The sequence below is a fragment of the Pedobacter sp. 22226 genome, assembly GCF_052045455.1.
Taxonomy (GTDB): Bacteria; Bacteroidota; Bacteroidia; order Sphingobacteriales; family Sphingobacteriaceae; genus Pedobacter; species Pedobacter jeongneungensis.
On record NZ_JBQEPB010000005.1, the window covers coordinates 460,763 to 518,433 of the forward strand.

At 38.8% G+C, this 57,671-nt stretch carries 45 protein-coding genes (2 of these 45 running past the window's edge); 9 read left to right on the plus strand and 36 right to left on the minus strand.

The window, feature by feature from the left end; all coding sequences use genetic code 11:
- The 9 genes from ACTJKC_RS14125 to ACTJKC_RS14165 all read right to left on the minus strand — a co-directional run.
- Nucleotides 1–867, minus strand: partial view of a discoidin domain-containing protein gene (locus ACTJKC_RS14125; protein WP_440792798.1) — the 5' end (the start) only. Its footprint begins 888 nt before the window's first position; only the first 867 of its 1,755 coding nucleotides appear in the window; its start codon is at nucleotides 865–867; the stop codon falls past the left edge of the window.
- A 14-nt stretch (nucleotides 868–881) separates the two neighbouring features.
- Nucleotides 882–1,292 (minus strand): hypothetical protein, encoded by a 411-nt coding sequence (locus tag ACTJKC_RS14130; RefSeq protein WP_440792800.1) that lies wholly within the window; start codon nucleotides 1,290–1,292, stop codon nucleotides 882–884.
- Nucleotides 1,293–1,350: 58 nt separating this feature from the next.
- Nucleotides 1,351–2,724 carry a glucoamylase family protein gene (locus ACTJKC_RS14135; protein WP_440792802.1) on the minus strand — a complete coding sequence of 458 codons (1,374 nt, stop codon included), beginning with the start codon at nucleotides 2,722–2,724 and terminating at the stop codon, nucleotides 1,351–1,353.
- A 62-nt stretch (nucleotides 2,725–2,786) separates the two neighbouring features.
- Nucleotides 2,787–4,259, minus strand: a complete 1,473-nt coding sequence (locus tag ACTJKC_RS14140) for a RagB/SusD family nutrient uptake outer membrane protein (protein WP_440792804.1) — start codon at nucleotides 4,257–4,259, stop codon at nucleotides 2,787–2,789.
- 11 nt (nucleotides 4,260–4,270) lie between these two features.
- Nucleotides 4,271–7,276: a SusC/RagA family TonB-linked outer membrane protein gene (locus tag ACTJKC_RS14145; protein WP_440792806.1), complete on the minus strand. Its 3,006-nt coding sequence runs from the start codon at nucleotides 7,274–7,276 to the stop codon at nucleotides 4,271–4,273.
- 371 nt (nucleotides 7,277–7,647) lie between these two features.
- Entirely contained in the window at nucleotides 7,648–10,527 is a 2,880-nt protein-coding gene (locus ACTJKC_RS14150) for a ligand-binding sensor domain-containing protein (RefSeq protein WP_440792808.1), read from the minus strand.
- 379 nt (nucleotides 10,528–10,906) lie between these two features.
- Nucleotides 10,907–11,257 carry a four helix bundle protein gene (locus ACTJKC_RS14155; RefSeq protein WP_440792810.1) on the minus strand — a complete coding sequence of 117 codons (351 nt, stop codon included), beginning with the start codon at nucleotides 11,255–11,257 and terminating at the stop codon, nucleotides 10,907–10,909.
- Nucleotides 11,258–11,445: 188 nt separating this feature from the next.
- Complete coding sequence (gene trhO / locus ACTJKC_RS14160; RefSeq protein WP_440792812.1) at nucleotides 11,446–12,381, minus strand: oxygen-dependent tRNA uridine(34) hydroxylase TrhO; 936 nt, start codon at nucleotides 12,379–12,381, stop codon at nucleotides 11,446–11,448.
- A gap of 149 nt (nucleotides 12,382–12,530) precedes the next feature.
- Nucleotides 12,531–14,978, minus strand: a complete 2,448-nt coding sequence (locus tag ACTJKC_RS14165; RefSeq protein WP_440792814.1) for a DUF5686 and carboxypeptidase regulatory-like domain-containing protein — start codon at nucleotides 14,976–14,978, stop codon at nucleotides 12,531–12,533.
- A gap of 247 nt (nucleotides 14,979–15,225) precedes the next feature.
- On the opposite strand from ACTJKC_RS14165, the gene kbl reads away from it, so the two are divergent.
- Nucleotides 15,226–16,416, plus strand: a complete 1,191-nt coding sequence (kbl, locus tag ACTJKC_RS14170; protein ID WP_344853013.1) for a glycine C-acetyltransferase — start codon at nucleotides 15,226–15,228, stop codon at nucleotides 16,414–16,416.
- 75 nt (nucleotides 16,417–16,491) lie between these two features.
- On the opposite strand, the gene ACTJKC_RS14175 is transcribed toward kbl, so the two are convergent.
- The gene (locus ACTJKC_RS14175; protein WP_440792816.1) at nucleotides 16,492–16,884 is read right to left on the minus strand and encodes a hypothetical protein; all 393 of its coding nucleotides are present in this window, start codon (nucleotides 16,882–16,884) and stop codon (nucleotides 16,492–16,494) included.
- Between the two features lie 342 nt (nucleotides 16,885–17,226).
- Between ACTJKC_RS14175 and pheS the strand changes: the two genes are divergently transcribed.
- From pheS to ACTJKC_RS14190, 3 genes are read left to right on the plus strand one after another with little or no spacing between them, the layout of a single operon-like run.
- Entirely contained in the window at nucleotides 17,227–18,267 is a 1,041-nt protein-coding gene (gene pheS, locus ACTJKC_RS14180; protein WP_440792818.1) for a phenylalanine--tRNA ligase subunit alpha, read from the plus strand.
- The gene (locus ACTJKC_RS14185; RefSeq protein ID WP_344853016.1) at nucleotides 18,267–18,677 is read left to right on the plus strand and encodes a hypothetical protein; all 411 of its coding nucleotides are present in this window, start codon (nucleotides 18,267–18,269) and stop codon (nucleotides 18,675–18,677) included. Before pheS ends, ACTJKC_RS14185 begins: the two co-directional genes overlap by 1 nt.
- A 1-nt stretch (nucleotide 18,678) precedes the next feature.
- Nucleotides 18,679–19,254: a TetR/AcrR family transcriptional regulator gene (locus ACTJKC_RS14190; protein WP_025145723.1), complete on the plus strand. Its 576-nt coding sequence runs from the start codon at nucleotides 18,679–18,681 to the stop codon at nucleotides 19,252–19,254.
- Between the two features lie 163 nt (nucleotides 19,255–19,417).
- Here the strand turns inward: ACTJKC_RS14190 and ACTJKC_RS14195 are convergent, their stop codons facing one another.
- The 5 genes from ACTJKC_RS14195 to carA form a co-directional block, all read right to left on the minus strand.
- Nucleotides 19,418–20,101, minus strand: a complete 684-nt coding sequence (locus ACTJKC_RS14195) for an XAC2610-related protein (protein ID WP_440792820.1) — start codon at nucleotides 20,099–20,101, stop codon at nucleotides 19,418–19,420.
- Between the two features lie 55 nt (nucleotides 20,102–20,156).
- Nucleotides 20,157–21,113 (minus strand): Fic family protein, encoded by a 957-nt coding sequence (locus ACTJKC_RS14200; protein ID WP_440792822.1) that lies wholly within the window; start codon nucleotides 21,111–21,113, stop codon nucleotides 20,157–20,159.
- A 116-nt stretch (nucleotides 21,114–21,229) separates the two neighbouring features.
- A complete protein-coding gene (locus ACTJKC_RS14205) occupies nucleotides 21,230–22,306 on the minus strand; it encodes an ABC transporter permease (RefSeq protein WP_440792824.1) in 1,077 nt (358 codons plus the stop codon).
- Nucleotides 22,307–22,481: 175 nt separating this feature from the next.
- On the minus strand, nucleotides 22,482–23,246 hold the full coding sequence (locus ACTJKC_RS14210) for an ABC transporter ATP-binding protein (RefSeq protein ID WP_440792826.1): 765 nt from the start codon (nucleotides 23,244–23,246) through the stop codon (nucleotides 22,482–22,484).
- Nucleotides 23,247–23,581: 335 nt separating this feature from the next.
- Entirely contained in the window at nucleotides 23,582–24,694 is a 1,113-nt protein-coding gene (gene carA, locus ACTJKC_RS14215) for a glutamine-hydrolyzing carbamoyl-phosphate synthase small subunit (RefSeq protein ID WP_440792828.1), read from the minus strand.
- Between the two features lie 334 nt (nucleotides 24,695–25,028).
- On the opposite strand from carA, the gene panB reads away from it, so the two are divergent.
- From panB to ACTJKC_RS14230, 3 genes are all read left to right on the plus strand, one after another.
- Nucleotides 25,029–25,844, plus strand: a complete 816-nt coding sequence (gene panB / locus ACTJKC_RS14220; protein WP_344853022.1) for a 3-methyl-2-oxobutanoate hydroxymethyltransferase — start codon at nucleotides 25,029–25,031, stop codon at nucleotides 25,842–25,844.
- Between the two features lie 103 nt (nucleotides 25,845–25,947).
- Nucleotides 25,948–26,634, plus strand: a complete 687-nt coding sequence (locus ACTJKC_RS14225) for an RluA family pseudouridine synthase (RefSeq protein WP_108198402.1) — start codon at nucleotides 25,948–25,950, stop codon at nucleotides 26,632–26,634.
- A gap of 113 nt (nucleotides 26,635–26,747) precedes the next feature.
- Complete coding sequence (locus ACTJKC_RS14230; protein WP_440792831.1) at nucleotides 26,748–27,176, plus strand: hypothetical protein; 429 nt, start codon at nucleotides 26,748–26,750, stop codon at nucleotides 27,174–27,176.
- 169 nt (nucleotides 27,177–27,345) lie between these two features.
- Here ACTJKC_RS14230 and ACTJKC_RS14235 read toward each other — a convergent pair whose 3' ends face one another.
- The 18 genes from ACTJKC_RS14235 to ACTJKC_RS14320 all read right to left on the minus strand — a co-directional run bounded on the left by ACTJKC_RS14235 (nucleotide 27,346) and on the right by ACTJKC_RS14320 (nucleotide 49,436).
- Nucleotides 27,346–27,819, minus strand: a complete 474-nt coding sequence (locus tag ACTJKC_RS14235) for a hypothetical protein (RefSeq protein WP_440792833.1) — start codon at nucleotides 27,817–27,819, stop codon at nucleotides 27,346–27,348.
- A 365-nt stretch (nucleotides 27,820–28,184) separates the two neighbouring features.
- The gene (locus ACTJKC_RS14240; RefSeq protein ID WP_440792835.1) at nucleotides 28,185–29,633 is read right to left on the minus strand and encodes a glycoside hydrolase family 30 protein; all 1,449 of its coding nucleotides are present in this window, start codon (nucleotides 29,631–29,633) and stop codon (nucleotides 28,185–28,187) included.
- Nucleotides 29,634–29,753: 120 nt separating this feature from the next.
- Nucleotides 29,754–32,060 carry a glycoside hydrolase family 3 N-terminal domain-containing protein gene (locus tag ACTJKC_RS14245; RefSeq protein WP_440792837.1) on the minus strand — a complete coding sequence of 769 codons (2,307 nt, stop codon included), beginning with the start codon at nucleotides 32,058–32,060 and terminating at the stop codon, nucleotides 29,754–29,756.
- A 55-nt stretch (nucleotides 32,061–32,115) separates the two neighbouring features.
- On the minus strand, nucleotides 32,116–33,531 hold the full coding sequence (locus tag ACTJKC_RS14250; RefSeq protein WP_440792839.1) for a RagB/SusD family nutrient uptake outer membrane protein: 1,416 nt from the start codon (nucleotides 33,529–33,531) through the stop codon (nucleotides 32,116–32,118).
- An 11-nt stretch (nucleotides 33,532–33,542) separates the two neighbouring features.
- Nucleotides 33,543–36,455, minus strand: a complete 2,913-nt coding sequence (locus ACTJKC_RS14255) for a SusC/RagA family TonB-linked outer membrane protein (RefSeq protein WP_440792841.1) — start codon at nucleotides 36,453–36,455, stop codon at nucleotides 33,543–33,545.
- A 291-nt stretch (nucleotides 36,456–36,746) separates the two neighbouring features.
- Nucleotides 36,747–38,555: a 7TM diverse intracellular signaling domain-containing protein gene (locus ACTJKC_RS14260; protein ID WP_440792843.1), complete on the minus strand. Its 1,809-nt coding sequence runs from the start codon at nucleotides 38,553–38,555 to the stop codon at nucleotides 36,747–36,749.
- 159 nt (nucleotides 38,556–38,714) lie between these two features.
- Complete coding sequence (locus tag ACTJKC_RS14265; RefSeq protein ID WP_440792845.1) at nucleotides 38,715–40,019, minus strand: sensor histidine kinase; 1,305 nt, start codon at nucleotides 40,017–40,019, stop codon at nucleotides 38,715–38,717.
- Nucleotides 40,020–40,137: 118 nt separating this feature from the next.
- Nucleotides 40,138–40,815, minus strand: a complete 678-nt coding sequence (locus ACTJKC_RS14270; RefSeq protein ID WP_440792847.1) for a response regulator transcription factor — start codon at nucleotides 40,813–40,815, stop codon at nucleotides 40,138–40,140.
- Nucleotides 40,816–40,873: 58 nt separating this feature from the next.
- The gene (locus tag ACTJKC_RS14275; protein ID WP_440792849.1) at nucleotides 40,874–42,064 is read right to left on the minus strand and encodes an aspartate aminotransferase family protein; all 1,191 of its coding nucleotides are present in this window, start codon (nucleotides 42,062–42,064) and stop codon (nucleotides 40,874–40,876) included.
- Between the two features lie 70 nt (nucleotides 42,065–42,134).
- Complete coding sequence (locus ACTJKC_RS14280) at nucleotides 42,135–42,575, minus strand: hypothetical protein (RefSeq protein WP_344853033.1); 441 nt, start codon at nucleotides 42,573–42,575, stop codon at nucleotides 42,135–42,137.
- A 7-nt stretch (nucleotides 42,576–42,582) separates the two neighbouring features.
- Nucleotides 42,583–43,239 (minus strand): hypothetical protein, encoded by a 657-nt coding sequence (locus ACTJKC_RS14285; RefSeq protein WP_440792851.1) that lies wholly within the window; start codon nucleotides 43,237–43,239, stop codon nucleotides 42,583–42,585.
- A 33-nt stretch (nucleotides 43,240–43,272) separates the two neighbouring features.
- Entirely contained in the window at nucleotides 43,273–43,833 is a 561-nt protein-coding gene (locus ACTJKC_RS14290; protein WP_440792853.1) for an RNA polymerase sigma factor, read from the minus strand.
- 101 nt (nucleotides 43,834–43,934) lie between these two features.
- Complete coding sequence (locus tag ACTJKC_RS14295; RefSeq protein ID WP_025145704.1) at nucleotides 43,935–44,891, minus strand: transketolase family protein; 957 nt, start codon at nucleotides 44,889–44,891, stop codon at nucleotides 43,935–43,937.
- A 127-nt stretch (nucleotides 44,892–45,018) separates the two neighbouring features.
- Complete coding sequence (locus tag ACTJKC_RS14300; protein ID WP_440792855.1) at nucleotides 45,019–45,864, minus strand: transketolase; 846 nt, start codon at nucleotides 45,862–45,864, stop codon at nucleotides 45,019–45,021.
- Between the two features lie 57 nt (nucleotides 45,865–45,921).
- The gene (bcp, locus tag ACTJKC_RS14305) at nucleotides 45,922–46,386 is read right to left on the minus strand and encodes a thioredoxin-dependent thiol peroxidase (RefSeq protein WP_440792857.1); all 465 of its coding nucleotides are present in this window, start codon (nucleotides 46,384–46,386) and stop codon (nucleotides 45,922–45,924) included.
- A gap of 175 nt (nucleotides 46,387–46,561) precedes the next feature.
- On the minus strand, nucleotides 46,562–48,295 hold the full coding sequence (locus ACTJKC_RS14310) for a M23 family metallopeptidase (protein ID WP_440792859.1): 1,734 nt from the start codon (nucleotides 48,293–48,295) through the stop codon (nucleotides 46,562–46,564).
- 3 nt (nucleotides 48,296–48,298) lie between these two features.
- Nucleotides 48,299–48,910 carry a fumarylacetoacetate hydrolase family protein gene (locus ACTJKC_RS14315; protein ID WP_440792861.1) on the minus strand — a complete coding sequence of 204 codons (612 nt, stop codon included), beginning with the start codon at nucleotides 48,908–48,910 and terminating at the stop codon, nucleotides 48,299–48,301.
- Nucleotides 48,911–48,986: 76 nt separating this feature from the next.
- On the minus strand, nucleotides 48,987–49,436 hold the full coding sequence (locus ACTJKC_RS14320; protein WP_344853041.1) for a T9SS type A sorting domain-containing protein: 450 nt from the start codon (nucleotides 49,434–49,436) through the stop codon (nucleotides 48,987–48,989).
- Between the two features lie 261 nt (nucleotides 49,437–49,697).
- Between ACTJKC_RS14320 and ACTJKC_RS14325 the strand changes: the two genes are divergently transcribed.
- Nucleotides 49,698–51,677 carry a KUP/HAK/KT family potassium transporter gene (locus ACTJKC_RS14325; protein ID WP_344853042.1) on the plus strand — a complete coding sequence of 660 codons (1,980 nt, stop codon included), beginning with the start codon at nucleotides 49,698–49,700 and terminating at the stop codon, nucleotides 51,675–51,677.
- Nucleotides 51,678–51,949: 272 nt separating this feature from the next.
- Here ACTJKC_RS14325 and ACTJKC_RS14330 read toward each other — a convergent pair whose 3' ends face one another.
- Together ACTJKC_RS14330 and ACTJKC_RS14335 are read right to left on the minus strand one after the other, a co-directional pair.
- On the minus strand, nucleotides 51,950–52,369 hold the full coding sequence (locus tag ACTJKC_RS14330) for a transposase (protein ID WP_440792864.1): 420 nt from the start codon (nucleotides 52,367–52,369) through the stop codon (nucleotides 51,950–51,952).
- 311 nt (nucleotides 52,370–52,680) lie between these two features.
- Nucleotides 52,681–54,630: an amino acid permease gene (locus ACTJKC_RS14335; RefSeq protein ID WP_440792866.1), complete on the minus strand. Its 1,950-nt coding sequence runs from the start codon at nucleotides 54,628–54,630 to the stop codon at nucleotides 52,681–52,683.
- A 289-nt stretch (nucleotides 54,631–54,919) separates the two neighbouring features.
- Here ACTJKC_RS14335 and ACTJKC_RS14340 point away from each other — a divergent pair, with 289 nt between their 5' ends.
- Nucleotides 54,920–56,137 (plus strand): MFS transporter, encoded by a 1,218-nt coding sequence (locus ACTJKC_RS14340; protein ID WP_440792868.1) that lies wholly within the window; start codon nucleotides 54,920–54,922, stop codon nucleotides 56,135–56,137.
- Between the two features lie 2 nt (nucleotides 56,138–56,139).
- Here ACTJKC_RS14340 and ACTJKC_RS14345 read toward each other — a convergent pair whose 3' ends face one another.
- Nucleotides 56,140–57,671: the 3' portion of an outer membrane beta-barrel protein gene (locus ACTJKC_RS14345; protein ID WP_440792870.1), read on the minus strand. It continues 892 nt past the right edge of the window; the window shows 1,532 of its 2,424 coding nt (coding positions 893–2,424); the start codon falls outside the window, past its right edge; its stop codon occupies nucleotides 56,140–56,142.

Below are 57,671 nucleotides of genomic sequence, written 5' to 3' on the forward strand. Positions count from 1 at the left end.
GTTATCCTGATAGGTAGCACCGTGACCTGCACCGCGCGAAAATCCACCACCTTTATAACTCAAAGGATCGGATTGTGGAACTGTAGGCGTATCGTAAAACAAAGGTTTATTACCTACAACCACACCATCAGAATAGCCACTAAATTCGGTTCCCGGGGCTCCGTACTGGAAATAATATTTGCCATTGTGTTTGGTCATCCATGCACCTTCGGCAAAAGGATCGAGGAAAGTATCATCCATATATTCGCCAAAACGCTGCCAGCCATAGCGCCAGCTTTGGAGCAGGTACATGGGCATACGCGTTCCTTTAGGCTTAAAAGTTTTGCGGTCTAATTCTACACCATACATCGGGTAATTGTTGCTGCTTCCATTGTACATGTAAAACTTCCCATCATCATCGGTGAAAAATGCAGGATCCCAGCCGCCAATTTCCAAAGAATCGACTAACGGAAACCATTTGTTGCCTTTAGGATCGGTGCTTCCCCATAGGGTAAAGTTTTTAGTATAGGTACTGCCAAAAACCACCATGGTATCGCCCACGATACCCACGCCAGGCGCGCAAAGTTCATCCTGGGTTTTATTCCATGGACGAAGGAATTTCTTTTCGTGGAATTTCCAGTTCAGCATATCAGCACTGTGCCAGTAGCCCCATTGGTTGGTGCTGAAAAGGTAAAAATCGCCCTTATAATTAACGATAACCGGATCGGCTGTTGCCCGGTGTTTGCCCCATTGGGTAAATGATTCTATAGGGGTATAACCATAATCAATGTTGATGGGGTTGCAATAGGTTTTTTGCTGTGCATAAACCTTATAGGTAATGCAGAACAGAGGTATTATTAAAAATATTTTGAATAAATGTTTAGCCATTGATAAAGTGTTAATTAAAAGATTTTAATCTGGGCACAGCTTTGGCAGCCAAGTGCCATTCCGCTTGCGCTCAATCCGGTAACATTGGATTGGTGTTCCCAGTAAATCCACATGTTGTGGGCACCGCCTGTTGAGGTTAAGCCAACAGTATAAACATCAGAACCTTCAGGAATTTGCCCTAAAACAACTCCGTTTGGTGTATTTGGTGGGATAAAAAAATAATAAGCACCTCCACTTGTTGTGTTTTGAAGTGTTACATGTACGCCATCGCTGGTAGAATTTGTAGCCGTTACATTTACAGTATTAAATTTTGCTTTTTTATTGCTTTTTGTTGTTGCCGGTTTAGATTTTGGGATTGTTGTGAAACTTGAATGCACAAATGCGATCCCAATCATTGCTATTAGTATTAAAATTATTCTTTTCATGGTTCTGTAGATTTAATTTAAAATATATAGTGGCTAAACATTTATATACAGCTTAATATTATGGCTGAAACTGGAAATCCAATTTCTTTAAACCATTTTGAACATCTTTATTTCCCATAAATAACTTCCAAAGCAGGCCTGAACGGTAATTTTCAATCATCACTACCATTGGGCCCTGATCGATGCCCAGGTATCTTTTAGGGTACCAGTTATCCGTCTCAGAAAAGGCATCATAAAAACCATATTTGCCCCAAACTTTATCGCCAAGATCTTCGTAGAGATGTCTGATTACCTTCATCGATTCTTTTGGAGTATATGGGATAGAAGAAATGGCTGCGGTGGGAGAGATCACGCCATAATCTTCCTGCAAGCTGTGGGCAGCATAACCTTTTACCGAATAACTGGCGGTTAAACCCCAGCTATTTCCGCCATAGCCTTTAAATTTCTTAGGGTTGGCTACACAGTAATCATGTATGGCCAGGGTTTGGTTAACATTGTTTTGCCAATAATCGGCGTAGCGGTCTTTCAGTCCCTTAGGATTTAGACCTAAATATGAATAATGTGCCCAGAATAATGGACCTACAGAATTTTTTGCGCCTTGATAATCTAATGGAATATGATGCCCATATAGATCGAAATCTGCTTTAATTGCGCCTCCTCTTGCCCAGCCTTCGTGGTAAACTTCGGCTGGTATGGTATGAGTAGGGGAGGAAGCTGCCATCACATACATAATTAAACATTCGTTATAGCCTTTTACCGGGAAGTTCATTTCCCAGTTGTATTCTGGCGACCAATGCCAGTACAGTACATTTTGTCCGTTGCGGAACCAGTTGAAATCGATACCTTTCCAAAGGTCATCGGCTTTTTTTGCCAAAGCTTTTTCGGGTTCAGAACCATTTTTATAATACTCGTTGATGCAGATTAAAGCCTGTGCAACGAATGAGGTTTCCACTAAATCACCTCCGTTGTCTTTTTGTCCAAATGGACGTACTTTTCCTGTTTCGCCATTTATCCAGTGCGACCATGCGCCATGGAACCGATCGGCTTTGGACAGGAAATCCAATATTTTGTTTAAACGATCTAATCCTTCTTTTTTGCTTACATAATTCCTGTCAATCCCACTTAAAATGGCCATTAAACCAAAACCTGTTGCACCTGTAGCTACTGTGTTTTTATCATTTTCCGGATAAACGTTATCTACATGGAAACGCTCCCTGCCTGCGCCAGAGGCTGGTTCGGCACCATCCCAAAAATATTGGAAGGTCTGTTTTTGAACCAGATCCAATAATTCGATATCGGAAAGGTTTTTTTTAATCGTTAAATCAGGAACGTAAGTGGTGTTTTTGCTTTTAGTACAAGCTGCAAAAAGCAGAAAAGGACACAAAATTGTTATCAGCAGGTAAGTAATTTTGCTTTGGACAATGTTTAACATAGTATCAGTGTAAGGAAAGAAAGGTTGCCAGCATTAACTGACAACCTTTATCAAAAGATGTATTAATAACCAGGGTTTTGTTTTAATAAACCACCGCTTAAATCAATTTCAGTTTGAGGAATTGGCCAAACTTCATTTTTATTAGCTTTCCAGCCTTTAGGACCAAATATGGCAAGTGCCCTACCTTGTCTGATTACATCGAAGTAACGATCGTTTTCCATAGCAAGTTCAACTTGTCTTTCTTTCCAGATCGCAATTCTTAGTGTTGATTGATCTGTAGTTGTAATATCAGGAAGAACTGTAGTACTTGCGCCTCTTGCTCTTTTTCTAACTCTATTTACAGATGTTAAGGCTTGTGCACTATTACCTAATTCATTTGCTGCCTCAGCATTCATTAATAAGATATCAGAAAATCTTAATACCCTGATGTTTTGTTGCGCGCCTTCATTAAATCCGGAAACCCTTGTATTAAAAGGAACATACGATTTTTGGTTGTAACGTTCGTTAGGAACAGTGGTTGGAACAAGATCACCTTGTGGTGTAGTTTCTCCTCTGAATAAAATTGTTGCATCTTTTCTTGGATCACCAATCTCAAAAGCAGCCTCCAATTCTGCAGAAGGAGTGTTAAAGCCCCATCCCATTACTCCGGCAACACCCTGAACCTGGCTATACTGAGAATTTGATGCCGCAGCGTTGCTAGGTAATAATTCAGCCTGAACCTCAAAAAGTGATTCTACACTGTTTTCATTTGCTACTCTAAATCCTTTTTCAAAATCAGGGAATAAATCGTACCCTAAAGTCATTACCTGATTAGTGAGTGCCAATACATCTGCCCACTTTTTCTGATACATAGCAACTTTAGCTTTCATACCCAAGGCAGCACCTTTAGTCGCTCTTCCTAAGTCAGTTGAAGGATAAGACTGAGGTAATGCTGCAGCAGCTTCTGTTAGGTCCTTTTCGATTTGAGCATATACTACGGCTTTATCGCTTTGAGGAATGTTATACTCTGAGTTATCTTTAGGCACTGTAAGTCTTAACGGAACATTTCCGTAAGCCCTAACCAATCTGAAATAAGAGTATGCACGAATAAATTTAGCCTCAGCTAGAATTCTTGTTTTTAGTGATGCATCCATGCTGATGTTGGGCACATTATCTAACACCTGATTACAAAGACTTATATTTTGGTACTGACCTGTCCAAAATCCCTGTAAGCTACCTTGTGTAGCAGTTACAGTAAACTGATCGAATAAGTTGAAGAATGTAGCATCAGTTGGTGTGCTACCTTTATCAGCCTCATCAGATCCTGTACTTTCGATTGCAATTGCGTTAAATGCAACATTATCCCAACTTCTAAGTTGAGCATATATAGCATTCACACCTTTTATTGCATCATCTTGTGTTTTCCAGAAGGTAACAGATGGCTGCTGGCCTTGTGGAGGAACGTTTAAAAAGTCTTTTTTACATGACGATGTAAATAACATTGTGCTAAAAACTGTAGCAACAATGCAAGACGGTAAATTTATATTTTTTTTCATTTTGATGTCGATTAGAAAGTTACGTTAACTCCGAAGTTATAAGTAGCGAATAAAGGATAAACGTTTGTATCAATTCCTGCATTCGTAGGAGCTCCGCCAACCTCAGGGCTGAAACCTTTATATCCAAAAATATTAACAGCATTTTGGGCATTTACGAATACTCTTAAACGTTGCATTTTCATTTTGTTACTAATTGCTTGTGGAAGTGAATATCCTAATTGAATATTTCTCAGTCTGATATAATCACCTTTTTCTACGTAAAATGAATTAGGTGCGTTATTCAGACCACTAGCTAAACTTGCAGATGCATAAGTGTTTGATGTTCCGGCACCATTCCAGCGGTTATTAATGAAATCTTTAGTATAGTTTTCATTACCGAAACGATTACTTAAGTTGGCGTTAAATACGTCAACATCGGCAACGCCTTGTATATCAAGTGTTAAGTCAAAGTTTTTATAAGCAAAGTTGGTATTTAATCCGTAAGTGAATTTAGGATTTGGATTTCCGAGAACAACTCTATCTCTCAAATCAATAATTCCATCTCCGTTAATATCAGCATATTTGAAATCGCCTTTTTTAAAGCCCGGCCAGGCGGCAGCTTCCGCATCTGTTTGGAAAACACCTTCTACCTGATACCCGAAGAACTCACCAATAGGACGATTGTTCACTGTTCTGGTAGAAAGGTATCCACTGGTAATACCGGCACCACCTCTGTAAATAGGGTTTGAACCTGAAGTTACATTTAGCACTTTGTTGTTATTGATACCAACATTACCGCTAATTGAATAAGAAAATCCACTTTCAGTTTTATCAGCCCAGGTAGCTGAAAATTCAAATCCACGATTTTGAATATCTGCCTGGTTGGCAATTAAGGAACTGCTTGCTGTACCTAAGTTCCCCAATACTGGAATATCAAAAATGGCTTGTTCCGTTTTTCTGTTATAATAATCGGCTTCAACAGTTAACCTGTTGTTTAAAAATCCCATCTCTAAACCAACATCTGTACCCGAACTTCTTTCCCATAACAAGAAAGGGGGAACGATTGAACGTATGCTTGCTCCGGTATAAGGAAGGCCTCCAAAAATTGCTACTAATCCTGCAGATTGATCAACTGTTTGAGTTGACGGATTGAAAGGAACACCTGCGTTTCCAACTTTACCCCAGCTGCCTCTAAGTTTTAAATTGCTAAAGATCTTTTGATCTTTCATAAATTCTTCGTTAGAGATTACCCAACCAGCTCCGATTGAAGGAAAATTACCCCACAAATTGTCAGATCCGAAAAATTGTGATGCTCCATCTCTTCTGATTGAAGCATTTAATAAGTATTTGTTTTTATAGCTATAATTTACACGGGCAAAATAAGATGCAAACGTAGATAACTCGCCACTATCTGTAATATTTCTGCTTGCTGCATTACCCAGCGCCAAATATAAGTCGCCTTCTGACGTGTAAGGAACATTTAACGCATCTGCATTAATCGTGTACATTTTGTTCCGTTGAGCTGTTTGTCCAACCAGAACTGTCAGGCTATGGTCAGCCCATTTTTTATCATAAGTTAAAGTGTTTTCTATGATCCAGTTTCTGTTTTCAATACGATCAATATCTAACTTACTGTTGGTATTCTGCTGTGTATTACTGGCTTTGTAAACTGGAATATAACCCCGTACTTCTTCCTGACCGAAATCACCACCAAAACTGGTTTTAAAAGTGAAATCTTTTAGAAATTTTAATTCAGCGTATATATTACCTGTAACTTTATATTTGGTAGTTTGCTGATTGAAGAAATCCAAAGTTGCCTGTGGGTTCATATTACTTCCGTTACCTAAATTGAAAGCATTCGGATCTCCGTAACTTCCATCAGCATTAAATACCGGCACAACCGGAGATGCAGCGTATAGGGCTCTGAAAATGGTAGATGGAGCATCTTTAGATTTACTAGAAGTGGCTGTAACATTATATCCAATTTTTAATGGCTGGAAAATCTGATAATCGTTAGATAATCTTGCCGTATATCTTTTGTAATTATTGTTTTTAACAATTCCGTCCTGATCTAAATATCCTAATGATAAGTTATACGTAGATTTCTCACCTCCACCACTAATGGAAAGCTGGTGGTTAGTAACCATTGCTTCCCTTAAAACTACATCATACCAATTGGTACCTTCTCCTAAATTGGTATTTGCAAATAAAGGTTGGGCACCTTGAAGAGCATAAGCTTCATTCACTGCAGTTGCGTATTCTGTAGCATTTGCCATTTCTACCTGATTGGTAACCTTTTGAAATCCAACTGTACCATTATAATTGATTACAGCATCGCCTTTCTTTCCTTTATTGGTAGTAACTAAAACCACACCATTTGCTGCTCTGATACCATAGATAGATTGAGCAGATGCATCTTTTAAAATGCTGATGTTAGCAATATCAGCGGGGTTTAAAAAGTTTATATCATCATACCAAACACCATCAACCACATATAAGGGTACACTTTTGCCATAAATTGTCCCGGTACCTCTAATTGTTATTGTTGGAGAACCACCTGGTGTACCTGTATTGGTAATAGATACACCCGCAACTTTACCCTGTAATGCACCAACCGGGTTTACAGAAGCCTGTTTTGAAATATCCTCACCTTTTACCGATGCCACTGAACCTGTAACATCAATTTTTCTTTGTGTACCATAACCTACAACCACAACCTGCTCTAATTGCTGTGTTGATGATGCTAGTGATACATTAATAGCAGTCTGATTATTTACAGCCTGCTCTAGTGCTGTGTAGCCTACAAAGTTGAATACTAATGTGGCGTTGGCCGGCGCGCTAATGGAGTAGTTGCCGTTTACATCTGTTTGTGTGCCACCCTGTGTGCCTTTAATTAAAATAGATACGCCCGGTAACGGAGTTTTGTCACCTCCATCAATTACCTTACCTTTTACGGTAATGTTTTGCGCTAATGCTACGTTAATTGTTAGCAAACAAAATGCAGCGAGAACAGAAATTCTTGTAAAGATTCTTTTCATGCTTTATTATAAATTTTAGTTTAATTGTTAGTTAAATGTGAGGTTGTTTTTGCTGATGTGCAAGTGTTTGTACCTCTACATTAATACATCATCTGGCTTTGTGGGGTATCTCACCTCATTAAACCAGATGCGATTTCAGCCCAAAAATGCAGTTTTTAGGATTTTAACATAATTTTAACACCTACACAAGTGTACAAATAACACTAAGTGTTTTGTGGGGCTCTGAAAACCGTTATGAGAGGTAATGATGTAGTGCCAATTTTCTAATATTGGGCAAAAAAGCGGCAGATCGTTGCTTTTTGTATCTTTAATTAGCGTAACTTTTGTTAGGTGCTTTAGCAAAAATAAAGGAAATGAAGTTGTGATTTTGGTTAGAGTTCCATCAAAAATTCAGTTAAATTTTTGTCGTGTGGTACCTCTAGTTTTTTGCGTAAGCGGTACCTGCGGATCTCAACTCCGCGTAAACTGATGTTCAACAACGATGACATTTCTTTACTGCTCATGTTCATTCTGAGGTAGGCGCAAAGTTTTAAATCATTCGGAACGAGATCAGGGTGTTGTGCCTTTAATTTCTTAAAGAAACTTTCGTGCGCTTCATTAAAGCTGTTTTCGAACAGGTGCCAATCCCGCTCATCATTCATTCCATCGTTTATTACTTTCTGGATTTTGCGTGTTTGATCATCAGAAAGCTTTTTGCCATTCTCATCCTTTAATTTGGTGATTTCGTCACTCAGTTTTTGGAGGAGCTCATTCTTGTAAACCAGGGTCATAGCAGAATTGGCCAGTTCCCTGTTTTTTGAAGCCAACTCGGCCTGTAGTTTTTCTGTTTGAAGCTTAATAATCTGCTTCTCGTTAGTTTCTGCTTCTTGTTTTAATATTTCTTCCTGCTCTGCCTGCAAGCGGTCGCTTATTTTCTGACTATCTCTCTGAAGCTTTCTCTCATAAATTTTCTTGCCCATAATCAGTACAATCACAAACAGAATGGCATAAAATAGTAAAGCCCAGTTATTCAGGTACCAGGGACGCAAAATGGTAAACTTATAAACGGTTTCTTCGCTTACCGTACTGTCATCTATCTTTGCCCTGACCTTAAAAACATAGTTTCCTGCACTTAAATTGGTGAAATCTTTTTGTGAGGCATAACTCCAGTCAGACCAGGTGCGGGAGTAACCTTCCAGATAAATCTGGTATTTAACCTTCGCCTGCCGGTAATAGGGCAGTGCGTAAGAAATGCGGATGTTGTTGCGGCTGTTCTGGATCTCTGTGGCTTCCTCACTGTTTCCGGCCTCGCTAATCAGGGTAAATTTATCGGTAATATCTTCTACACGCCTGATTAAAACGGAAGGAAGTTTTTGTTTCTGCTGGTTAAGTTGCGCAGTTGGATTATAAATGACGAAACCATCATCTACACTGATGAGATAGATGGAATTGCTGATGCGACTGATGTTCTCGTAGTATTGCACCATCCTGCCATCTAAGATGCTGAATTGATTTGAATCGATTTCAACCTTACCGGGCTCACTAAAATTTACCAGAGCCGTTTTACCATGGTTAATAAACCAGTATTTTTTGCCACCTGCATTAATAATTTTATTAGACGATTGGAACGAGCCAAGCTCCTTGTTTAATGCGGCATACTTGGTAAATTTATCACTTAGCTCGTCATAAGTATAAAAGCCCGCATCAGAAGAAAAAACGATTTTGTTCTCTAAATTAAATATATTGATGTTGTAATTGCCCGGTAAACCGTTCTTCTCATCGAAATATTTAACACTGGTTGCACTGTTGTAACTCGCGCTTAAACTCAGTTTATATAAGCCTTTATAGGCATGCGCCACCCATATATCGCCTTTATTATCTTGCTCTACATATCTTGATGGCGCGTCAAATCCCCCAATCTTCGTTACAAATTTTAGTCCCGAACCGGGAGATTCTGTAAAGAGCGAAAGCCCAGTATAGGTGCCCTGAACAAGGTAATTTGGATTGGAGTTTAGCTTTTTGATTGTCCATCCTCCGGCAGATCTTGACAGCCAGTTAATTTGATCGCCATTTACTTTAAATGTGCCGCTATTGTGACCGCAGATGAGTTCATTATCAATGATGGTCAGTTCCCACACCTGCCCCTGCGAATTCGGAATTAACCTGAAATTAAATGGTAAAAGGTTATCTGGCGACCACTCGCTATAAAACAGGCCTTGATTGGTGCCCAGGTAAATTTTATTATTGAAAATAATGCTCGAATAAACCGTTCCGAATTGTCCTGTTTTATCAAAATAGAAATACAGGGGAGAGTTAAGCTCTATTCTGTCGATTCCGTTATCTAACCCAGTCCATAAGTTTTGTTCGTTATCGGCATATAAACTTAGAACGGTATTGTTCTGTAACCCGCTCGATTTATTAATGCGCTGAACCACCCTTCCATTTTCATCAATAATAATCAAGCCGTTTAAAATAGTTCCATAAGCAAAGTATTTGCCCAATAAACTTACCCCATTGTTAAGCTGATAGGTTTTTAGATAACTATTTGCAGGTGTATTTAATGGTGTAAAATCTTTTCCATCATAAGTAAATAATCCGTTTTTGCTGGTGCCGATAATAAAGCCATCTGTTTTATAGGGGAGAATAGAAAGAATACCTTCTTTGCCCAGTTTCTCACTGTTCGGAATGTGGATCAGTTTGTTGCCAACCAGTTCGAATAGGCCTTTTTCCAATACTTCGATAAGATACCTGTTACGCACTTTATGCAAAAACAAAAAGGAAGATGGCGACTTAACCACTTCTATTTTATTGTTTTTATAAATGAATATTTTGGAGAACGACTGAAAAATTACCCGGTCCTGATCTACATAAATTTTCCAAACCTCATCATTGATTTTGATCCCTTTTGGTAACAGATTAATGAGTGAATTATAACTTAATTTGTTACTTTTAATTGCCCAGAATCCAAATTCGCCAAAACCGCCGGTGTAAATTCTTCCTTTATTATCGGTAGCAACAGATCTGACAATCTGCCGGTTAGGTAGCTGATATTTTTGCCAGTAACGCCCATCGAAAGTTAAAAGTCCTTCGGCATTGCCAAAATACATTACTCCATTTTTATCTTTTGTAATGCTCCAGTTTTGATTGCCGGACGAGTAAACAGATTTGGGATAATTTTCTATATAGGGTACACCAATGCTTTTAATTTCTGATGCATAGGAGCTTATAGTAAAACAGGATAGCAGTAATAGGAAACGAAAATAGTTTAGCATAAAATGGTTACTGGATAAAGCCATTATTACACAAAGTAAATGAAAAAATGTTTAATACGGGCGAGAGTTTAATGTTGCTTTGGGGTTGATGGTTTTTTAGTTGATGGTTGATAGACAAATTGCTCAGACCAGCGATTAATGATTAGGTTAGCTTAAGGTTTGATGATTTCCTAGGGTTGATGGTTTTTGTTCATGGTTAATAGCCAAATTTCTTAAGCAAATCGTTCGTGACTTAGCGGTAAGTACTTGATTAGGCTGATTATACAATGCGGCTATCAGACCATCAACCATCAAACCAAATAGTAAAGGTTCAAAACCTAGTTTTATCCTACTTGGCTAAAAGACTATTAACCATGAACCATTAAAAAAATTACCTTTCTTAAAGCGAAGTCTTCAATTTTGATATCATTTTACAAAGCTGTTCGTATTCCATGTATAACCTTTTAAATTCAGATTCGGTAATATAATTTCTTGATGCAGCCATAAAGAGACAGCTCACCACTTCTAACCCAGATCTGACAGAATAAGTTAGAAATCTTTTGAACTCAGCTTTTGACTGACCCATGCAACCTTCAGCAATATTAAGGTTTACTGAGTCTGCTGCTTTTTTAATTTGATTGGAGAGACTGAATAGCTCTATCCGCGGGAAGTTTTTAGCAATAATGTCTATTTCGTTACTGAGATTGAGTGAAATCTGCCAAACTTTTAATTCTTCAAATTTGAAAGCCATAATATTGAATTTTAAATGAATATAATCATCTCCTTCAATATTATGGCTTAGAATTACTCGAATTTTTGCTAAGTTAAATTACTATTCGTTATTAACTATCAAATCATTGACCATGAACCAATAGTATTATGGCTATAAGCTATCAACAATCAAACCATTGACCATCAACCAACAGGCAATAAGCGGAGCTACCCTTTCACCGCCACCGGCTGCGGAACCTTTACATAATAACCCGTGCCATCATAAGGACGTTTGCGCGGATTAGTCGTACAAGCTGTCGAGCAACATCCCTGAAGTTCGTTGCCACAATCATCGCATTGGGTGATGTGTTCATTGCATTCAGGATTGGCACAGTTGATCATTTTTGGCGTGGTTTTGCCACAGTTATAACAAACGGAAACAATGGTAGGATTTACCTCATTTACATCAACCGCAATACGGTTGTCGAAAACATAACATTTGCCTTCAAAATCCTTTCCACCGGCTTCCTTTCCGTATTTAATAATGCCACCATGCAATTGGTACACATCGTTAAAGCCATGATGCAACAATAGGGCAGATGCCTTTTCGCATTTAATCCCACCGGTGCAATAGGTTAATATTTTTTTGTCTTTATACTGGGCAAGCTGATTAATCTGCTCGGGGAAATCACGGAAATTCTCAATATCAAGTGTTACTGCATTCTTAAATTTACCCAGGTTATGTTCATAATTAGAACGCACATCAAGGATTATCACATCCTCTTCATCTTTCATTTTCATGAAATCAACCGGCTCTAAATGTTTCCCTGTTTTTTCGTTCGGATTAATAATTGAAGTATCCCTTAAGCCTGAATGTACAATTTCAGATTTATAACGGCAGTGCATTTTCAGGAAAGAAGGTTCCTCAACATCATCAATCTTGAATTCTGTTTTGGCAAATCTTTCATCGGCATGTACGGCTTCCATATAAGCTTTGCAGGCTTCAGCAGTACCAGAAACAGTTCCGTTTAAGCCTTCATCAGCAACGATAATACGGCCAACTAAACTTAATGATTTACAAAATTTAAGGTGATCGGCAGCAAATTGTTCTGCCTCTGCTATGTAACTATAGCAATAGTAAAGTAGTGTCTGATATTTTTTCATAACGCTGTTGATACCGTTGCAAACGGCGTTTAAAGCGGGGCAAAGATAATAAAAAAGGTTGAAGGTGAAAAGGTTTAAGGCGAAAGGTCTTAGCTCGCACTTTCAAAACAACTGTTAAAGCCCTCCCTTCTTAGGGGAGGGTTGGGATGTTAAAAGCCGTAAGATATCCTGAATCCCTGCGTTAACTTGGTACCGCCATCATAAGCGAAGCCATAGCTTGCCCTTAATACCAGGCGTTGGATACCAAAATAAAATTCTTTGTAGTTTCTTTTTTCGGGAGAAGATAAATAACCTCCGCCGATAAATTCTTCCAGCTTCGCTTTACGCAATAATGGAACTTTATTCATAAAGAAACCGGCAAAATTATGCTCCAGGTGCGCTTCGAAGTATTGCTGGTTGGTGCTAAATTGATAAAAGTCTAAATATTGAAACTTCCTTAAATTTGGAGGGAAAATGGTAGAAATGTTACCTGCAAAATGTTTAAAGTCAGGATAATACATGTTTTTATTGTTCAGGAACTTGCCAACACCAGCTAAAAACGAAGTATAACCCCACAGGCCTAATCCGATTCTGTCCTGAGAAACCTCAAGTTTTACAAAATCATAATCAACATCGCTGTTTAGTACACCATTAAACCCTTTTTTATACAATACCGTAATTTTAGGAAATTTCGATTCGGTATAAAATTTGCCATCAGGACGGGTAATATATTGCTGTCCGAAGGTATAGGTTAAGCTTGCCGTTGCACTTAAAGAATTATAATTAGGGAAAAGCGGTGTTTCTACCGTAGGTGTAAACGGGTTGTTCGAAGTAAACTCCCTGTCTTTGGCATCGATAAATTTAAAATCCGTATTATTTGTAAGGGTTTTGTTTCTGCTATAATCTACACTTATACTGCCTTGCAGGCCTGATGCCAGCTCGCGGGTGGTGTTGATATTCACAAAGCTTTTTTCATAAAACTTCGCGAAGTTTTTTTCATAAAACAACGAGTTGATCGAATTTCCCAAGGTTGTCATTGAGCCCAGGTTGTTCAAATCGAAAATTCCGTTTCCGAATGATGCTCCTACACTGGCACGTTTAAGCGGATTGTAATAATAGCTTCCGGTTAAACTTCCGGTGAGTTTTTGGTTGGCGAAACCGTACCGCAGTTCCGGGCGGATAGAGTAAGATCTTCTGTTCTCCAACTCTTTTCTATAGGTAACACCATATTTAACTGCGAAACCTTCTACCGTGTTATAAAATATAGCCCTTAGAACCGGGTCGAACGACCAGTATTCCTTATCATATCTGTCGTTAATGCTATAGCCATGTAACAGCAATTTGCCTATACCGAATTTATTGTTGTCTTTTTCCAACGAATCCAGGTACTTTTTCGACTCCTTCAATTTAGCAACACTATCCTTTTTAACGTAATTGATTTTTTCATCCTCAGTTAAAGGGATAGGCCTGTTATTTTTCCAGTAAACAGAATCTTTCTTGTTCACCATTTCGGTTATTTTCAATATTTCCCCATTAAAAAAGTTATTCGGGAACTTAGGGTCGAGGTTATAATTGCTGTAAATACCTACAAAATAACCGGCAATTTTAAAGCCCAGTACATTACCTGCAAATTGAAAATTGATAGAAGTAGGCATGTACACTTCATTAACTTTAGTAAATTGCTGGCTGATGTTCAGCGTATCGATAAAGTTAATTCCTGAATTTTTAGTGAGGTACACATCTGTATTGTAAATCCTCCAGCTGTCATCAACAATGTAAATAATTCCCCTGAATACCGGGTCGTTTTCGCGGCGCGGAATTACTTCTATTTTGTGGATGGTTTCTCCATTTTCCTTGCTTTCGCCAAGTAACTTATATTTATAATAAAAAAGGGCATTATCTGCAATTGGAGAGATAAAACCCCTGGCGCTTAATTTGTTTTCGAGTAAATAATTATCGTAAAAATTAATAATCAGATCTGATGCCTTGTTAAAACTGAAAGCATTATTTCTGCCCGCAACTTTTGATGAGATCATTTCTTCATGCACATCATTAGGCCGTCTGAAATTAAATTTACTTTGCGATTCTGATAAATAAATAATGCCTTTCCGGTTGGTATCAAGTTCTAGAACTTTTTGAATATCCCGTCCGAAAAACTTTTTGGGAGCCCCTTTTAATCGCTGTACACCTTTAATGTACACATCGCAACTGAAAGCATTAACCTCATTTAAATGCGTTTTCCTTTGTTTAATGGCATTACGGATAATGGCATAAGCCGGATCTTCGGCATTTGCCCTGATATTTACATTTTCTAAAGTATAGCTTTCTGCTGTTAACGTTACATTGAGTGAAAGATCTGCCGATATGTTAACAATATGCTCTTGTTGTTTGTAACCAACTGCCCTAAAGCTTAAGGTGTGTTCTCCTTTCTTAAGTTTTATTGAATATTTCCCATCAACATTTGCAGAAGTACCGGTAGTGGTGCCTTTTAAATAAACTGAAGTAAAGGGTACGGGTTGCCCGTTCGTATCCTTAACTATGCCTGTGGCTGTGAAATGTTGAGCAAAAGCAAAATTAGTGAGGCCGCAAAACAATAGGAGTGCGCAAATTCTTATCATACGTAGATTAGTAAGCTATAAATATCGAATAACTTTTAACACTATACATATAGCGAGGTGTTAAAGTTTGTTAACGATGAAAAAAAATAATAAATGCACCGGATTTTAACAAAAATAAAAGCCGTGCTAACGATTGCCGGATCAATCAAACGTTTGTTTGGTAAATATGTTGTTAAAATTGCCTTTTTAGGTCAGAAAAGACTTTTTTTTATAACTTTGGACGTAAAATCAACCATATAAAAAGGCCATGTATAAAACATTACAACCAGTTCTTCAAAAAGAACTTGAAGAAATCGAAAACGCTGGATTATTTAAACGCGAAAGGATCATTATTACACCTCAGGGTGCCGACATTAAAGTAAGTGGTGGTACTGAAGTAACCAACTTTTGTGCAAATAACTATTTAGGACTCTCTTCTCACCCAAAAGTGATTGAGGCAGCTAAAAAAGCAATCGACGATCATGGCTATGGAATGTCTTCAGTACGCTTTATCTGTGGAACACAGGATGTACATAAAGAACTGGAAGCGAAAATCTCTAAATTTTTAGGTACGGAAGATACCATTTTATATGCAGCTGCATTTGATGCCAACGGAGGTGTTTTTGAACCCCTGTTCAATGCTGAAGATGCGATTATTTCAGATGAACTAAACCATGCATCTATTATCGACGGTGTGCGTTTATGTAAAGCGCAACGTTTCCGTTATAAAAATGCAGATATGGAAGACCTGGAAAAACAGTTGATTGCTGCAAAAGATTGCCGTCACCGCATTATCGTTACCGATGGTGCTTTCTCTATGGATGGCTCTGTTGCGCCCCTGGATAAAATTGCCGATCTGGCCGATAAATATGAAGCTTTGATCATGATTGATGAATCACACTGTACCGGTTTTATCGGTAAAAACGGTCGTGGAACACACGAACATTTTAACGTGATAGATCGTATCGATATCATCACCGGTACTTTGGGTAAAGCTTTAGGTGGTGCATCTGGTGGTTTTACTTCCGGAAAGAAAGAAATTATAGATATGTTGCGTCAGCGTTCACGTCCATATTTGTTCTCTAATACCCTCGCTCCGGCTATTGCAGGTGCATCAATCGCAGTATTGGATATGTTGAGCGAAACCACATCATTAAGGGATAAGTTAGAAAGCAATACCAAATATTTCCGCGAAAAAATGACGGCAGCCGGTTTTGATATCAAGCCAGGTTTTCACCCGATTGTGCCGGTAATGTTATATGATGCTAAAATTGCGCAACAATTTGCCGCTAAAATGTTAGAAGAAGGTATTTATGTAATTGGTTTCTTTTATCCGGTAGTGCCTCAGGGTAAAGCAAGGATCCGCGTACAGTTATCTGCCGGGCACGAGCAACATCACTTAGACAAAGCAATCGCCGCATTTACCAAAGTAGGTAAAGAATTAGGTGTAATTAAATAATCTTCAAAATGAAAAGGCCCGTAAATTTATTTACGGGCCTTTTTTGTATAATAATTTTTAATCTATAGCATTACGCTATCGCACCAGGTTAAAAATATTCCCATCCAAATAAGTGCTTACTTTACCGTTTTCGGCAGGTGCTTCCTTATCATCAATGGTTAATTTTTCTACCTTGCTTTTTGTGCTGTTCATTTGCAGTTTCAGTTCATAAGGTACATTATCTCCCAGTTTAAGGAAAAGAGTATTGTCTTTATTATTGGATACAGCTACAATTTCTTCTGAATATACCTGTGAAAATTTAAACTGATCGGAACCGTATGAAAATGGCGGACGTATAAAAAAGTTAATCTGTTTAGTGTTCCCGTTTGCTTCTTTATAATACAATTGTATCTTGTCTTTAGTAAATGCGCCAGTATTTTTAGTATCCAGTAAATCCTGATCTGCGGCATTTTTTATAACTAAACTCAAATAGGGGTAATTAATCGGAGAGCAGGCACATAGCCCACCTGAGTCGGTTATTTTTTTACAGCCAAAATTCACGATAAAGATCGCCACAAATGCAATTAGAAATTTTCTCATAAGTTTTATATGGTTTTTTCACATAAACGCGAAAAAGCCTGGTTCCGCTACAAATCTGTTAAAATAACCTGAAAAATCTTAACAAGGGTGTTTATCAAAGATCGTATTACTTTGACAGTTCTTCAGTTTTTGTTAATGCCAGTTCATTTTCTTGTAATAAATGCATTTCAGGAATGCTTTTGAACCCGGCACACCTAAAACTTTAATAAAATTTCCTGTATATTTGAAGCCATGTTACAGGACAAAATAACACAATATACCGAAAAAATTAATGCTTTCGTCACTGAAAAAGCAGACGAGTTAGAGCAATTCCGCATTAAATATTTAGGAAGCAAAGGCATTATTAAAGAGATTTTCGACGAATTTAAATCAGTTTCTGTTGAAGAAAAAAGATCGTTAGGTAAGGTTTTAAACGAATTTAAGCAACTTGCCGAATCAAAATACCAGACTTTAAAAGAATCTACCGAAAGCACAGATACCAAAAGTGAAAATTCAGAACTGGATTTAACTTTACCTGGCGAAGGTTTCGAGATTGGTTCACGTCATCCTCTGGCTTTAGTGCGCAGGGAAATTGTAGAGATTTTTGCCAAACTTGGTTTTACGGTGGCAGAAGGTCCTGAAATTGAAGACGACTGGCACAATTTCTCGGCTTTGAACTTCCCGGAGGAACATCCTGCAAGAGATATGCAGGATACTTTTTTCATTAAAAAAGGAGGCGAAAAAGGTGATATTGCGCTACGTACACATACTTCATCGGTACAGGTGCGTATGATGGAGCAGGGGCAGCCGCCATTCAGGGCAATTATGCCGGGCCGTGTTTACCGTAATGAGGCCATCTCTGCCAGGGCGCACTGCTTTTTCCACCAGGTAGAAGGTTTGTATGTTGATGAAAATGTTTCATTTGCTGATTTAAAGCAAACATTATTTTATTTTGTTCAGGAGTTGTACGGAGAAGGTACCAAAGTACGTTTCCGTCCTTCATATTTCCCTTTTACTGAGCCATCTGCAGAAATGGATATTTCTTGTACCATTTGTAAAGGTGCGGGCTGCCAGCTTTGTAAATACAGTGGCTGGGTTGAAATTTTAGGCTGTGGTATGGTAGATCCCAATGTCTTGGAAAACTGTGGCATCGACTCTAAAAAATACAGCGGTTTTGCATTTGGAATGGGGATTGAGCGTATTGCCAACCTGAAATATGTGATTAAAGATCTGCGTTTATTCTCTGAAAATGATGCGCGTTTCTTAAAGCAGTTTAAATCGGCCTTAATTTAATGATGAAATATTTATACAGCATATTATTTGTTCTGGTACTGGGCACAGGTTGCGGTAAAGAAGATGGTTATATTCCGGATGTACCGGTAAATTATAATGTTACTTTAACCGAATTTAGTATTAAAGCGGTAAATAATGTGCTGGTAGTGCCTAACAATGGTGTTGGTGGGTTGCTGATCGTAAAAACGCCACTTGGCACTTATGTAGCTTTTGATCGTTGCAGCACAGTAAATCCTGAGAAAATTTGTAAAGTAGCACCTGATGATAGCGGCGTAACCGCAACAGATCCTTGTTCTGGCGCAAAATTTTCTTTGTTAGATGGAAGTCCGCAAAAAGCACCTGCCGAAAAAAACTTAAAAGCGTACAACATTTCGTTGCAGGGCAACACACTATTACACGTAAGCAATTAAAATGGAAGCTGAAAAAATAAAAGAAACAGTAAAAAAGGCTGCCAAAGAATTATTTAGAAAATACGGTTATCATAAAACCAGCGTAAACGAAATTGCAAAAAAGGCACGTATTGCCAAAGCAACGATTTATAAATATTTTGAAAGCAAAGAGCAGGTATTAGACAGTATCCTGATGGATTACCTGGATCAGAACCTGCATGAGATTTTAAATAATAAGGTAAGTTACGCATCAGAAGAAGAGCATTTAAAAGCCCTGGTGATGAAAACCAGCCGTTTATCATTTACGGCCTGTAACGAATTTATCGGTTGGGATTTTGTACGCGAAAACGCCAACTCACAAGAGTTTTTAAAACATTTATCAGATCAGTTAGAAGCATTGTTATTGGCTGCTTACCTGCAATTGGATAACTTTAAGAATAACCCTGCCAGAAGAGAAGGATTGGCCTTCTTACTTAAAGCTAGTAAAAGCATTGTATTCTCTTTTGCGTTTACCTCGGTAAGTGATTCAGACGTACGTAAAAACTTTGTAAGCTTTCAGAAAGAGATATTGCCATTTTTGGTAAAAGCAGCGCTTTAAATAAAAATTCGTCATCCCGACTGAAGCGTCCCGAATATTCGGGAGAGAGATCTATCTCGAGATAGATTTTGCTTTGCAGAACACTTTGTGGTTCTCGGCTGCGTTGCACTCCGCTCGAAATGACGGTAATCAGTCTTGTGCATCTGAGTTAAAATAACCTGGGCTATTGATTATAATAATCTTTCATCTTAAATTTTTGCACGGTTCTTTTCATTTTGCCATCAACGAGTTTTTGGGTAATTACCGTAACATAATCGGCAATGCTCGAATCTTCAATTACCGACGAATCTTCGTATAATGCATTTTTACTACTGTATTTGTAATTGATCGTCTTATCAAAGCAACATCCGTCTTTTTGATGGATGGAAACTTGCTTAAGTTTTTTATCTACATCAAACATGCCGAGGTTTTCGCTGGCCAGTTTAGTTAGTTCATTATTTAAGGTAAATTTGTTTTCGGCTGCGGCTAAGTACACATCATAGGATGGACTCATGTAAGCACCTTTATTGCCATTTCTGATGGCGATATCCTCTAGTCCGTCAAAATTAAAATCGCCGAAAATTAAAGGCGTTTGGTATTTTCCGAGTTCAAGCCAGCCGAGTTTTGCATTCTGGGTTTCTGTTAAGCCGAATTCGAGATCATCCGAATGAAAAGTATCGATTTCCCGATCGTTTATTTTATCGTAGAGTATAACAGTAGCTTTTCCATCACAAGTTCCGTTTTCGCACTTATCTACAATAATTTTAGCCTTATATTGATTTGAACTGTTATTGGCGAGGAATTTAAACTGCGCTTTTGAAGTATTGGTAATCAATAGGATACTGCAAAAGATGATCAAATTTTTCATTAAATATTTTTCGGTAAAATTACGTCATTATCAAACCGCAAAAAGTTAAAAAAGGTTAACGTTTCCTTTTACGCGTTTGGATATAGCTTTTTACTGCAGATTTTGTGGTTAGCCAATCCCTGCCTTCTTTGTATGCATCTATTTTGCCCTGCCTCGCCAGTAAACTTACATACTCTTGCCCATAAGGCACATCTGGCTCCGAAACAATATGCGATATGGGTTCGTAATCGCCATAAGTGCTATTGGGTAGCGCATTTAAATAGATATTTAAAGAGCGCTCTACGGCCTGCAGCATAAGCAGGCAGAGCTTATGGTATTTACCTTTGTTAGCTTGATTAAGTGCCTCATAATACTTTTTTCTGTCGTTTTTGAGAATGATAGCAGGAGGAAAGCCCCTGCGCATGAGTAAAAGATTCATGGCAAGCCTTACCGTACGGCCGTTTCCATCGAAAAAAGGATGGATCCATACCAGTTTATGGTGAAAAATGGTTGACAATACAATATCATTTAAGCCCAACGGGTTATCATTTACAAATGTGATCAGTTGATCCAGCAGATCGGAAACCTTACTGGCATTTGGTGGTGTGAAATTTGCACCAACAATGCGCACGCCGCCATTTCTTAAACGGCCGGCGTAATCGTCTTCTATGCTCCGCAAAACCAAGCCATGTAATGATAAAATGTCGATGCTCCTTAGTGTATATTTATGATTTACCAGCGTATAAAGGTAATCGATTGCTTTTTCGTGGTTAAAGGCTTCGAAGTGTTCCCTTAACGATTTGCCTTTAACCGTGATGCCCTCCTGTAAAACCATCTGGGTTTCTTTTAGGCTTAGGGTGTTTCCTTCTATGCTGTTGGAATTGTACGTCCATTCGAGAGTAAGGTCTTCTTTGATGCGGTGTAGGGCGCTATTAGGCAAGGGCCTAGAGTTTTCTAACTTGGTCTTTTTATCGTACAACCTGCCTATTTGTTGTTGTAACTCTTCTAAATCGCTTAAATCAAAATCCCACATACCCAAATATAACAATTATCGGTTGAATATAAAAACTCTATTATCCGATATTAAAATTTTTCACAAAAAAAAAGATAACCAAACGGTTATCTTTTTAAAATCCTTTATGATGTTGATTATTCCCACTTAAATACCTTAACGGCTACGGCATAAATACCGATTCCCCATAATAAAAGGATCATAATCTGGAATTTAACATCCCATAAGCCCACACCTTCAAAAGCGACCTTACGCATGGCATCGTTTAAATAGGTGAGGGGTAAAGCCCTGCTGATGGGTTGCAGCCAACTCGGGAAAGCCTCGATGGAGAAAAAAGTGCCTGATAATAAAAACTGAGGCAAAGTAACAATATTCGATATGGGCGGTACCATACTCTCGTTTTTGGCAATGCCCGAAATAATAAACCCGAAGCCCATAAAAACAATAATACCCATTGTAGCCAATATGAGCATATTGACGACCGTGGCTGCCCCGTGCACGAGTGTAAAGCCAAAAAAGAAGTGACCGATTAAAATGATAAATAAAGCGCCTATTAAAGCAAAGCCAATACGGGCAATACCTTCGCCTATTACAATGCTCGAACGCCTTACCGGTGTAGCAAAAAAGCGTTTAATCACCAAAGTTTGGCGGAGACTTAAAAATACGAAAGCGGTTCCGAAAACGCCTGTACTCAAAAGTGAGAAACCCAGCTGTCCGGGTAGGATAAAATCAATGGTTTTATATTCGCGACCGGTTATGGTGCTTTCTTTTATCTCTGCAACCGTTGGTTTTAGTGTTTTATCGTAAAAGACATTGTTTAAAACCGATTTTAAAATGCCACCTTTATCACGCGATGCTGATGTATAGACCACATTAACTGAATAAGCTGCAGAATTTACTTTCCTATGTACATCGATCATGGCATCTACATTACCTTTTTCGAGTAGTTTATCAAAATCGGCTTTTGATTTATCCTTAACCAAACGGATCATGCCGGTTTTTTCAAGCATGCCCATAACCGGGTTATTTACATCAGAACCTGGTGTTACCCCAACATCGATATGCGTTCCGCCGCCACCTAAAAAGCCAAACACCAAGATAAAGATTAGCGGGAAAGCAAGTGTAAATACCACCGCCGAAGGACTCCGCATAATCGACCGGAAACTCGCTTTGGCAAGGGCCAGGGTTGCTTTAATGTTATTGTATTTTTTCATTTACTATTGATTAATAGTTGCAATATTTTATGTTCTTAAACCCGATTGAAGTGTAAATCCTTTTTGCTTAGTATAGTTTAATTGCTAAGCATGGTGTTTGCAAAAAGATTGTAACGAAAAGCGGGACTAACGCTGATTTTAGCACTGTCTTTGCTTTTCAAATACCCTTGAAAGCCTATTCTCTCCATTCTTGCCCTGTCAGGTTGATGAAAACATCTTCCAGGTTGGCTTTTTTAACCTCTTTTTTACGTTCAAAACCACTGTTTACCAATTTATCAATCAGATTATCCGGAGTATCCAGGGCGATGATCTGTCCGCGCTCTACAAAAGCAACGCGATCGCATAGCTGTTCGGCTTCATCCATATAGTGGGTGGTAATTACCACTGTTGTGCCTGCATCGCGGATTTCGGTAATCAGGTCCCAAAGATTTCTGCGGGCCTGCGGATCCAAACCTGTAGTAGGCTCATCAAGGAAAATGATTTTGGGTTGGTTAATCAGGGTAGTGGCGATTGAGAAACGTTGTTTCTGTCCACCAGAAAGTGCCTTGTATTTAGCTTTGGCTTTGTCCTGAAGGTTTACTTTCTCCAGCATTTCCATCGGTTTAATGTTGGCACCATATAAACCTGCAAAAAGTTCAATCAGTTCAATCAGGTTCAGGTTGGGGTAATAGCCAGCGGCCTGTAACTGCACACCGATAATCTGTTTAATATTGTGCGCCTGTTTATCTACCGAAAAGCCATCAACAATAATTTCGCCTGAGGTTTTGTCGCGCAGAGTTTCGATAATTTCAAGTGTTGTGGTTTTTCCGGCACCATTTGGACCAAGCAAACCAAAAATCTCGTTTTCATAAACTTCAAAACTAAGGCCCTGAACGGCCACAAAATCATCGTACTTTTTTACCAGGTTATTTACGCTGATAATGGCTTTCTTTATTTCCATACTGCGAATGTAAGGAGCTTTAAATGAATTGAAAATGAATTATTACCCGGATCGCTGAAAATGTCGGTAAAATGATGTTTTAAGCAGGCGAAAAATAGCTTATAAAAGAAATCTGCGGATTGTTGGCCGGTTTTGCCGCAAATCCGCAGATCTATTTTGTTGATTAGTTTATTGGGTTAACTGGTTAATCGTTTAAATTGGTTAACTGTTCTGCTCCGCAAAACTCCTAACTTCGTCACTGGTCATTAGTTTCTAGTCTTTAATCCTAAACCTTCCGCCTTCCAGCCATCTGCCTACCTTTGGTCTTTAGTCTTTAAGCTTTGGTCTTTTAAGGCCTACCAAACTAACTCGCCTTTCATTACCTCAACAAAATCGTCGAATAAGTAACGCGAATCGTGTGGGCCCGGAGAAGATTCAGGGTGATATTGAACTGAAAATGCTTTTTTACCTTTAACACGGATACCTTCGATTGATTTATCATTCAGGTTAACGTGTGTGATCTCTACTTTATCAGAGTTTCTCACTTCATCAGGAATTACCCCGAAACCATGATTCTGTGAAGTAACTTCGCAATGGTTTTTAATGATATTTTTAACGGGGTGGTTTAATCCGCGGTGACCGTTAAACATTTTCATGGTTCCGATACCGTTAGCTTCGGCCAATAACTGGTGACCTAAACAGATACCAAATAATGGTTTGTCTTCTGCGAGGATATCTTTTATGGTTTCTACCGCATAAGGCATTACCGATGGATCACCAGGACCGTTAGAAATGAAATAACCATCTGGACTGAATTTTTCCATTTCGGCGAAAGTAGTTTTAGCCGGGAAAACCTGCACGTAGATATCGCGGTTTTCGAAACTGCGTAAAATATTTTTCTTGATCCCCAAATCTAAAGCCGCAACTTTTAAGCTTGCTTCAGGGTTGCCATAAAAATAAGGTTCTGTTGTACTTACTTTTGATGAAAGTTCTAAGCCTTCCATCGAAGGTACATCAGCCAGTTTTTGTTTTAATTCCTCTAGATCAGTAATCTCAGAAGAAATGATGGCGTTCATTGCGCCTTTATCCCTGATATGGCGAACCAGTGCGCGGGTATCGATATCGGAAATGGCAACTAAATTGTCGTTCTGGAAATAATCCTGGATAGATTCTGTTGCTTCTTTACGGCTATAAATAATGTTGTAATTTTTGCAGACTAAACCAGCAATTTTGATCGAACCTGATTCGATTTCATCTTTGTGGATACCATAATTACCAATATGCGCATTGGTGGTAACCATTATCTGTCCAAAATAACTTGGATCGGTAAAAATTTCCTGGTAACCTGTCATCCCGGTATTAAAACAAATTTCGCCGGTAGTGGTGCCAATTTTTCCGGCCGCTTTGCCGTAAAAAACTGTGCCATCGGCCAGTAATAAAATCGCAGGTAACTTGGTGTAGTTAGTCATGGTAATTACAATATGGATTTTGAATTAAAAAAGAGTTGAAAAAAGAATGGCTTTCGGCATTAAAGCCGTATTTGCAGGATGCAAAAAAAGATGAATATATCCCTTCCATTTCGGGGTACAAAGATAGGGTTTAAGATTGGAAATGTAAAGAGAAAAATAAAATAAGGTTTGGCAGAAAGACTAAAGCTAAAAGCAGAAAGACCAAAGCCGAAAGAAACGAAACCCCGTTTACATAAAAAATGATTTTAGTCTGAGATTGCTTTGGTCTTTTACCTTTGGTCTTTCGGCTTAATTAAAGAAAAAACAATACTTTTGGCAACACAAAACAAATCCCATGTCGGTACATAAAGAAATTAAGCGCATCACCACACACATTTTGCAGGAAATGAAACAGCGTGGTGAAAAAATATCCATGCTAACGGCCTACGATTATTCAATGGCAACCATTTTGGATGATGCAGGTTTAGACGTTTTACTGGTTGGCGATTCTGCTTCAAATGTAATGGCTGGTCACGAAACGACTTTGCCTATTACCCTCGATCAGATGATTTACCATGCTGCTTCTGTAATCAGGGCAGTTAAACGTGCTTTTGTGGTAGTTGATTTACCTTTTGGTTCTTACCAGGGAAATTCAAAAGAAGCTTTGAACTCTGCCATCAGGATCATGAAAGAATCGGGTGCACATGGTGTTAAATTAGAAGGTGGTGAAGAGATCATCGAATCCGTTCAGCGTATTATAACTGCTGGTATCCCTGTTATGGGGCATTTGGGACTAACACCTCAATCGATATATAAATTTGGAACCTATACCGTTCGCGCGAAGGAAGAAGAAGAAGCAAATAAATTAAAAACTGATGTACTTGCCTTGCAGGCAGCAGGTTGCTTTGCAATAGTTCTGGAAAAAATCCCGGCAGCTTTGGGTAAAGAAGTTACAGAAAGTTTGCATATTCCAACCATCGGTATTGGCGCAGGCCAGGCATGCGATGGACAGGTTTTGGTGGTAAATGATATGATCGGGCTAACCAAAGGATTTAAACCGCGCTTTTTACGTCAATACATTAATTTGTACGACGAAATTTTAGGCGCAGCACAATCTTACATCCGCGATGTGAAGGGAAATGATTTTCCTAATGAGAAAGAACAGTATTAACCCCAAACCCCTAAAGGGGCCTTTATTAGATGAGGTTAATATTTAAAAGAATAAATCAATATATAATTAAAATTAAGTCCCCCTTTAGGGGCGGAGGGGTTAAATGCCAATTACCGATAACGACATCCTTTTTGAAGATAATCATTTAATCGCCATTAATAAAAGGGCGGGTGATATTGTGCAGGTTGATGAAACCGGCGATGAGCCTTTGGATGAACAGGTAAAAAAATATATCGCTAAAAAATATAATAAGCCTAATGGTGCCTTTTTAGGGGTGGTACATCGTTTAGACCGGCCTGTTAGTGGCGTGATCTTATTCGCCAAAACCAGTAAGGCTTTGGAGCGGATGAATGCTGTTTTTAAAAACCGCGAGGTAAAGAAAACTTATTGGGCTGTGGTAAAGAACAAACCTGAAAAAGAATCGGCTACTTTAATCCACTGGCTGGTTAAAAACCCACAGAAAAACGTGGTTTCTTATTATAATACCGAAGTTACCGGAAGTCAGCGGGCAGAGCTATCTTATAAAGTAAAGGCTAAAGTGGGCGATTATTACCTGCTGGAAGTTGATCCTTTAACCGGACGCTCGCATCAGATCAGGGTTCAGCTTTCATCAATGGGCTGCCCGATTATGGGAGATAACAAATACGGTTATCCACGGGGGAGCAGAAAAGGTAGCATCTGTTTGCATGCCCGCCGGTTGCAGTTTATACATCCTGTTAAAAAGGAACCTGTAAATATTTTTGCCAAATTGCCTGTTGATGGTTTTTGGGAACGATTTGAGGATTTATAACATCACAATTTAATATAATTGAGATATCCGGTCATAATATTTAAATATTTGACCGGATTTTTTATGATTTGGCATCATATTTAGTCTGTTCAGGATTAAAAACCAAATTAATCATGAAAAACACCATCTTATCTGTAGCTGCAATAGGTTTGCTTACTACCTCGTTAGTTTCCTGCGATAGCACTACAAAAACAGAAACGACCAAAGATTCGAGCAATATTGCTGTAAATGGCGATACGGTTACTAAGGTAACCACCACTACTACCGAAACTGTTAAAACCGAAGTTCCAACTTTCTCAAGCGAAGAAGTAAATAAAGGCCTGGCTGAGTACAGCAAACTAAAAGATGAATATGTTGCTGCTGTAAAAAGCAAAAATGCAACAGAAATTAAAGCCATCAGCGATAAATATACCGCCTGGGCAAATCAGGCAACAGGCTGGGCTGCTAAGTTAGAGCCTGATGAAATACAAAAGTATTCTGATTATGTGCTGAAGCTAAGCGAAGAGTGGACACAGGCAGCGAAGGATGCGGTAGGGAAATAAAAAAATCGTCATCTCGACTGAAGCATAGCGAAGTCGAGAAATTTATCTGTGTTTTCCGTGAATCCCTGGCAAAAACTAAAGTGCTATCGATTTGCTAACAAAATTAGACCGTGGATTACAAATCCACAATTCGAAGGTCGGGATTGCAAATCCCGACCAACTTAGAAAATTATTTACAATCAATTTTACCAAAAGTCAGCGATCCATCAAACTTTAACTTGCTGATATCTTTGTATTTGGTTTCGCCTTTAATTTCCTTCACATCACCGAAACCTTCCACTAACTGATCACCTTTTTTTAAGAATGCAACTTCCCTCACTGAGGTTTGCCCTTCCGATTGGAAAGTATAATTCGCGATAATGGTGTCGCCTTTAACTACTCCGGCAATTGTACCTGCATTTTTATCTTTCTCGTATAAGTTATAGCCGAGTGTGCCTGTTACTTTATTATCTTCATTTTTGAGCGATAACGTAGCGGTATCCCGGTTTTTAATGTATTGATAACATTGAACCGAATCTGTTGCAGTTTCTGCATTGGTTACAATGGTAGAATCGATTTTAGCCTGTGTCTTTTTTGCGGTGCCGCCCTGGCATGCAGCCATGAATAAAGCAGCTACGCTTAATACTGGGATGATGTTTTTCATTTTCTTATCGGATTGATTTGCCTTTGTTAAGCAAAGGGCCTGCCAAAAAGAATTTGTTGTAACCCCACAGTGCCGTTATTTCTAGCGGAGTCGAGAAATTTATCTGTGTTTTCTGTGAATCCGTAGCAAAAACTAATGTGCTATCGGTATGCTAATAAAATTAGACTGTGGATTACAAATCCACAATTCGAAGGTCGGGATTGCAAATCCCGACCAACTTAGGGCATCTTTTCGCATGGTAGACCCTGAAATAAATTCAGGGTGACGATCGCATTAAGGAAATGAACTCATACTAACCAAATAGCCCATTAACCAGAAAGCCCCGTACGTACGGGGCTAACTTAACAATTAAACAAAAAAGATTTTTACCAAACGTAAGTACCCACCGCGCCTTTATCCAGGCTACTGGCTACGGTTTTACCGTTGTATTTAATATTGAATGCTGTTTCTGTACTGTTGTTATTGCACACAATCAATACATTTTTGCCATCAGGGGTTTTGAAAGCCACATTCTGGAGGTTATTTGTAATGTTTGAAGCAATGCGTACCGAACCTGGTTTTACAAACTTAGAAGCATGTGCAATGACATAATATGCCACGTTTCTGCTTACTGCCGGGGCAATGGTGATGGCACCCAAACAGGTGGTACAGCCACCTTTATCGGTATGTGGATTGTAGTTCGGATCGGCAGCTAAATTCCACTCTAACACATTACGGCTCCAGTTGCGGGTTGCGCCAACAATTAAAGTAGATACATGCCATTTTAAATCTTCGGCAAAATTGCCCGGTCCACCAACCCATTGTTCGGTAAAGTACACATTACGATCGGGGTGGGCGTTGTGTACCTGCGTAAGTGCAGTAATCGGGCCGGCATATAAGTGAAATGCAGAACCATCAACATATTTCTTCGTATCAGCATCGTTTAAAATGGTGATCGGATATTCGGGTTTATCAGCATTATGATCGTACACAATAATTTTTGTTTTAATGTCGCTGCTCTGAAATATCGGGCCTAAAGCAGTTTTAATAAAATCAGCCTGATCTAAAGCTGTCATATACATACTTGGGTTATTGCCCGGATGCAAGGGCTCATTTTGTGGTGTGATGGCATCGATTACAATACCTTCGGCTTTCATGGCCTGAATGTATTTTACCAGGTATTTGGCATAAGTTTGATAATATTCAGGTTTTAAACTTCCACCGATGAAACTTTTATTGGTTTTCATCCAGGTAGGGGCTGTCCATGGTGAGCCTAAAATTTTAATTGAAGGATTAATGGCTACGATCTTTTTTAATACAGGGATTAAATCTGCCTGTTCTTTAGCAATAGAGAATTTGGCTAAATTATCATCTGTTTCTCCGTCGGCGAGGTCGTTATAGGTAAAAGGATATGCGCTTAAATCAGATCCGCCAATACTGATCCTGAGGTAACTTACGGCAATGGCCTCGTCATTGCCCGAAAACAGCTCGTTTAATAGTTTATCCTGTGCCGCAGCAGGTAAAGCATTAATCAAACTTGCACTACCGCCTGTTAAAGTATAACCAAAACCATCAATGCTCTGGAAAGTGGTGGCCGGATCTACCTCAATAGTAGGATTGTTGTTGGTTGTGCTTGAAAAATTTAAGGCAACATTCTGCTTTTTTAACAATTGCGACTGATCGCCTTTGGTTAGCCAGAAAGTTACATCGGTTTTAACGGGTTCGTTAGACGTTGGTGGTGATGTATCGCCTCCGCTTGCCTTCGGACTTTTGCTGCAGGCACAGGCAACAATCAGGATGGCTATTGCAGTGCCCAGGTTGTAAACAGGTTTCATAATTATGGTTTTGGTTAGAGATTTCAGGGTATTTCGCATAGTATAAAATTGGTGAGATATTTAAAAGCATTGCCTATACTTTTTGGGTATAAACAATGCACCTGTAAAAACAGGATTGGTTTAATTTGTGTAATTAAAGTTTATCTTTTGGTCGCCGATCTGGATTCTGAATTCTCCAGCTTCGGTTACTTTTTTGCCCTCTACGTTTACAACGGCAATATCTTCGGGTTTTAAAGTGAAGGTTACTGTTTTGCTTTCGCCAGCTTTTAGGTCGATTTTTTCAAAACCCCTTAAACGTTTCACATCTGGTGTAATTACACTTGCAACCAGATCGGAAGTGAAAAGCAGTACACTTTCTTTGCCGGCCCGGTTTCCGGTATTGCTTACTTCAACAGAAATGCTTAAACTTTCACCAGCTTTTAGGGTATTGCTGCTTAATTTAAGGTTACTGTACTTAAAAGTGGTGTAACTTAAACCCTGACCGAAAACATATTGCGGGTTATAATCCGAATCGTAATTATAAACACCTTCTACAGTTTCGCGCGCCTCTGATGGTTTGTGGTAATAAGTAAATAAGGCATTTGGGAATTGTGGATAAGTATAAGGCAATTTACCTGATGGATTTACATCGCCGAATAAAATATCAACCAGCGCATCAGCACCGTAATTTCCCGGAAGGTAAGTTTGAACCACAGCACTCATGCTTTTTTCGAACTTGCTGATAATCCTCGGACGGCCTTCGTTCAATACCAGAATAACTGGTTTTCCGGTTGCGGCAATCTTTTTGGCCAGTTCAGTTTGCAGGTCAGAAAGGTACAGATCGCTTAAATTACCCGGCGATTCTGTATAAGTGTTTTCACCAAGGCACAATACCACTGCATCAGCATCTTTAGCGGCAGCAATGGTTTCATCCATTTTATCAGCAAAATCTTCAAAATACTTGCCGTTCATTTTATAACTTACCCCAGGTAGATATTTAATGTTATCGGCACCGTTTTTATTTTGCAAAGCTTCTAAAATGGTATTATAATCTTTTGCAAATTCTTCTACTTTTTCACCCTGCCAGCTATAGGTCCATGCGCCGTTTAACGTACGCATCGAGTTAGCATTGGGCCCGGTAACGAGCAATTTTATGCCTTTTTTTAATGGAAGGATATTATTGGTGTTTTTTAATAAAGTGATCGACTCGGCAGCAGTATTATAAGCTGCGGTTTGAAACTCTTTACTTGCAAATTTAGGGTAATCTTTAGGGTTGGTTGTTGGTTTTTCGAATAAACCGGTTGCAAATTTTACCAGTAAAATCCTGCGTACCGCATCGTCGATCCTTTCCTGTTTCACTTTTCCTTCTTTAACCAAAGCAATCAGGTTATCGCAGAATACTTCATAGTTATAGGCAATCATGCTCATATCTATTCCGGCATTAATGGCCAGCATAATCGCTTCTTTGTCGTCTTTAGCAATATGGTCTCTTTTAAAAAGATTTTCGATATCACCCCAATCAGTAACCACTAAACCTTTAAAGCCCAGTTCGTCTTTTAATAATTTGGTAACGATATTGTAGTTGGAGTGAACCGGGATGCCATTGATAATGCCAGAGTTGATCATTACGGTATGTGCGCCAGCCTCTACAGCGGCTTTAAATTGTGGTAAATGGTATTCTCTTAAAGCCTGGTCGGAAATAAAAGAAGGCGTTCTGTCTTTCCCGGTGGTTGGGGTCTGGTAGCCTAAAAAATGCTTTAATGAAGTGGCAACCTTATAAGGATTGGCCACATTATTATCATCTCCTTCATAACCTTTAACTGCTGCTTTCCCCATTTCGGTAACCACATACGGATCTTCTCCAAAACTTTCCCACTGGCGTGGAAAACGCGGGTCAGCACCTAAATCCAGGATAGGGGCGAAATTCCATGGAATAGAACTTGCACGGGTCTCGTAAGCGGTGATTGAAGCGCCGTTTTTAACCAGGCTACGGTTAAAGGTTGCCGCCTGACCAATCTGTTGAGGAAACATCGTTGCACCGGCGGTATAAGTTGCACCGTGTACTTCATCAACACCATAAATTACAGGGATTTTATTTTTACCTTTTTTAATGGCCACATCCTGGATTTCACTGATAATTTTATACCAAACCTGTGGGGTACGTGCCCTGTTATTGGACGTATTTAACACCGAACCCACATGGTATTGAATTAAAGCTTTATCCATAGCGGCTTTATCCAGGGTAAAAGGCTCGTCGCTTTCAAAACGGCTTTTGCCGGTTCCGATTACATCGAGGGTAATCTGTGCCATCTGGCCCACTTTTTCTTCGAGGGTCATTTTGCTTAATAAAGCCTCAATTTTGGCTTGGTTTGTATTTTTGATCTGGGCCTGGGCACTGAAAAGACTTCCCATTGCCAGGAGTGAGATCAAGGTTTTTTTTAACATCATAGAAATTAAGTTATAAAACAAAGGCGACCGTGGCCGCCTCTGTTTTTTATAGAAATTAACGTACGTTAGGATTTTTGTCTAATTCATCCTGCGGAATCGGGAAATATAATTTTGAAGCATTCAGGTTATAGTTCAGGTTTGCTCCTGTACCATCAACCTGTGCATTCATAACCGGAATTACCCTGTTTGTTCTTAATAAATCAAACCAACGGTGACCTTCGAACGCCAGTTCCAGGCGACGTTCGTTTTCGATTGCCAAACGCATGGATGCCTGATCTGCAGCAGGTGTAGCGCCCAAATTAACACGGCTACGGATCTGATTAACCAATGGGGCAGCAGTTGACCACCCCGAAGCACTTAACTCGTTTACAGCTTCTGCTTTTAATAAAATAATATCAGCCAATCTCAAAATATAGTTATCAGATTTATCATCTGCACGGTATTTATTGATGTATGGGTAATTGGCCTTTGACCAGTAAGAATCGCTCCAGCCTTCTGATACCACATTATTAAACTTGATGCTCGAAGCCTTGCGGATCGCGTCGCCTGCATCATCAAATGCTTTAGCTAAACTATTGGTAGGCGTGTTAAACCTTTTCCATCCTGTTCCAACCAATACACTCGGCATCCAGTTTCCGTGTAAACCTCCGTAACCATCGTATTGCATTTCCCAAATGGCTTCTGAATTGTTTTTGTGGTTAGAATCCCAAAGGAAATCGTAGTTTGCTATTAAAGAATAACCACCGCTGATTACCGCATCGCAATAAGTGTTAACTTTAGTCCAGTCAGGAGTTGGTTTACTGGCATATACTTTAGCCAAAAGTGCATTTGCCACGCCTTTAGTCATAATGCCTTTGGTAGGGCCGGCAACGCGTGCATTGGCTGCACCATACTCCAGGTCGGAAATAATCTGCGCATAAATGGCATCTACACTTGCTTTTGTAGGGTAGAATTCAGCATCGGTTGTAGGTACTTTAACCACTAACGGAACCGAACCCCATGTTCTCACTAAGTTGAAATACATGTAAGCCCTTAAAATGCTGGCTTCTGCAAGGATCTGTTTTCTGCGGTCGCCTGCATCAAGCTTGGCATCTACAATGTTCGGAACGTTTGTTAAAATTAAGTTACAGTTTTTAATATCACTGTACAAAGCATTCCAATCTCTTCCTACGTTGCCGTTTGTAGAGATTACCGTAAATAAATCCAGCTGGATGTTAGCCGGATTATCTCCGCCTGCATAAGCATTATCCGATCTTACATCACCATTCGTCATGTAATCCCAGATATGGAAATCGTTATACATCCCATCGTATGCACCCTGAATTAATTTCTCCGCTGCTGCTGCATCTGCAAAAGCTACATCAGGGCCTACCTGTGTAATGGGAGTTTGATCTAAGAAATCTTTTTTACAGCTGCTCAATGCCAAAGTAATGGTACCTGCTGCAATTAATGAATATATTTTAAGTTTCATTGTTGTCTGAATTAAAAGCCTACGTTAACACCAAATAAGAAAGTTCTCGATTGAGGATAAGTACCATAATCGATACCCATTGCCGGTCCGTTGGCCGAGTTTACGTTAACCTCCGGATCAAAACCTGTGTATTTTGTAAAGGTTAATAAGTTATAAGCAGAGGCATAAAGCATTACTTTGCTCATTTTAAGTTTACCCAGCGTTGCTGCACCAAAGTTGTACGATAATGTGGTGGTTTTTAAACGCAGGTAAGAACCATCTTCAACAAAACGACTAGAAGTTAAGGTGTTACTGGTATTATCTTTAATTGCTCTAGGAACATCAGTGATCTGTCCTGGTGTTGTCCATCTGTTTAACACCACGGCCGATTGATTTTTAGAATCGTTCATGCCTTCCAGTTCCATTCTCGACGCATTGAACATCTGGTTACCCTGAACACCCTGGAAAAGGAAGTTTAAACCAAAGTTGCCAAATGTAAAGGTGTTGTTAACGCCATAGGTGAATTTAGGTTGTGCCGAACCGATAAAAGTTCTGTCATCTGCATTAATTGTACCATCTCCATTTAAATCCTGGTAAACGATATTTCCTGTTTGAGGATCTACACCATTTGAAACATAGCCATAAAAACTACCCAATGGGCGACCAGTAACTACTCTGATAGCAGCATCACGCTCATAAATATCACCGAAATTAATTGAATTCACTTTATCACCTAAGCTGGTTACTTTATTGCGGTTTAAAGAGAAGTTAATGTCGGTTGTCCAGCTAAATTTATCTTTTACAAAGTTTTTTGTGGTTAAAACAAACTCTAAACCTTTATTTTCCATATCACCTACGTTTGAAGCGATACTGCCAAAACCGATTGAATTTGGTAAGGGCTGGTTAATTAAAAGGTCTTTTGTTTTCTTTAAATAAGCATCAGCAGTAAAAACCACGCGGCTGTTGAACATCGATAAATCTAAACCGATATTGGTTTGTGTAGTTTCTTCCCATTTTAAACCAGGGTTTGGTAATTGAGAAAATACATAAGAACCCTGTGTGGTTGGGGTGTATAATTCTAAGTACGAATAATCTCCAATACCCTCATCGTTACCTACTTTACCCCAGCTCGCCCTTAATTTTAAATCGTTGATTGATTTTACTTCCTTTAAGAAATTCTCACCAGAAATTCTCCACCCAACTGATGCTGAAGGGAAATAACCATATTTATTCTGCGGACCGAAACGTGATGAACCATCAGCCCTGAAGTTGGTGCTGAATAAATACTTACTGTCGTAAGCGTAAGTTAAACGGGCTAAATAAGAACGTTTAGACCAATCTGATGCAGTTGGCAGTTGCGGAGGAATTGAAGTACCATGATCTAAAAGCTGACCATTTGCACCGATAAAATTTTGCTCGTTATAGCTTAACTTGTAATATTTAGATTCTTGTAAAGTCATACCGCCTGTTGCAGTGAAAGCATTTTTACCCCAGTTTTTGGTATAGTTTAAAATGTTTTCGTTTAACCAGACATGGTCGGTACTGAAATTAGAATTGATAATTCCTTTTTGTGTTCTGCCATAATCTGTTGAATACGGATCTAAGAAATAAGAATATCTGTTATCGTTATTGTTTGTACTGATACTCGATTTGAAAGAGAAATCCTGTGTGAATTTAATTTCAGCAGCAAAAGCACCTAGAAAACGGAAGTTTCTGTTTCTGTTTCTTGCAGCGTTAGCATTGGCCACAGGGTTTTCTGATCCACCTTTGTAAGGGTTAAATGCATAAGTGCCATTAGCTGCATAAACGCCAATGGTAGGAGGGGTGGTTAGTGCCGATAAAATGGTTCCGCCTCTTGCTACGTTAGCATTATCGCTTACATCTATGGAGTTATTTTGAGTAATGGCCGCATTACCGGTTAATTTTAACCATTTGGTAATGTTTTGTGAACCATTAAAGTGGATGGTATATTTATCCAGTTTTGCAGGCGATACCACTCCTTTATCTTGTTGATATCCTGTTGATAATGAGTATTGTCCGCCTTTTACACCACCAGAAATAGATGCCTGATAGCTGTTCTGCGTTCCTGTGCCAAAAGTAAGGTCTTGCCAATCGGTATTCTCGTTACCTAAACCGTTGGTATCATAACCCAATTCTTTCATCAGGGCGATGTATTGGTCCCTGTTTAACACATCCTGTTTTTGCCAAAGGTTAGAAAAACCTGTAAATGCATTAAAGGTTGCGCGGATTTTATCAGACGATCCTTTTTTGGTGGTAATCAATATTACACCATTTGCACCACTCGATCCGTAAATCGCAGCGGCTGAGGCATCTTTTAAAATCGTTAAACTTTCAATATCGGTTGGGTTTAAGAAACTCGCATCACGTGAAGTTACCCCATCAATAACATACAGCGGACTGTTAGATGCATTGATTGAGGTATTACCGCGAATGGTAACCGATACGCCTGATCCTGGCTTTCCTGATTGTGAGGTAATCTGCACACCGGCAGCCTTACCCTGGATAGCCTGAAGCGGGTTGGTTACAGGCTGGTTCTCGATATCTTTAGATGATAACGATACTACGGCCGTGGTTAAATCTTTCTTGGTTGTGGTACCATACCCGATTACCACCACCTCATTTAACTGTTGGTTATCGTCAGATAAAGTAACGTTTACGGTTGTACGTCCACCCACCGCTTCTTCTATCGTTTTATAACCAATAAATGTAAATTCTAATGTTGAGTTTTGTGGAGCGCTGATTGTATATCCACCATTATCTCCGGTAGAAGCCCCCTGGTTAGTTCCTTTTACTTTTACAGATACGCCAGGCAATGGTAATCCCTGCTTATCTTTTACCAAACCTTTTACAGTAATATTCTGTGCCATACTCAGTGAGATACCGCATAGAATACACACCATAAGCAATGTAAACTTTTTTCTCATAATTTTGCTCATTGATAATATTATATGCGGTAAAGTTAACACCCAATTAATGTTAAATACAAGTTTTTTGAATGTTAAATTTTATGTAACTATCTGATATTTAGGTTTTTGTGATGATTTCGATACGCTTTAATACCGTTGTTGAAAAGGCCTTTTTAATGCTGATAATCAGCGTTTAAGTAGCTTAGACAAGTCGTATCCCGGTTACAATCTGATACGCTTAAACACCCTTTCCTTTTTCTTGAAAAAAGCATTAAAACAAACAAAATTGTGACGGATTAAGGGTGCTAATTACTCGATAACAAGCTGACTCCAGCCGTTTTTGGCGGTTTTTTTAAGCGTTTTCTTCCGGTCATCCATCACTTTTTTAATGCGCGAGCCGAATGTCCAGCAGGTACTTTGCCTGATGGAGAGTAGTTCTGAGAGTTTATGCGAAGAGATTTTCCCTTTAGAAGAGTAAATCAGGAAAATCATATAGAATGCTTTATTAATCGGGATGCGGGTATTATGGAAAATGGTATAGGTAGTTACCGATTCTTCATAACCACATTTGCTGCAACGGCGACTGTGCATAATATGTCCGGCAAAATAATGATCGTTGCTGCATTTGCGGCAGTGGTAACCATTACTCCATTTTAATTCGGCAAGAAATTCGTAACAGGTTTCTTTGTCCGGGTAAATCTTGCTGAATTCCTCAAAATCTACCTCGGTAGACATTACCCTGTCTCGGGTTACCTTTTCGACACTGGTTTGCAGTTCTTCATTATCATGCTCTAAAAGCACGTTCATCCGCGAAATTTCTTCTGCCTGTTGTTGTAGCAGTGCATTTGCTTCTTCGAGTGCCTGATTTTTACTTTCAATAATTAACGATTTGTGATAAACTTCACGTGTACGTTCTTCTACCTTGCTTTCCAGTTCCTGGTTGATGCTGTCTTTCAGTTTAGCATTTACAGCCATCTGCCTGATGATTTTTTGCTGTGCTCTATCTTTTTTCACTTTCAGGATCCGCACTTTATCGCCTATGGCAAATGATAGAAAGATCATTTCGAGCACAAAACAGAAACTTAAACTGTAATAACTGATGGCCCCAAAATTTAACCAGCCAATGCCCAGCATAATCAGGAATTTCAGTGTAAAGCCTGCAAACAAGAAACTATAACCCAAAACAAAGAAACGTGCTGGTTGGTAGCCATTTCTGTAGATATAAATGCCTGTAAAAAAAGCAACCGACAGCGGAATAGCTTCTATAAATTTATAGCTGAACAGCGTTTGATCGAACAGGTAACAATAGGCGAAGAAAACTATCCTGAAAATAATAACTCCTATAATAAACCTGTTTAACTTAGGCGCTTTGGCCTTAACGTATAAAAGTTCTCGCGTAAATAACAGTGCAAAAATACTGGTGGCACAGAGTGCAAAAGCATAGGCAACCTGGTTCCATGCAGGTGCATTAGGCCATAAATACTGATAGGCAATACCATCGGTACTCATTTCGAAAAAGCCGACGCTTAAGTTATAAAGTACATAATACAGGTATTGCTTTTGCCTGATGGCAATAAACATAATGAGGTTGTAGAAACTGAAAACCAGGATCATTCCATAAAAAATCCCGAAATAGAAATACTCGTCCAGGGCATATGAAATAAACCATTCGGTGGTTCTTAATACAATAATGATATCGGCAATTTGAGAGGAATTGATTTTGAAATAGTAGGTCTGTGTTTCATTCCCTTCGTTTTGAAGCGGAATTTCGAAGTTTTTATGGTGAATGAGCCGGTGACCGAAATGATTGGCATCACCCAATTGTTCAACAACATATTTTTGATTGGCCTGGGGAATGTAGGCGGTAATATGGTCAATAGTTTGGTCGAAAAATTCGAGCAGAAAGGGTTTATCTGCCTTGTCGTTCTGTTTAATTTTAATCCTGAACCAGTATGTTTTGTTGAGCTGTTTGGTTTGCGGCGTACTCGTTAGGCTGGCTTTAAATTTTTGATCAAACGCTCTACTGTTAATTTGGTCGAAAGTGTAGCGGTTGCCGGCATCTTCCAATACCTCAATTTCTTTAAAAGTGAAGATATGCTGCGGCACAGAATCCTGCATTTGGACTATTTTCTGCGCTTTTAAGCTTGAAACAGAAAACAATAGCAGGATAACAGCGAAAAAAGGGAAACGCCTAAAATGAATTGGTGCCAGCATGATCTGCAAAGGTACAAATTTGTAACGATGACGTATCGGTCAGGTTATCAGCCGAATTTCATTTTAAAAAATTAACGAAATGCTGGTGCCTTTATGCTCTTCAGATTTAATATCCACTTTAATTTTATGAAATTTGGCAATACTTTGAACTATGGCCAGACCTAAACCGAAGCCATTTTCTTCACTGTTACCACGTTTAAAGCGGTCAAAAGCGTTTTCTACCAGTTCAGCGCTCATGCCCGATCCGGTATCGCTAATGGTGAGTATATATTTTTCAGCTTCTGTTTTATCGCTAATGGTAATCGAGCCTCCATCTACATTATATTTGATCGCATTATTAATAATATTGATCAAAAGGGTATGAATTAAGGCCTTATTGCCTGTGAAATGGAAGTCTTTGGTAAGCTTAGACTGATAATTGATCTTTTTATCAATAATTCTGTCCTCCAGGTCTTCGTGAATATCGGTTATCTCCTGTTTTAAGCTAATTTCTTCTGTTTTTAGGTATTGATTGTTCTCTACCTTAGAAATCAGTAATAAACTATTGATAATCAGCTTTAAACGGTTTAATGTTTTTAAAGAAGCGTAGATTTTATTTTCGTGCTCTACCGGAATATCTGGTGTATTGAGCATGTTTTCGAAGCGTGTGCTTAAAATGGAAATAGGAGTAAGCAACTCATGCGAAACATTGGCAATAAACTGTTTTTCTAATGCAAAAAGGGTGTTTATTTTTCGCATTAACGAATTGATGCTATTATCTAGAATTTTAAAATCGTTGGTGCTGGTTGGGATGTTTTGATAATTATAATGGGAGGGATCATCAACCATGTTAATCTTCTTATCAATGATGAGGTAAAATGGTTTCAGCAAGAAGTTAGAAAAGGTAAAATCTGCAACCAGGGTAATCAATAAGGCAGCAACCAGCACAATCAACATGTAAAAACGGATTGAATTTTTAATCGATTGAAGCGCGGTCATTGTTTCGCCGATTTCCAGGTTGTACCAGTTTTTCTGGTAGGAAAATTTATAGTTCAGGATGCGGTAAACTTCTATATCGCCCTCTATCTCCCTTTTTTCGGTAAAAACCTTTGCGGTAGAATCCGACTGGTTATCTGCAATATCGGTTAATACGATAAACTCTTCCTTTAAAATGTTGTAATCGGTGAAAGATTGCTCCTTATTTAGCAAACTGTCGATCTCATTATTACTTAAATGTTCGAGAATCTTATTTTTCTTTTTAATTAAACGGTTATCGAGCTGGTTATAGGCAAGTCGGTCTAACGAAAATAAAATGATCGAACCCAATACCAGTATGATGGCGATTTTGGTGATTGCATTGTATAGAGAAAACTTAACCTGTAACTTCATTTAGATGGATGATGTTTGATGTAAAATGGATAAAGGTTTATTTATCGTTGGGTTAACTGGTTAATTGTTTAAATCGGTTAATTGAACGCTAGCGGCCAAACGCACAACCCAAAACGCACTAGCAATTAATCCTGTAACCAATACTTCTCACCGTTTCAAACCAATCAGTAGGGCTTAAGGCAGCTAGTTTTTTACGTAAATTTTTAACGTGAACGTCAACAAAATTAGAATCGGAATTTACTTCTAAAATATCACCCCAAACATGTTCTGTTAAGCTCATGCGCGATACTACTCGGTTTTTGTTCAGTACCAGGTAGTTAAAAATCTCGAATTCTTTTTTGGTTAGGTTTAATCTTTCTTCGCCAAAAGCCACCGTTCTGTTCTGGATATTGAGCAGAAAATCATGAACGTTGATTTCATTTTTCTCCAGTTTATGTTTCCTGCGGGTAATGGCATGCATCCGCGCCAAAAGCTCATTTAATGAAAATGGCTTTGGCAGATAATCGTCTGCACCTTCATCAAGGCCTTTGATGCGATCGTCAACCGCGCTGCGGGCCGTTAGAATAATTACGGCATCATCGCGGTCTTTGGTAGCCTTAAGCAGTTTTAAAATGTCGAAACCATCGCCGTCAGGCAAACCTAAATCGAGTAAGATGAAATCGTAGCTGTTTACAAATATCTTTTCTTCCGCAGAAGATTTTTTCCATGCATGTTCTACAATAAAGCCTTCTTTACTTAAGAATTCATCCATTTCGAGTGCCAGGCTCTTTTCATCTTCAACTATGAGTACATTCATTCTGCTAACTGTGTTTTAATGTTTAACCGCCATGCGCTTTGCGCTCAGCGCTATGTGTTTACCCTACAACTAAGTTAATATTTTTTAATATGATCGCACAGGCTTCTTCAATTTCTTCTTTGGTGATAATTAAAGGTGGGGCGATGCGCATGGAGTTGCTGCAATGTAAAAACCAGTCGGAAAGTACCCCATCGAGGATACAGGCATCAATGATTTTTTTGTTGATCTCAAAATTTTCGAATTCAACCGCCAGCATTAAACCTTTTCCTCTTATTTCTTTTATAGCGGGGTGTTTTAATAGTTGTTTAAACAACTGGCCTTTTTCTTCCACTTCATCCACAATGTGATGATCAACAAGTGTACGTAAAGTGGCTAAACCTGCTGCGCAACAAACTGGGTGGCCGCCAAAAGTGGTCATGTGACCCAAAATAGGGGTATGCGATAAAACCGACATGATTTCGAGGGAACTGATAAAAGCGCCGATTGGCATACCGCCACCAATACCTTTGGCTAAAAGTAATACATCAGGCACTACATTGTAATGCTCGAAAGCAAACATTTTACCACTTCGGCCAAAACCCGACTGTATTTCGTCGAAGATTAATAAAGTTCCGGTTTCATTGCATTTAGCCTTTAAAGCCTGCATGTAACTTAAATCGGCCACACGAATTCCGGCTTCACCCTGAATGGGTTCTATAAAAACAGCGGCAATTTCTGTGGTGATTTTTTCGAGATCAGCGATGTTATTGTGCTCAATAAAACTTACATGAGGCAAGAACGGACCATAGCCAGATGAATAAAAATCACTCTCCATTAAACTTTCAGCACCCTGGGTACTGCCATGGTAAGCATTTTTACAGGCAATAAAACCTTTACGGCCAGTATAACGTTTGGCCAGTTTCATGGCGCCTTCAACAGCCTCGGTTCCTGAGTTTAAAAAGTAGGTGCAACTTAAGCTTTCGGGTAAAATATCGGCAAGGGCTTTGGCAAAATTTACCTGTGGTGTTTGCACATATTCGCCATAAACCATCAGGTGCATGTAGGTTTCTGTCTGCTTTTGGATGGCTTTAACTACCGCAGGGTGGCAGTGACCGACGTTGCTGACACCGATACCGGCAATCAGATCTAGATGTTTTTTATCGGTAGCATCATATATATAAACGCCCTTTGCCCTGACAAATTCGAGCATGAGCGGTTCGGGAGAGGTTTGTGCATTGTGTTGTAAAAACAACTGACGTTGGGTAAGCATAGCACAAAAGTACGGAAATGATAGAGTGCTTTAAAACAAAAAAGACCTACATCGCTGTAAGTCCGTTTTATTATTGTCTTTGTCCGCCTTTAAACCTGTTCAGCAATTCCCGTTTAAAGCCCTCCTGGGCCCTGTAAAACTTGCCTACCACCTTAATCGGTAATGAAGATTTAAGTTTGTTGTAATATTTTTTATCCAGGTTGAGGTCTTTTTGCTTAAAATCGAATTCGCTCGTAATTAAACTTTGCACCTGTGCATCCGTTAAATTATCAATTTCGGTTGTTTTACGGAAAGAGATCATTTTCTGCATGCGCTCTTTACGCAGGGCGTTTTGTTCTTCCTGCATATCGTTATAAATTGGCCAGAAAATTTTAGCCTCTTCAGGTGACAGATCCAGTTTTTGGGTAAAAAAAGCTATTTTAAGTGATTCTATTTCTTCTCCTTTTGGTCTTTGAGCCAAAAGGGTAGTGGGTAATAAAAACATTAAAGCAACAAATAGTAAATTCTTCATTTCTTTATTAATTATTTAGTTCCTGAGATAAATCGTTTGATGAAAAATTGCTCAGGATGTAGTTTTCCATTTCTGTATCTGACGCAGAAGTAGTTTTGGTATTTGATGATGTGGTATTTTGAGCTTCTAAATGGTCAATGATGGTACTTTCATCAATATCATATAACATTTGTTCGTTTACTGCTTCCGCAGATTGTACCTGTTGAACTGTTGTTGTTGAACCGTTCTGGTAAAAATAAACTCCAAATGAAGCCATTAAAACAAAACATGCAGCACTTGCATATTTAACAATATTACGGCGCCATAAAGGAATAATCTTTGCCTCTTTTTTAGGTTCTGATGCTGCAATTCTATCCGTAATCCTGCCTTGTAAAGTATCAAAGTAATTTTCGGGTACTGCAAAAGTATCTTCTGCCTTAGGCATTTCTGCAAGGGCAATGTGGGTTTGTATCCGTTCCGTTAATTCTTCAAAATAATTCTGCGGAACTTCAAAATTATTGTCACTGGTTTTCTGTTTTAATCCATCTAAAAAGACAGCAGAAGAAATGGCCTCATCACAATTTTCGAAATATCCATCAGGAACGGAGAATGGATTGCGTTTCCCCATTGCCGCAAGGCCAGGGGCTTCGTTTATCCAATCGCTATTTTCTATATTTTCGTTCATCACAGATATATGATACAATTAATGTGAAAAGGTTTAATAGTCTATCTCATCATTTGTAATAAAAGCTTCAATTTTTTTTGCAGCGATGTGAAATGATGCTTTTAAAGCGCCTACAGAGGTGCCTAAAACTTCCGAAATTTCTTCATATTTCATATCATCGAAATATTTCATGTTGAAGATGATCCGCTGTTTTTCGGGAAGGGTAAGGATGGCTTTTTGCAGTTTGAGCTCGAGCTTGTCGCCGTTAAAGTAAGATGATGCAACCAGATTATCAGCAAGTTTGGATGATACTTCATCCAGGGGCGTGTTACTGCGCTGTTTTTGCTTATTTAAGAAAGTAATTGATTCATTTGTGGCAATGCGGTAAATCCAGGTATAAAGCTGAGAATCACTTCTAAACTTATCGAGGTTTTTCCACACTTTAACAAACACCTCCTGTAAAAGATCGTCGCAATCATCATGGTTTAACACCAGCCTGCGGATGTGCCAGTATATTTTTTGCTGGTATTTTTTCAATAACAGGTTAAAGGCTTCATTTCGCGTTCGCTCAACGGCAAACATGGCAAGGATTTCTGAATCTTCAACTTGTTTCATTTATTTTTTTAGATGTGAGATACGAGATATGAGATGTGAGATTCGCTTAGACACAATGTCTCAAATCTCACATCTAATTTTTCATATCTAATGTTCCAAATCTATTTTTTTCTGCCGATTACTTTCTGCACCGCTTCAACAATGTTCACCGCGTCTAAGCCGTATTTAGCCATTAACTGATCTGGTGTTCCGCTTTCGCCAAAAGTATCATTTGTAGCAACAAACTCTTGTGGGGTTGGCAATTCGGTAGTTAACAAACGGGCAACACTTTCGCCTAAACCACCAAATTTGTTATGTTCTTCACAGGTAACCACACAACCGGTTTTTTTAACTGATTTTAAGATCGCCTCATCATCCAATGGTTTAATGGTGTGGATGTTGATGATTTCTGCATCGATGCCTAGTTCAGCCAGTTTTTCACCAGCTTCAATTGCTTTCCAAACCATGTGACCGGTAGCAATAATGGTTACATCTGTTCCTTCGTTAACCATCCAGGCTTTACCGATCTCGAATTTCTGATCAGGATCTGTAAATACAGGAATAACCGGACGGCCAAAACGTAAATAAACCGGACCTTCGTATTCTGCAATGGCTAAAGTTGCTGCTTTGGTCTGGTTATAATCGCAAGGATTAATCACCACCATGCCCGGCAACATTTTCATTAAACCGATATCTTCTAAAATCTGGTGGGTTGCACCATCTTCGCCCAGGGTTAAACCTGCATGAGAAGCACAGATTTTAACGTTTTTATTGGAATAAGCTACCGATTGGCGGATCTGATCGTAAACACGGCCTGTTGAGAAGTTGGCAAAGGTACCTGTAAAAGGAATTTTACCACCGATGGTCATACCTGCTGCAATACCGATCATGTTTGCTTCTGCAATACCAACCTGTGTAAAACGCTCAGGAAAATCTTTAATAAAAGCATCCATTTTTAGCGATCCAACTAAATCGGCACATAAGGCAACCACATTTTCGTTTTTCTTTCCAGCTTCATGTAAGCCGGCACCAAAACCCGAACGTGTATCTTTTTTTTCTGTATATGTATATTTTTTCACGAGCTTATATTTTTATTTAAAGGTGTTCAAGCTTGCTTCGCAGGTTTTCATACCCCAAACCCCTAAAGGGGCTTTATTTGTAGTTAAAATTAAAAGTTATTTACTCCCCCTTCAGGGGGTAAGGGGGCTAGTAATCCCCTAAAGTTTCTGGTAGTTGCGCTAAAGCTGCTGCCAATTGCTCGTCATTAGGCGCTGTACCATGCCATTTATGAGAACCCATCATATAATCTACACCAGCACCCATTTGCGTGCTCATTAAGTTTAAGATCGGTTTACCTTTTCCTGTTAGAGTTTTTGCGTAATGTAAACCTTCAACAATAGCCTGCATATCGTTACCGTCGGTATTGATTACGTGCCATCCAAAAGCTTCGAATTTAGCCTGAAGACTATCTAAAGAAAGTACTTTTTTGGTAGGACCATCAATTTGCTGACCGTTATAATCTACACTGCAGATTAAAGTATCTAACTCATGGAATGGCGCAAACATAGCAGCTTCCCAGTTTTGGCCTTCCTGTAATTCTCCATCACCATGTAGGGTGAAAATATAAGATTTATCGCCGTTTAACCTTTTGGTTAAAGCAGCACCGATAGCTACAGACATACCCTGACCTAATGAGCCTGAAGCTACACGGATTCCTGGTAAGTGTTCGTGTGTGGTTGGGTGACCTTGTAACCTGGAATCCAGTTTACGGAAAGTTGCCAATTCACTTTTATCGAAATAACCTGCGTGGGCAAGGGTACTGTACCAAACCGGAGAAATGTGGCCATTAGACAGGAAGAATAGGTCTTCGCCAATGCCGTCCATACTGAATTCTTTCTTATGGTTTAAGACTTCGAAATATAGTGCGGTAAAAAAATCGGCGCAACCCAATGAACCACCCGGGTGGCCTGATTGACATCCATGAACCATTCTTACGATATCTCTTCTGATCTGAGAGGCAATATCTTCTAGCTCTTTAATTGTATGTTTCATTAAAATAAGAGGTTGTTGTTACATAGCAAAGGTAATATTTTACCCGCTATATCATAATTAGTTATTGATTAAATCGAGTACTTGTTGTGTTGAGTTTTTGGTGTCAACTTTTTTGATGATGTGTGCAATTTTTCCATCACCATCTATAATAAATGTAGTGCGTACAGTACCCATATATTTTTTGCCATACATATTTTTTTCTGCCCAAACGCCATAGTCGTTTACAATTTTCTGGTCGGTATCGGCCAGCAGGGTAAATGGCAGGCTGTGTTTGGTTACAAATTTCTGGTGCGATTTTTCATCATCAACACTCACGCCTAAAACTACAATGCCTTTAGCCTGTAAGCCCTGATAATTATCTCTGAAATCGCATGCCTCAGCGGTGCAGCCAGGGGTATCATCTTTCGGATAAAAATAAAGCACAACCGTTTTTCCTCTATAATCACTTAAGGAAACTTCGCTGCCATTTTGGTCTTTTGATGTAATTGCCGGTGCCTGATCACCTTCTTTTAACTCTGCCATATATAATGATTGAATTTTGAATGTTTTAATGATACAATGTTATTATCACCTGCAATTTAAACAGATTAATGTATTATACTGTTCGGGATATGTTAAAAGATGACATTTCTGCGTTCAAAGTATAAGTTTTTACGGCATCCTGATCATGAAATTCCTAATCCGAAAGATCCTGTTACTATCTGAAGAAATTGACGGTATATTTTCTTGTATTTTCTTTCATATCCATTACAACCAGTTCTAAAGTATGCTTACCCGAAGTTGTTCTCTCATCAAAGCTATGCCAAAGTGTTGCCGTTTTGGTGTCGAACTCCATTAAAGCCCATTTACCATCAATGTAACCATTGAAGCTTTTGATACCTGATAAATTATCGCTGATTTTGAAAAAGATTTTAGATAAACCGGCCATGCTTTTTCCTTCTGAAATATTGACCGGGAAAATCCGTGGGGCGATGGTATCAGTAGCAATATAAAAGCTGCCAAAGTTTTTAGGAGTAGCTTTAACGTAACCGTTGTCGAAACTTCCGCCTTGCGATGAGCCATTTGAATTTACAATCAGTGCTTTGCTTCTCAGGTTTTCTGGCAAATTATCAGCCTTAATCCAAAGATCGAAACCAATGTGCAATGGGGTAAACCTGTTATGGATCTGGTGTACTGCCGACCATGCATTTCCTGCTGGCCGAGGTAATTTTTTATAGGTAAAATTTAAATCGCTATATAAGGTACCTTGCGGAAAAACCACTTTCACATCTTCAGCATTAAATTCGTTTACCTTATTATAAGGATAAATGATTCCGGCCGGCACAACCGGCGTTACAACCGGCGCCGAACCTGCATTTACGGTAAATGGCAAAACAGATGTATTTCCTTTCGAATCGGTAATGATGTAGCGGAGATGATGCTGGGCGCCATCGTTAAAGTTGATACGGCCGTTATTAACTAATCCACTATAAATTTTTAGAGGATTTCCCGGATCTACAAAACTTTTCTGGATGCTTCTTTTGGTATTTAAATAGGTGGGATAATCGATATGCGAGTTGATGGCCTTACTATCTTCGAAAGCAAAGCGCTCCAATGCTGAGGTGTACACCATTTTACCATCAACTTCTAACTGAATGGAATAAACACCATTGGTTCCTGATAAACCATTATGGCGATCGGTTACCACAATACCAAAACCCACTTCGCCGGTTAAACTGACTGGAGCAGCGGCTTTATAAGTGCCGTTTGCACCGGTAATAGCGATGGCCTGTTTGGGAGTAGATTCGTTAAAAGTTTTGCCATTTAAACGGTAAACATATAATCCATGGATCACCGGCGGAATATTATCGGGAATTACAATTCCAAAAAACTGTGGATTGATGGTTTCTTCTGTTTTGGTATCCCTGATTTCGAAATGCAAATGCGGCCCGCCTGAACTGCCGCGGTTACCCGACCAGGCAATAATTTCACCTTTGTGAACCGGAATCAATGTAGCATCAGGAAACTCATCAATCTCGAAAGATTTCTTTTCGTACTCGAGGTTTTTAACTATGGTTGCAATCTTTGGTGCAAAACGTTGCAAATGACCATAAACTGTGGTAAAGCCATTTGGATGATTAATGTACAAAGCCTGTCCGAAACCACTGTTCTGTACCCTTAACCTCGAAATATAACCATCAGCAACGGCATAAACAGGATAACCTTCGCGCTGATTGGTTCTGAAATCGATTCCAGAGTGAAAATGGTTGCCCCTAATTTCACCGAAAGAGCCTGCAAGGGCAGGGGGAGTAATATCTAAAGGCTGTCTGAAATCGGTAATCGGGTATTTATTGTTACTAAAAATCTGTTGTGCCTGAACAAAAGTTGAAGCAATTAAAAGGCAAATTGAAACGGAAAATTTTAACTTGTACTGGATCGGGTTTTTAATCATTCGTTACTTTACATCAAAATTTAAAAGTTGCTTTCCTTCCAGCCAGGCTTCCAATTTGTCGCCACGGTTTGTTTTACCTACACCCTGTGGTGTTCCTGTGAAAATTAAATCGCCTTTTTTTAAGGTGATGTACTGAGAAACAAAGCTGATTATCTTCTCGAACGAGAATAATAAATCTTTAGTATGACCAACCTGACGGCTTTCTCCGTTTACTTTTAATTCGAAATTTAAGTTGTAAAGGTCTTCGAAATCGCTTTTTGGAAGAAAAATACTGATGGGTGCCGAATTATCAAATGCTTTGGCCAGCTCCCAGGGCAATCCTTTTTCTTTATGTTTCGCCTGAATATCGCGGGCTGTAAAATCGATACCCAAACCCACTTCATCATAATAATTGGCCGCAAACTTTTCGGCAATGTGTTTTCCTTCCTTACAAATTTTTAAAACCACCTCAAGTTCGTAATGCACATCATCCGAAAAATCGGGCAGGTAAAATGGTTTATTGTCTTTTAAAACTGCGGTATCAGGTTTCAGAAAAATTACCGGGGTAGTTGGAACCGGATTGTTCAGTTCTTTTGCGTGTTCGGCATAGTTTCTGCCAATAGCGATTATTTTCATTCTTAAAAATATAATATATGAGAAAATAGACGGAGGATTAACCCCGCATCAATCAAAAATAGAAAAGAAAATGGTGTTATAAAACTGAGATGCGTTTTACCTGGCTTTCTGACCCTGCAATTACCCTTAAAAAGTAAATGCCCGGGTTTATTCTGTTTGGAATGTTAAAGGTTTTGGTTTGCTCGCCGGCATTCAGGCGTTCGTTGGCAAGCGTTGCCACCTCATTACCTAATAAATCGATGATTTTAATAGTGGTCTGAGTGCCATCTTTTCCAATAGAAAGTATAATATTAAGTTGTTCTTCTACCGGATTGGGATATATTTTTACAATCGTTAACAATTTATCCTTTGCTACAACCGTTGTATTTTTGGTGGTTGTTGAATAAGTATTGAACATTCCTGAACCTCCAATAGACATGTAGAGCGGTTTGTAAGGCGTAATGTTGGCTTTAATTTCAGGAATTCTGCCTACTTTTTTGGTTCTGTTTTTTAAGCTAATGTGAATACTATCAGCTTGTTGCGCCATAGAATTTACGTTGCACAGCAATGCGATGCACAATGTGCATGCTATTTTTGTGAGTAACGTTATCTTAGCGTAGAGTTTCATCAAATTGGTATAGCAAATGTATTAATTTAAAACAAAGAAATTAAACATTTTGTTTAAAAGCCATAATTTAACACAATTTAACAATAAAAAATTATTTTCATAGTGTTAAAAATACACAATAATTTGGTTGTTAAATTGTTATAGTTAGTTTACTTTTGCCGCACTAAAAATATCAACGAAGTGTCAAATCATAAAAATGTCAACGCGTTAACCGCCGGCGGTGTTCTAATTAGTTTAGGAATTGTGTTCGGTGACATTGGAACATCACCTTTATACACACTCAACGCAATTTTTACCAGCATATTAGGTGTAAAAGAAGGCATTGCGCACCATCCGGGGTCAATTACCACTGATGTAGTACTTGGAGTGCTTTCCTGCATCATCTGGACATTAACCTTACAAACCACCATTAAATACGTAATCATAACCTTAAGGGCCGATAACAAAGGTGAGGGAGGAATTTTTTCACTGTTTTCTCTGGTGAGAAAAAAGGCAAAATGGTTAATTGTGCCTGCTGTTGTTGGAGGTTGTGCGCTGCTTGCCGATGGTGTAATTACGCCGAGTATCACGGTAACATCAGCAATTGAAGGCTTAACCAGTAAATTCGATATACCTGTAGTTCCGGTAGTAATTGCCATTTTAACGGTGCTTTTTATTATCCAGCAATTTGGAACCAACCTTGTAGGAAAGCTTTTCGGGCCGGTAATGTTTGTCTGGTTTACTGTTTTGGGTATCGCCGGACTTTTATTTATCGTTAAAGACCTAAGCATATTAAAAGCACTTAATCCTTATTACGCCATACATTTGTTGGCTACAAACAGTAAGGCCTTTATCATTTTAGGAGGTGTATTTCTTTGTACCACCGGGGCCGAGGCCTTATATTCAGATTTAGGTCACTGCGGACGGAATAACATCAGAATTAGCTGGATTTTCGTTAAAATAACCTTGATTTTGAATTATTTAGGTCAGGGGGTTTGGATTTTACAGAATGAGGGTACTTTTATTCCAAGTTCAAAAATGAATCCTTTCTTTCAGATTATATCTAGCCATTTCCAGGTTCCGATGGTAATTTTGGCCACTATGGCTGCGGTTATTGCCAGTCAGGCCTTAATTAGTGGTTCATTTACTTTAATCTCTGAGGCAGTACGCTTAAACCTTTGGCCAAAAATCAAAATCGTTTATCCATCTGTTCAAAAGGGACAGCTTTATGTACCTTCCATCAACTGGATGCTTTGGCTGGGCTGTTGTAGTATCGTTTTCTTCTGGAAAGAATCTTCTAAAATGGATGCTGCCTATGGTCTTTCCATTACCATAGCAATGTTGATGACGACCATTTTGGTAAGTGTTTATTTAAGGAGCAAACGTTTTCCCAAATACCTCATCGCCATTTTTATTTCGGTGTATGTCGTTATAGAAGGTACTTTCCTTTTCAGTAACCTGCACAAGTTTTCGGATGGTGGCTGGTTAACCGTATTAATTGGTTCGGCACTGTTTACCGTGATGTGGAGCTGGTTTATTGCCCGCAAGATTAAAAACCGGTTTGTTAAATATGTAGAAATTGAAGATTATTATCAGATTTTAAGCGAATTAAGTAACGATGAATCTGTTCCGAAATATTCTTCCCAGCTGGTTTATTTAACGAGTGCAAACTTTAAAACAGAAATAGAATCTAAAATTATTTATTCGATTATCCAGAAGGAACCAAAACGTGCTGATGTGTACTGGTTAGTGCACGTTGATGTAATGGATGAGCCTTATACTTTAGATTATAAGGTGGAGTTCTTAATTCCGGGTAAGCTGATCAGGATCGATTTCAGGTTAGGTTTCAGGGTAGAGCAGCGTGTAAACCTGCTTTATCGTAAAGTGGTTGAAGAGTTGGTTAAAAACGGCGAAATTGATATTACCAGTCAATATACCTCGTTAAACAAACATAAAATTGCCGGCGATTTCAGGTTCGTTCTTTTAGAGAAACACTTGTCTAAATTTACCAAACTGAGTTTCTATGAACGTACCATTATGGATTATTACTTTATCCTTAAAAAATTAAGTTTATCTGAGGAGCGCAGTTTTGGTTTAGACAGCAGTTATGTGGATGTAGAAAAAGTGCCGTTGATTTTCGTTACGCCGGATGACATTGAATTGCACAGACTCCCGGTTTAATTAAATGAGAACTGCACTTTTGATTTTGGGTATTGTGCTCTTTATAGCAGGTCCCGCAGCTAAGATATACCATCTTGATCATGCGAATAATTACATGATCGCATCGGGATTAGGGCTTGTAATGATTACAGCAATGGCTTTTATTAAGAAGAAATAAATTAGATCCTCTTTCTGTGAAGAAGGGGGGACTATCGGTTGGTGTCTCACCGACCGAAATAAAGGATTTTGAATTGAACGACGTATTTTTATTGGGGGCTCACTGGCGGAAGTAATTAATCTCTAAAATGTGTAAGGATTTTGAATTGATCAATTCCTGTTTCATAAAAGTTTGCGCTGCTCCATTCATAATCTTCAGGGTGAGTACATAAATTCCATTTCTCTTTAATTGGATTATCATGGATATAATCTAGTTTTTGTATTAAAATGCTTTCACGACTTAATGGAATAGCCAGTGGATCTCTTTTCCAGAATTGAAAAGTCCTGTCATTCTTTTGAGAACGATATTGGTTTATAAGTATAGGATTATTAACTAAAAAATACTTTCTGAACTCGTGTGCTGTGAATTTAGTAAAGCTGGCAGCCGGAGATTCTTTTCCGTTTAATTTAAGCATATTCCATATCAAATGGATGTGATTAGGCATGATAACATAGCCGTATATCTCAATAAGCTTTTGATCAACTAAAAACTTCAATGAATTTATGATGATCATTTTCAAGTTATCATCATGTAATAAATGTGCGAAATTACAGATGGTATCTGTATAAAAATATGGATAATTATAATCCATTTGTCCCTGTCTTTTATGGAAGATGTTCATAGTTTTATCAGTATTTAAGTTGCAGGGACAACCTATATACAAGATACAAATATTAGAATTATTTTGTTTCGGTTGGTGAGACACCAACCGATAGAGCCAAAGGCCCCTGCTTTTGAATAATCATAACCCTTTAACCTGATCGATCTCCGATGGTGTATTAAAGGATTGTATTTCATTTGCTAAAACTAAACCTCAGGATGTGCCAGTTTACTATGCCTGTACCCGTAAGCAAAATAAACCACAAGCCCTACTACCAGCCAGATCCCAAAACCGATCCAGTTGGAGATGCCCAGTTCACACATCATATATAAACAGCTGATCAATCCTAAAACCGGAATTAATGAAAGGTTTTTGGTGATGCAATAATAGGTAATTATAATGCAGATAATCAAAAAGATCCACATTGGGATTTTGTGTTTAAACAAGCCCCAGCCGCTTTCATATTTCTTTTCTACCGGTACTTTTGAAGCTGATATAAACTGTTCGTAACGATCAGCAGGTAAGGCGCTTAGATAAGATTCAGCATCAACTTTCTCTGTTAATATAATCTGTGGGGCAGCATTTTTAACTATTTCTTCCTTTACAATTTTTAGCTCATCGCCACTTAAAGAAGTAACAAAAGTTACCGTTTGAATGGTTTTAGGTGAATTGAAGAAGAATGCTTTGGTTTCCTTACTATATTGTGTAAAGGCGAAAATGATTGTTGCGATAAATATTACAGGAACAATAAATTTACTGTTTACGTAAGGGATTTTGAACTTTCCGCGTTGTACATCCGGTCTGTTTTGCAATACTAAAACACCTGCACAAACCAGTACGAAAGCGAATAATGTTCCTATAGAACAAAGATCTGTAACAATGGTCAGGTTCATAAACAGTGATGGAACAGCAACCACAAACCCCACCACAATAGTGGCAAATGAAGGTGTTTTATATTTCGGGTGGATTTTCGAAAATGATTTAGGTAATAATCCGTCCCTGCTCATGCTCATCCAGATACGTGGTTGTCCCATTTGGAAAACCAATAGCACACTGGCCATGGCAAATACCGCACTTACTGCAATAATACCACTCATTAATTTTAAATTAATCTGGTCAAAAACAAACGCTAAAGGATCGCCGACAGCTAGAGTATCTGATTTAACAATACCCGTTAAAACCAGGGCAATGGCAACGTAAAGTATGGTACAAATGATGATTGCCCACATCATACCGCGGGGTAAATCACGCTGTGGATTCTTACATTCTTCAGCTGTGGTAGAAATGGCATCGAAACCGATATAGGCAAAAAATACTGCAGAAACTCCTTTTAAAACCCCTGAAACACCGTTTGGAGCAAAGGGATTCCAGTTTTTCGTGTCAACATAAAATATGCCAACCGATAAAACCAAAAGAATTACAGCCAATTTAACTACCACCATGGCATTGCTTGCGTTGCGGCTTTCTTTCATACCGCGGTAAATTAACCAGGTAATCAATATGATAATGCCTAAAGCAGGAATATCTGCCACGAGGTGAAAACCACCTATTTGTGGTGCGGTGAGCCAGGCGTTATTGGCCAAAGCCGTAGCCGGATCCAGGCCTGCCAGGTTTTTACCAGCCGCCAAAAGTGCCTCCGCATGTTTATGTCCGTTATAAGCGCTTAGGTAATCCATTGTCATCCAGTCGGGTACATGGATTCCATCTATGCCGAGAAAAGGTATTTTTATCGTGGAGAGTAACCCGGTAAAGTAATCAGACCAGGATATGGCTACGGTGATGTTCCCTATGGAATACTCCATAATGAGAGACCAGCCGATAATCCAGGCAACAAGTTCGCCAAAAGCCACATAAGAATAAGTATATGCACTGCCCGAAACCGGAACCATTGAGGCAAATTCTGCATAGGCAAAGGCTGCAAAACTACAGGCGACTGCAGTAAAAATAAACAAAAAGATTACTGCCGGACCTCCATCGGCACTTGCTTTACCTATCGTACTAAAAATACCAGCACCAATAATTGCTGCAATCCCAAAAGCGGTTAAATCGCGAACACCTAGTGTTTTATGTAATGTGTTTTCATGGTCGCCATAGCCTTTTGCTGCATCTTGTAATATCTTGGAAATGGATTTCTTTCTGAATAGCTTTTCGAACATCTTTTGTTTGATTGTTTCTTCAAACTTATAAAAAGTTTGGTTAAAAACGTTTAAAGCCGCATATAATTTTCATTACAGATGGTTTTAAGGATAAAACGGGTTTAAAAATTGTATGATTATTGATTTTAAGTCAAAAAAGGCAATTATTTGGCTAGAATAATCCTTTATTTGATTCGCATAATTTTAGGCTTTTTAAAAGTTATATTTTTGCCGCTGTTTGATCGAAAAAGGTTATGCAATGCCATAAAACCTTGTTTGATTAGAATATTAATGACAACAGGGTAGTATCATGACCGCAAATACAACATCAATTAAATATATCAAAGCACATAACCAGGGCATTGCCACATTACTGGCCTTTGCCTTACTTCCTATTTCGGGCTTTGCCACAGACATTTATATCCCTTCATTGCCTGATATGGCAGGGGCAATACAGGTAAGCAATGTTCAGGTTCAGCTTACCTTAAGTATTTTCTTAATCAGCTATGGGATTTCGCAGCTTTTTATTGGCAGCGTACTCGATAGTTTTGGCCGGTATAAAATTTCACTCTATGCATTATTGATTTTTGCCGTAGCCAGTATTGTTATTGCCACAACGCATAACATTTACCTTATTTATTTCATGCGGGTTATCCATGGGGTAACGGTAGGTGCAATTGTGGTGGCAAAAAGGGCATATTTCGTCGATCTTTTCGAAGGCGATCAGCTAAAACATTATTTGAGTTTATTTTCCATCATCTGGAGCACCGGACCAATTGTTGCACCATTTATAGGTGGTTATCTGCAAACCGCTTTTGGCTGGGAATCTAATTTTTACTTTTTAGCCGGATTTGCAGTCGTTTTTGCAATGTTGGAAATCATATTCAGCGGTGAAACCTTAAGGCATTTTACCGATTTTCAGCTGAAGAAAATAACAGGCATTTATGCCGAAATGATTAAAACCACCAGTTTTACGCTAGGTATTGTAATGCTGGGTTTGGCCTATTGCATGGTGATGGTTTACAACATGACAGGACCATTTATCATTGAGCACCATTTAAATTTTTCTCCGGTGGTAGCAGGTTATAGCTCACTGTTTCTGGGTTTCGCCTGGATGGTTGGTGGCTTTATCGGTAAAGCAACCATTAATAAACCCTTTTTTAGAAGATTAATGATCAATTCGTTGTTGCAGGTTGCTTTTGTGGTATTGATGATTGTGAGCTTAAATTTCGTATCGAATCTATGGTCGTTAATTTTCTTTGCTTTTATTATCCATGTTGGTGCAGGCTATACGTTTAATAACTACTTTACTTTCTGTTTAAGCAAGTTCCCTAAAAATGCAGGAATTGCAGGTGGCTTAACAGGTGGTTTTACTTATGTAATTGTTTCGCTATTGAGTTATGGTGTGGTAAACCTGATTCCTGCCAAGGATGAACGAAACCTAAGTTACAGTTACCTGGTTATGATCCTGTTATCGGTTTTAGTCATGTTTATCATCTCAAGAATCAGGCAAAAAAACGAAGCATAATGCTATTTAATCCGGCCTTCTTCATCAGTTACGCTGGTTTTCCGCTCGCGTGTACCCTTAACGCTGCTACTGCCAAAAATGTAATTTAAACTAAGGCGATAAACCCTTGTTTCCTGTTTTTGGGTGAGGTTATAATCTAAGCCGGAAAGTGCACTGCTGATCCTTGCCTTTCTTGAATTAAGTACATCATTGGCAGCAAGCTTAACATTGAGCTTTTTATCAAAGAATGATTTTTTAAGTCCGAAGTCAATACCATAATATGGTTTAATGGCATAAGTGCCATAAATCTGTGATGATGCATACTCGCCCGAAAGTTCTGCCGCAGTTGTAGGGCTAAGCGTAAAAGTGTGACTGCTGTTAATCATGAAATTCACTTTCTTTCTGTCGTAGCCACCATTATCTAGGTTTGAGGTTTTGATCTGGTTGTAGGTACTGGTAAGCGTATTGTCCATGCTCCAGAATTTTGTAATCGCAGTAGGGTAGCCGATCGTTAAATCATAAGCGTATTGTTTATCCAGGTTTTTGACGGTTTGATAAAGTGTTTTCTTCTCGTTTTCTGGTAATAACACATCGATAATAAGGTTATTGGTAATGCTGTAACCCAGCGAAATATTCAATGTCTTTTTATAATTATAAGAAAGCTGAAAAGCATTGGTGTACTGTGGATTGAGAAAAGGGTTGCCCTGGCTAAAAGTATAGAGATCAACAAAATATACAAACGGATTAAGCGATTTATAATCGGGGCGATCAATTCTTCTGCTATATGAAAAACCGATTTCATGATTCGGATTTAAGGTTTGATTGAAGCTAAAACTTGGGAAAAAATCAAAATAACTGCGTTTCACGATCTTATTGTCATTAATAGAATTGCCTTTTGAGTTGGTCTGCTCCATTCTTAAACCGATTTCAACACTGGTTGATTTAAATTCGTGTTTTAATGTGGTATATGCTGCGTTGATATTTTCGTCGTAAATAAAATGGTTACTTCTGTTTACGTCATTCTTCCAGTCTGTTCCAATCAGGTTTTCGAATTGAAAATCGTTATCTGTACTTACCCAGCTGCTTTTTAACCCTAAATCTAATTTTGTGGTAGCGTTTAATGGCAATGTATAATCAATTTTTGCAGCCTTAATTTTGATAAATGAAGGTGTGGCATTCCTGAAAATGGTGGGCGATTTATAGTTTGAACCGTTTTGATCAAAAAAGAAGTTTTGGTAAAGGGTATTTTCTTCACTGTGGTATTTTGCATAATCTAAATCGATAGAAAATTCCTGGCCGAGCGTATCCAAAACACTTTTATAATTGAGATTATAGGCCTGGTTGCGGTATTTGTTTTTTGCAGGATTATCGGCAATGATCGAAGAATCGACTTTCGTGAAATTTTGCCCGATAGCCGTACCTCCGTTTGATGAGTCGTGGCCATTATTAAAATAACCTGTAGTTAAGAAACCCAAAGTATTTTTCTCATTAATGAAATAATCGATGCCCGCTTTGTAATTGTTGTTGTGTGTAGATCTGATTTGTGTGTTATATT

Bases quoted from the DNA above. Each gene is read 5' to 3' on its own strand.
- ACTJKC_RS14130 (WP_440792800.1), bottom strand. From the start codon at position 1,292: ATGAAAAGAATAATTTTAATACTAATAGCAATGATTGGGATCGCATTT.
- ACTJKC_RS14135 (WP_440792802.1), bottom strand. From the start codon at position 2,724: ATGTTAAACATTGTCCAAAGCAAAATTACTTACCTGCTGATAACAATT.
- ACTJKC_RS14140 (WP_440792804.1), bottom strand. From the start codon at position 4,259: ATGAAAAAAAATATAAATTTACCGTCTTGCATTGTTGCTACAGTTTTT.
- ACTJKC_RS14145 (WP_440792806.1), bottom strand. From the start codon at position 7,276: ATGAAAAGAATCTTTACAAGAATTTCTGTTCTCGCTGCATTTTGTTTG.
- ACTJKC_RS14150 (WP_440792808.1), bottom strand. From the start codon at position 10,527: ATGCTAAACTATTTTCGTTTCCTATTACTGCTATCCTGTTTTACTATA.
- ACTJKC_RS14155 (WP_440792810.1), bottom strand. From the start codon at position 11,257: ATGGCTTTCAAATTTGAAGAATTAAAAGTTTGGCAGATTTCACTCAAT.
- trhO (WP_440792812.1), bottom strand. From the start codon at position 12,381: ATGAAAAAATATCAGACACTACTTTACTATTGCTATAGTTACATAGCA.
- ACTJKC_RS14165 (WP_440792814.1), bottom strand. From the start codon at position 14,978: ATGATAAGAATTTGCGCACTCCTATTGTTTTGCGGCCTCACTAATTTT.
- kbl (WP_344853013.1), top strand. From the start codon at position 15,226: ATGTATAAAACATTACAACCAGTTCTTCAAAAAGAACTTGAAGAAATC.
- pheS (WP_440792818.1), top strand. From the start codon at position 17,227: ATGTTACAGGACAAAATAACACAATATACCGAAAAAATTAATGCTTTC.
- ACTJKC_RS14185 (WP_344853016.1), top strand. From the start codon at position 18,267: ATGATGAAATATTTATACAGCATATTATTTGTTCTGGTACTGGGCACA.
- ACTJKC_RS14190 (WP_025145723.1), top strand. From the start codon at position 18,679: ATGGAAGCTGAAAAAATAAAAGAAACAGTAAAAAAGGCTGCCAAAGAA.
- ACTJKC_RS14195 (WP_440792820.1), bottom strand. From the start codon at position 20,101: ATGAAAAATTTGATCATCTTTTGCAGTATCCTATTGATTACCAATACT.
- ACTJKC_RS14200 (WP_440792822.1), bottom strand. From the start codon at position 21,113: ATGTGGGATTTTGATTTAAGCGATTTAGAAGAGTTACAACAACAAATA.
- ACTJKC_RS14205 (WP_440792824.1), bottom strand. From the start codon at position 22,306: ATGAAAAAATACAATAACATTAAAGCAACCCTGGCCCTTGCCAAAGCG.
- ACTJKC_RS14210 (WP_440792826.1), bottom strand. From the start codon at position 23,246: ATGGAAATAAAGAAAGCCATTATCAGCGTAAATAACCTGGTAAAAAAG.
- carA (WP_440792828.1), bottom strand. From the start codon at position 24,694: ATGACTAACTACACCAAGTTACCTGCGATTTTATTACTGGCCGATGGC.
- panB (WP_344853022.1), top strand. From the start codon at position 25,029: ATGTCGGTACATAAAGAAATTAAGCGCATCACCACACACATTTTGCAG.
- ACTJKC_RS14225 (WP_108198402.1), top strand. From the start codon at position 25,948: ATGCCAATTACCGATAACGACATCCTTTTTGAAGATAATCATTTAATC.
- ACTJKC_RS14230 (WP_440792831.1), top strand. From the start codon at position 26,748: ATGAAAAACACCATCTTATCTGTAGCTGCAATAGGTTTGCTTACTACC.
- ACTJKC_RS14235 (WP_440792833.1), bottom strand. From the start codon at position 27,819: ATGAAAAACATCATCCCAGTATTAAGCGTAGCTGCTTTATTCATGGCT.
- ACTJKC_RS14240 (WP_440792835.1), bottom strand. From the start codon at position 29,633: ATGAAACCTGTTTACAACCTGGGCACTGCAATAGCCATCCTGATTGTT.
- ACTJKC_RS14245 (WP_440792837.1), bottom strand. From the start codon at position 32,060: ATGATGTTAAAAAAAACCTTGATCTCACTCCTGGCAATGGGAAGTCTT.
- ACTJKC_RS14250 (WP_440792839.1), bottom strand. From the start codon at position 33,531: ATGAAACTTAAAATATATTCATTAATTGCAGCAGGTACCATTACTTTG.
- ACTJKC_RS14255 (WP_440792841.1), bottom strand. From the start codon at position 36,455: ATGAGAAAAAAGTTTACATTGCTTATGGTGTGTATTCTATGCGGTATC.
- ACTJKC_RS14260 (WP_440792843.1), bottom strand. From the start codon at position 38,555: ATGCAGGATTCTGTGCCGCAGCATATCTTCACTTTTAAAGAAATTGAG.
- ACTJKC_RS14265 (WP_440792845.1), bottom strand. From the start codon at position 40,019: ATGAAGTTACAGGTTAAGTTTTCTCTATACAATGCAATCACCAAAATC.
- ACTJKC_RS14270 (WP_440792847.1), bottom strand. From the start codon at position 40,815: ATGAATGTACTCATAGTTGAAGATGAAAAGAGCCTGGCACTCGAAATG.
- ACTJKC_RS14275 (WP_440792849.1), bottom strand. From the start codon at position 42,064: ATGCTTACCCAACGTCAGTTGTTTTTACAACACAATGCACAAACCTCT.
- ACTJKC_RS14280 (WP_344853033.1), bottom strand. From the start codon at position 42,575: ATGAAGAATTTACTATTTGTTGCTTTAATGTTTTTATTACCCACTACC.
- ACTJKC_RS14285 (WP_440792851.1), bottom strand. From the start codon at position 43,239: ATGAACGAAAATATAGAAAATAGCGATTGGATAAACGAAGCCCCTGGC.
- ACTJKC_RS14290 (WP_440792853.1), bottom strand. From the start codon at position 43,833: ATGAAACAAGTTGAAGATTCAGAAATCCTTGCCATGTTTGCCGTTGAG.
- ACTJKC_RS14300 (WP_440792855.1), bottom strand. From the start codon at position 45,864: ATGAAACATACAATTAAAGAGCTAGAAGATATTGCCTCTCAGATCAGA.
- bcp (WP_440792857.1), bottom strand. From the start codon at position 46,386: ATGGCAGAGTTAAAAGAAGGTGATCAGGCACCGGCAATTACATCAAAA.
- ACTJKC_RS14310 (WP_440792859.1), bottom strand. From the start codon at position 48,295: ATGATTAAAAACCCGATCCAGTACAAGTTAAAATTTTCCGTTTCAATT.
- ACTJKC_RS14315 (WP_440792861.1), bottom strand. From the start codon at position 48,910: ATGAAAATAATCGCTATTGGCAGAAACTATGCCGAACACGCAAAAGAA.
- ACTJKC_RS14320 (WP_344853041.1), bottom strand. From the start codon at position 49,436: ATGGCGCAACAAGCTGATAGTATTCACATTAGCTTAAAAAACAGAACC.
- ACTJKC_RS14335 (WP_440792866.1), bottom strand. From the start codon at position 54,630: ATGTTCGAAAAGCTATTCAGAAAGAAATCCATTTCCAAGATATTACAA.
- ACTJKC_RS14340 (WP_440792868.1), top strand. From the start codon at position 54,920: ATGACCGCAAATACAACATCAATTAAATATATCAAAGCACATAACCAG.